33 protein-coding genes and 1 tRNA gene are annotated in these 41,176 nt (G+C 66.3%); 3 read left to right on the forward strand and 31 right to left on the reverse strand.

What is annotated here, in order from left to right; translation table 11 throughout:
* Positions 1-31: 31 nt before the first annotated feature.
* The 7 genes from B4C31_RS01555 to B4C31_RS01585 all read right to left on the reverse strand — a co-directional run bounded on the left by B4C31_RS01555 (position 32) and on the right by B4C31_RS01585 (position 9,308).
* Positions 32-113: transfer RNA gene (locus B4C31_RS01555), tRNA-Tyr, on the reverse strand.
* A gap of 245 nt (positions 114-358) precedes the next feature.
* A complete protein-coding gene (locus B4C31_RS01560) occupies positions 359-1,438 on the reverse strand; it encodes a histidinol-phosphate transaminase (RefSeq protein ID WP_291531057.1) in 1,080 nt (359 codons plus the stop codon).
* Between the two features lie 61 nt (positions 1,439-1,499).
* Positions 1,500-5,828: a transglutaminaseTgpA domain-containing protein gene (locus B4C31_RS01565; protein WP_291531058.1), complete on the reverse strand. Its 4,329-nt coding sequence runs from the start codon at positions 5,826-5,828 to the stop codon at positions 1,500-1,502.
* Position 5,829: 1 nt separating this feature from the next.
* Positions 5,830-6,840, reverse strand: coding sequence for an AAA family ATPase (locus B4C31_RS01570; RefSeq protein ID WP_291531059.1), 1,011 nt, complete (start codon positions 6,838-6,840; stop codon positions 5,830-5,832).
* A gap of 157 nt (positions 6,841-6,997) precedes the next feature.
* A complete protein-coding gene (gene groES, locus B4C31_RS01575) occupies positions 6,998-7,291 on the reverse strand; it encodes a co-chaperone GroES (RefSeq protein ID WP_033515873.1) in 294 nt (97 codons plus the stop codon).
* 175 nt (positions 7,292-7,466) lie between these two features.
* Positions 7,467-8,663, reverse strand: a complete 1,197-nt coding sequence (locus B4C31_RS01580; protein ID WP_291531060.1) for a hypothetical protein — start codon at positions 8,661-8,663, stop codon at positions 7,467-7,469.
* Between the two features lie 36 nt (positions 8,664-8,699).
* Positions 8,700-9,308, reverse strand: a complete 609-nt coding sequence (locus B4C31_RS01585; protein WP_291531061.1) for a GNAT family N-acetyltransferase — start codon at positions 9,306-9,308, stop codon at positions 8,700-8,702.
* Positions 9,309-9,466: 158 nt separating this feature from the next.
* On the opposite strand from B4C31_RS01585, the gene B4C31_RS01590 reads away from it, so the two are divergent.
* Together B4C31_RS01590 and B4C31_RS01595 are read left to right on the forward strand one after the other, a co-directional pair.
* Positions 9,467-9,664, forward strand: a complete 198-nt coding sequence (locus B4C31_RS01590; RefSeq protein ID WP_033505294.1) for an FmdB family zinc ribbon protein — start codon at positions 9,467-9,469, stop codon at positions 9,662-9,664.
* A 96-nt stretch (positions 9,665-9,760) separates the two neighbouring features.
* Positions 9,761-10,420: an SAF domain-containing protein gene (locus B4C31_RS01595; RefSeq protein ID WP_291531062.1), complete on the forward strand. Its 660-nt coding sequence runs from the start codon at positions 9,761-9,763 to the stop codon at positions 10,418-10,420.
* Here the strand turns inward: B4C31_RS01595 and B4C31_RS01600 are convergent.
* From B4C31_RS01600 to B4C31_RS01715, 24 genes are all read right to left on the reverse strand, one after another.
* Positions 10,414-10,617 carry a hypothetical protein gene (locus tag B4C31_RS01600; protein WP_291531063.1) on the reverse strand — a complete coding sequence of 68 codons (204 nt, stop codon included), beginning with the start codon at positions 10,615-10,617 and terminating at the stop codon, positions 10,414-10,416. The two genes, B4C31_RS01595 and B4C31_RS01600, sit on opposite strands and share 7 nt — an antisense overlap.
* Positions 10,614-14,234, reverse strand: coding sequence for a helicase (locus B4C31_RS01605; RefSeq protein ID WP_291531064.1), 3,621 nt, complete (start codon positions 14,232-14,234; stop codon positions 10,614-10,616). The genes B4C31_RS01600 and B4C31_RS01605 overlap by 4 nt, the downstream gene beginning before the upstream one ends.
* Before the next feature lie 8 nt (positions 14,235-14,242).
* Positions 14,243-15,583: an FHA domain-containing protein gene (locus tag B4C31_RS01610; RefSeq protein ID WP_414631823.1), complete on the reverse strand. Its 1,341-nt coding sequence runs from the start codon at positions 15,581-15,583 to the stop codon at positions 14,243-14,245.
* Positions 15,584-15,883: 300 nt separating this feature from the next.
* Entirely contained in the window at positions 15,884-16,267 is a 384-nt protein-coding gene (rplL, locus tag B4C31_RS01615; RefSeq protein ID WP_291531066.1) for a 50S ribosomal protein L7/L12, read from the reverse strand.
* A 111-nt stretch (positions 16,268-16,378) separates the two neighbouring features.
* The gene (gene rplJ, locus B4C31_RS01620; protein ID WP_291531067.1) at positions 16,379-16,900 is read right to left on the reverse strand and encodes a 50S ribosomal protein L10; all 522 of its coding nucleotides are present in this window, start codon (positions 16,898-16,900) and stop codon (positions 16,379-16,381) included.
* Between the two features lie 288 nt (positions 16,901-17,188).
* The gene (locus tag B4C31_RS01625; RefSeq protein ID WP_291531068.1) at positions 17,189-18,574 is read right to left on the reverse strand and encodes an NCS2 family permease; all 1,386 of its coding nucleotides are present in this window, start codon (positions 18,572-18,574) and stop codon (positions 17,189-17,191) included.
* Positions 18,575-18,906: 332 nt separating this feature from the next.
* Positions 18,907-19,686 (reverse strand): phosphate ABC transporter ATP-binding protein PstB, encoded by a 780-nt coding sequence (gene pstB / locus B4C31_RS01630; protein WP_033508316.1) that lies wholly within the window; start codon positions 19,684-19,686, stop codon positions 18,907-18,909.
* Positions 19,687-19,724: 38 nt separating this feature from the next.
* Complete coding sequence (pstA, locus tag B4C31_RS01635) at positions 19,725-20,717, reverse strand: phosphate ABC transporter permease PstA (RefSeq protein WP_291531069.1); 993 nt, start codon at positions 20,715-20,717, stop codon at positions 19,725-19,727.
* Complete coding sequence (gene pstC, locus B4C31_RS01640; RefSeq protein WP_291531070.1) at positions 20,714-21,664, reverse strand: phosphate ABC transporter permease subunit PstC; 951 nt, start codon at positions 21,662-21,664, stop codon at positions 20,714-20,716. Before pstC ends, pstA begins: the two co-directional genes overlap by 4 nt.
* Before the next feature lie 162 nt (positions 21,665-21,826).
* Entirely contained in the window at positions 21,827-22,957 is a 1,131-nt protein-coding gene (gene pstS / locus B4C31_RS01645) for a phosphate ABC transporter substrate-binding protein PstS (protein ID WP_291531071.1), read from the reverse strand.
* Positions 22,958-23,161: 204 nt separating this feature from the next.
* Entirely contained in the window at positions 23,162-23,863 is a 702-nt protein-coding gene (locus B4C31_RS01650; RefSeq protein ID WP_291531072.1) for a response regulator transcription factor, read from the reverse strand.
* Positions 23,864-23,969: 106 nt separating this feature from the next.
* Positions 23,970-25,217 carry a sensor histidine kinase gene (locus B4C31_RS01655; protein WP_291531073.1) on the reverse strand — a complete coding sequence of 416 codons (1,248 nt, stop codon included), beginning with the start codon at positions 25,215-25,217 and terminating at the stop codon, positions 23,970-23,972.
* A 235-nt stretch (positions 25,218-25,452) separates the two neighbouring features.
* Entirely contained in the window at positions 25,453-26,160 is a 708-nt protein-coding gene (mtnN, locus tag B4C31_RS01660) for a 5'-methylthioadenosine/S-adenosylhomocysteine nucleosidase (protein ID WP_291531074.1), read from the reverse strand.
* A gap of 105 nt (positions 26,161-26,265) precedes the next feature.
* Positions 26,266-27,456 carry a 3-deoxy-7-phosphoheptulonate synthase gene (locus B4C31_RS01665; protein WP_291531075.1) on the reverse strand — a complete coding sequence of 397 codons (1,191 nt, stop codon included), beginning with the start codon at positions 27,454-27,456 and terminating at the stop codon, positions 26,266-26,268.
* 41 nt (positions 27,457-27,497) lie between these two features.
* Positions 27,498-28,631 carry a 3-deoxy-7-phosphoheptulonate synthase gene (locus B4C31_RS01670; RefSeq protein ID WP_291531076.1) on the reverse strand — a complete coding sequence of 378 codons (1,134 nt, stop codon included), beginning with the start codon at positions 28,629-28,631 and terminating at the stop codon, positions 27,498-27,500.
* A gap of 385 nt (positions 28,632-29,016) precedes the next feature.
* Positions 29,017-30,351, reverse strand: a complete 1,335-nt coding sequence (locus B4C31_RS01675; RefSeq protein WP_204388547.1) for a C1 family peptidase — start codon at positions 30,349-30,351, stop codon at positions 29,017-29,019.
* Positions 30,352-30,492: 141 nt separating this feature from the next.
* Complete coding sequence (locus B4C31_RS01680) at positions 30,493-32,085, reverse strand: DivIVA domain-containing protein (RefSeq protein WP_291531077.1); 1,593 nt, start codon at positions 32,083-32,085, stop codon at positions 30,493-30,495.
* Positions 32,086-32,226: 141 nt separating this feature from the next.
* A complete protein-coding gene (locus B4C31_RS01685; protein ID WP_291531078.1) occupies positions 32,227-32,898 on the reverse strand; it encodes a pyroglutamyl-peptidase I in 672 nt (223 codons plus the stop codon).
* Positions 32,899-32,908: 10 nt separating this feature from the next.
* On the reverse strand, positions 32,909-33,661 hold the full coding sequence (locus B4C31_RS01690; RefSeq protein WP_033505324.1) for an IspD/TarI family cytidylyltransferase: 753 nt from the start codon (positions 33,659-33,661) through the stop codon (positions 32,909-32,911).
* 166 nt (positions 33,662-33,827) lie between these two features.
* Positions 33,828-34,829: a polyphenol oxidase family protein gene (locus B4C31_RS01695; protein WP_291531079.1), complete on the reverse strand. Its 1,002-nt coding sequence runs from the start codon at positions 34,827-34,829 to the stop codon at positions 33,828-33,830.
* A 43-nt stretch (positions 34,830-34,872) separates the two neighbouring features.
* Entirely contained in the window at positions 34,873-36,255 is a 1,383-nt protein-coding gene (locus tag B4C31_RS01700; protein WP_291531082.1) for a peptidase U32 family protein, read from the reverse strand.
* Positions 36,256-36,349: 94 nt separating this feature from the next.
* Entirely contained in the window at positions 36,350-37,213 is an 864-nt protein-coding gene (locus B4C31_RS01705; protein WP_033505328.1) for an aldo/keto reductase, read from the reverse strand.
* A 69-nt stretch (positions 37,214-37,282) separates the two neighbouring features.
* On the reverse strand, positions 37,283-39,460 hold the full coding sequence (locus B4C31_RS01710) for a DUF2207 domain-containing protein (protein ID WP_291531080.1): 2,178 nt from the start codon (positions 39,458-39,460) through the stop codon (positions 37,283-37,285).
* Between the two features lie 44 nt (positions 39,461-39,504).
* A complete protein-coding gene (locus tag B4C31_RS01715; protein ID WP_033508291.1) occupies positions 39,505-40,077 on the reverse strand; it encodes a LemA family protein in 573 nt (190 codons plus the stop codon).
* Between the two features lie 138 nt (positions 40,078-40,215).
* On the opposite strand from B4C31_RS01715, the gene B4C31_RS01720 reads away from it, so the two are divergent.
* Complete coding sequence (locus tag B4C31_RS01720; protein ID WP_291531081.1) at positions 40,216-40,887, forward strand: response regulator transcription factor; 672 nt, start codon at positions 40,216-40,218, stop codon at positions 40,885-40,887.
* The last annotated feature ends 289 nt before the right edge of the window (positions 40,888-41,176 follow it).

The following is a 41,176-nucleotide window of genomic DNA, read 5'->3' on the forward strand; positions in this document are numbered from 1 at the left end:
GGAAGTGCTCTACCACTGAGCTACCGAGGCGTGGCGGATAGTGGATTCGAACCACTGAAGCACGAAGCGCCTGATTTACAGTCAGGTCCCTTTGACCGCTTGGGAAATCCGCCGTGTTACCGCAAGCGACCGTGGCCTCAACCGGCAACTTGGCTATCATGGCACAGCCTGAGGAAATCCGCAAGTCACCCGCGCGCCAACCCGCGGGTCGCATCACACGAAATCCTTGGAATAATGCCCTTTTCAGGACATTGATTTCAGCGTGTCGCACCCTGCGTATCCAGCGTGTCGCGCCGGCGGATTCCGGGGTCCTGAGCATCCGCCGGCGCGTGCGGAACGGCGTCCTCGGCGTGTCGGGTCACAGTCCCCGGGCCTTGAGCTCCGCGCAGACCTTGATGACCAGATCGTTGGCCTCGGGCTCGCCGACGGAGATGCGGACGCCCTCGCCGGGGAACACGCGGGTCGACAGGCCCTGCTCCGTGAACGCGGCCGCGGCCTGCCCGGTCCGCTCGCCCAGCGGCAGCCAGAAGTAGTTCGCGTACGGGGTCGGGAACTCCCACCCCTGCTCGCGCAGCGCCGCCACCACACGGTCGCGTTCGGCGATGATCGCCCGCACGCGCTCGTCCAGTTCCTCCTGCGCATCCAACGAGGCGACGGCCGCCACCTGCGCGGTTTCGGTCACGCCGAACGGCAGCGCCACCTTGCTCATGCCCTCCACCACGTCGGCGGGCGCGATCGCGTAGCCGATGCGCAGGCCGGCCAGGCCGTAGGCCTTGGAGAACGTGTGGGCCACCACCACATTCGGATACTCGCGGAACAGGTCCATCGCCACGCTCGTGTCGGCGGCGGTGTTGAACTGGATGTAGGCCTCGTCGAACAGCACGAGCACGTCGGAGGGCACGGCCTGCATGATGCGGCGCGCGTCGGCGTCCGAGATCGACGTGGAGGTGGGGTTGTTTGGATTGTTGACGATGACCAGGCGCGTGCGGTCGTTGACCGCGGCGATCAGCCCGTCCACGTCATGCGAGCCGTCCGGCAGGTTCGGCACCTGCACGCTGGTGGCGCCGGCACCGGCCACGATCAGCGGGTACGCCTCGAAGCTGCGCCACGGGTAGACGATCTCGTCGCCCGGACCGGCCACCAGGTTCACCAGCATGGTGATGACCTCGGTGGATCCGCAGCCGAGCATGACGTTCTCCGCCTCCACGCCGTAGCTCTCGGCCAGCCGTTCGACCACGGCCCAGCCGCGCATGTCCGGGTAGCGGTTCATGCGGCCGGTGGCCTGGCTGGTGATGGCCTCGACCACGCTGGGCAGCGGCTCGAAGGCGTTCTCGTTGCTGGACAGCTTGAACGTGCGCTGGCCAGGCTTGGCCGGCGCCGGCTTGCCCTGCTTGTATCCGGGGATGGTGTCAAGAATGCTGCGATGTTTGAAACTCATAGCCCCATCCTAGTCCCGCCGCCGGCCGCGGAAGCTCCGCGTTCTCGGCATGAGAGCGGGGCTACCTGCGTGCGCGGAACAGGGATGCGGGGCACAGGACGCCGAGGATACGGCGATACCACGGTGCGGCGTTGGCCGCTCGCATCGTCTCCGCTGCGGACTCGACGATGGGCGCGAGGTCCCCGGCGTGTTCGGACGTGTCGCCGAAGGCCGCCGCCGTTGCCTGGGCGGCGATGCGGCCGACCTGTTCGACGGTTTCCGTTCCCGCCGACAGGCCGGATTCCAGCAGGTCGGCGATATGTCGCGCGATGTCGCGGTCGGTTTCGGCCTTACCCCAGCGCACGCCGTTGTCCCACGCACTGTCCACGATCTCCTGCCATGCGGCGATCCACCGTTCCCCGTCGGCGCCGGTTCCGGATGCGATGCGCAGCCGTCGTCTCCGACGTCGCCGTCGCACCAGCATCGGCAGGCAGCACAGCGCCGTGACCGCCAGCACCACGCCGATGCCGCCAACCGCCCATGCCAGCAACGTCGCCGGTGACGTGTCGCTGGTGCCCAAGGCCTGTTGTTCGGAGGTTGCCTCGCCGTCCTCGCCCGTGTTCCCGTCGCTATCCGTCGTGTCGTCGTCCGTGGTGGTGCCGTCCCCATCAGCGGCATCGGCGTCATCCTCCGGTACCGGGGCGTCGGTGTCGTCCCCGGACTGGGCCGCCGGGGTATCAGCCGTGTCGTCGGCGTCGGCGTCATCTGTGGAGGCGGGTGTGACGTCGAACGGCACCCAGCCGACGTCGTCGATGTAGGCCTCCACCCAGGCGTGCAGCTGGTCGGCGGTTACCTCGTAGGTAAAATCGGCCTCGGCCTGAACGCCGCTGGCGCTGTAGCCGAGCACCATGCGCGTCGGCACGCCCAGCGCGCGGCCGAGCACGGCCAGCGCGGAGGCGTAGTGAGTACAGTAGCCGGACCGGCGTTCCAGGAAGTCGTCGACGACCTCCAGGTTGTTGCGGCCGTCGCCGTCGGGGGCGTCCAGCGTGTAGACGAAACCGTTGTCCGGATCAGTGAAGTAGTCGACCAGCCAGCGCATGGCGGCGATCTGCTCGTCATGGTCGGCCGCCGGAACCGTCACGCCATCGGATTGTGCCTGAGTCACCACGGCGTGGACGGATTGCGGCAGGTCGTCGGGCAACGCCGTGTACTGGTCGTGTACGCGCTCCTGATTGCGCTCCACCTCGGCGAGCGCCTGGCGCAGCCACGGCGAATCGGCCGGCGAGACCTGCTGGTAAATCATCATCCCGCTGCTGCCCAGCCCCTCCCGCTGGCTGATGTCCATCAGGTCGGCGAACGCCGCATCCTCGGCGCGCTGCAGTTCACCACCTTCGGCGTCGAAACGCCCCGTCATGCCGAGGAGCTCGTCCAGTACGGGATCATCGGAGACGGTGCCGTCCGCGTCGGCGGTGCCGTTCTCATCAGCGGCACCGTCTCCGTAGTATTCGACGGGATCGTACAGCGGCAGCGCCACGGTGGCGGTGCCGTCAGCGTTGGTGAACACAATGAGGTTCTCGTTGTCATCGAACCGGACCGCGTCGATGAACGCATCACTGTCACGCCCCACCTCGGTTCCCGACGCGTCGCGCCAGATCGACACCGACCCATATTCATCGGTTTCACCGGTCACAGGGATCAGCATCCAGCCGTTGACCTGCCGGGCGTTGCCCTCGGCGATGTACCGCAGTCGCGCCCGTGTACGGGTTTCCCAGTCCGTGACGTTCCCCTCGCCGAGATTCTGGTCGCGCCAGGCGTCGACCGCGTCAATCTGGCTGAATCCGTCCGCCGACCCAATCGGATCCAGGTACACGCCGATGGCGCCATATCGCATTCCCGAAGAGGCCGCGGACGTGCGGTTGTACACCGTGCCGTCCGAGTAGAGCAGCCATCCGGAGGGGATGCCCCACCCGTACGCCGTGACGCTGCCAAGAACGATGCCGGGCATGGGCAGGAACCGGGAGTTGAGCCGGTCGATGGTGACCGACGCGTCATGTCCGAAGCGTTGGAGCGTCACGCCGCTGTCGGTGGTAGAAAATCTCATACCGCCGTTGTAGATTACGCCACTGCTCGTCATCGAGTCGATGGTCAGATACAGCGATAGCGGCGTCATCATGCCTGCCGTGCGTTCCTCATCGCTCAGCGTGTTGCTGGAGTCATGGCCAAGTTGAATGCCCGAGCCGTAGAGGCTGCCGTCCTTGGCGAATTGTTCCTCGTAGCTCCAGGTGTCGCCGTCGAAATCGCCCAGCGTGGCCATGCGCAGCGTCAGCGGCGTGCCTGACTCATAGGTGAGTGCCACCGCGTGCGAACGCGATTGCAGCGTGCGGCGCAGGTCAACCATCGGGTTGACGGTGTTCGAGGTGAACAGGCCGGTCGACTCCCCGATGGACAGCGGCACGTTGTAGGCAAGCGACAGCGTGGCCGGCGTCAACGCCATCGCCAGCGCGGTCACCGCCGCCACCGCCGCACAGGTGGGCGGCGACACGCCGATGGACCTGCGTACCGTCAGCAGCGCAAGCAGGAACGCCACCACCAGCAGCAGCACCTGCCACCAGGCCGCCGCATGCCCGACCAGACTGTAGTCGGCGGCGAGCGCGGTCAGCGGCAGCAACGCCAGCAGCGGCACGCCGACGCGCCAGTACAGCAGGCAGCGAATCGCGATGGCAGCCAGCGCGCAGACGATGATCAGGAACGCGTCGCCGGCCGGATTGACCGTCAACGGCGGCAACTGCCTGCGCAGGCTCTCGAATCCCACGGTGGCCGCGCCCTGCACGGTGGCCGCGACCATATCCGGCACCAGCCGGATGACGTCCCACACACCTGGGGTCTCGCCACCTGCCGAGGATCCCGGCACGGTTCCCGCCGCATCCAGCACGGAACCGACGTCGATGCGCATACCCGCCGACGTCAGTCCGGCCACGGCCAACAGCACGGCCATGCCGACCACACGCAGCGCGCCGCGCAGGGGCGTGCGGCTGGGGATCGAGGATTCCGCGATGACGGCCGCCAGCATCAGCCCGGCCGCCCAAGGCCACCAGCCGTTCGCATCGGCCAGTCCGGCAGCTCCCATGATGGTCAGCGCGACGTACGCGGCCAGGACGCCGACACGGACCAGGCGCAGGGCGACGGTCGGCGACGGCGGGTTGTCCTGGGCATGGATTCCGCGGGATCGATCGCGCGCGTCGATGACCGGGCTGCGGTCACGGCGGTGGCCGGTTGGCGCACCGCTGCGGCGTTCCGGCAGCGACGTGGCGATCATGCGCTCCGCCGCCTCATGCCAGGGTTGCACAGGTAGGGTCCGCGCTCCCGCGGCCGCGGTGCGGATGGCCTGCACCAGCGGTCCTTGCGGCTGGCTGGTGATGACGGCGATGGTGACCGGCCCGTGCCCCGGTACGGCGGCCGCCGCGGCAATGATCGCGGCCGCACGTTGCGGGGTGGCCGGATCGGCGGCGTCGGCGGGGTCGGATGGCATCCGATTGGCGGCGGATGGCGACCGATCGGCGTCCGGTTGGAGACGGGGCTGTCCGTCGGGTGTGACGGCGGCCAGCAATCGCAAGGCGGAGGTGTAGTCGTTCGCCATATGGATGCCGTCGGTCACGACGAGGCGGTTCGTGGCCGGCATGGACGGCAGCAACTGTTGCGCGCGGATGACATACCCGTCGAATCCCCGATCGCCGGCGGCCCGATCCACGGTCGTATCGAGGACGATGATCAGCGTAGCGCGCGTGTCGCTTCCGCTTTCGCGGGTCATCAGCATGCCACGGTGCGCGCTGTGCCGCCAGGCGATGAGATTCGGCGAATCGCCGGGCGTATAGGCGCGGACCGTGCCCGTGGATTCGGTGCGGTCCTGCCCCTGCAGGCGGGCGTCAGCGGCATGTTGACTCCCGGACGGGGCCGCGGCGTCGGGCAGGATGACGAACTCGCCGCCGTCGCGCACCGGCACACGCCCGGCGAACAGTCGCATCGGCGAGCGCCATCGGATGACCTGTGCCACGCGCCGGTACCAGCCGCGCGTATCCTGCGGCATCCCCACATACCGTTCGAGGCGATGCCCATCCGCGTCCAACCGTTCAATCTGCACGGTTGTTGTTGGATGCGTCGGCGGGAGAGACGATGTGGCGATCAGCACGCCCTGTACCACCGTCATGACCAGATCCAGGCCCCAGGCGGCGGTGAGCGTGAGCGCGGCGGCCACCAGTGTGCGCTCGTCCAGCAGCAACGCCATATACCAGACCGCCACGGCGACCGGGATCATCGCCCAGCCGCCGACGCTCGGGCGTATCAGCGCGAATCGGCACCAGTGGGCACGGCGGGGCCTTATCCTGCCTGCCTTGCCGCGCCGGATGCCCATCATGTCACCTCTCGTGGCGCATGAAACCGCCGACGGCCGTCCGTCGTTCGGCACGCGGCACCGCCACCTGGTCGAGGATCCCCGCCACCAGACGCCTGGCATGGTCCATCACGGCCATGCCGTACCCGCCGTCCTGCAGCACCAGGCGGTGTCCGAGCACCGGCACGGCCACGGCGCGCACGTCGTCGGGGATGACGAAGCCGCGGCCCGCCACCAGCGCCTTCGCCCTGGCCATGGCGGCCAGGTGCAGTCCGGCTCGGGGGGAGGCGCCGTACCGGCTGTCGGCATGCGAGCGCGTGGCGGAGACGAGGTCCACGATGTACCGCGCCACCGGGGTCGAGAGCATGATCTGCGCCACGGCCGCGCGCATGGCCTGGGCCTGTTCGACGGTGCAGATCTCATGCAACGAACGCAGCGGCTGCGCGCTGTCCGGCGAGGTCAGCATCGCGCATTCCGCCTCCGCCGTGGGGTATCCGAAGTCCGTGCAGGCCATGAACCGGTCAAGCTGCGCCTCGGGCAGCGGATAGGTGCCTTCCAGCTCGATGGGATTCTGCGTGGCCACCACGAAGAAGGGATCGGGCAGCGGCCAGGTGCGGCCGTCGGCACTGACCTGGCCTTCGCCCATGGCCTCCAGCATGGCCGATTGGGCCTTGGGGTTCGCACGGTTGACCTCGTCGGCGATGACAATGTTGGCGAACAGCGGCCCGGGGTGGAAGTCGAAGTTGCCGGTGCGCTGGTTGTAGACGCTGACGCCGGTCAGATCGCCGGGCAACATGTCCGGCGTGAATTGGATGCGGCGGGTGTCGCCGCCGATGGCGGTGCCGAGCGCACGGGCCAGCGTGGTCTTGCCGACGCCGGGCACGTCCTCCAGCAGCAGGTGCCCTCCGGCGATGAAGGTGGCAACGGCCAGCTCCACCACACTGCGCGAGCAGGACAGCACCGCGTCCAGCGCATCGATGAGCGCGTTCGCCAGAGTTGTGGATTCCTCCAGCGGCGCGGGTTCGGAATGTTCCATGGCCACCCCCTCAACAGTCCCGTTGCCACCCACTGTACTGCATGACGCTTGATTCGGCGCAATGCCAAACGGGCATGGATGGATGCACACCGCGCATATGGCAGTGGGCGCCCCGGATTCCTCCGGAGCGCCCACTGCAGCGGTTGTTCGGACCGGCTCAGCCGATGATGGCCAGCAGGTCACGCGAGGAGACGATCAGGTAGTCCTCGCCCTCATAGTGCACCTCGGTGCCGCCGTACTTGGAGTACAGCACCTTGTCGCCGACCTTGACGTCCATCGGGATGCGCTCGCCCTTGTCGTCGCGGCGGCCCGGGCCGACGGCCAGGACTTCGCCCTGCTGCGGCTTCTCCTTGGCGTTGTCCGGAATGAACAGGCCGGAAGCGGTCTGGGTTTCGGCCTCGGCCTGCTTGACGATGATCTTGTCTTCCAACGGTGTGAGTGAGATCGACACTGTGGACCTCCTCTTTCTAGATAAGAGAACGATATGGTCTTCCGCGACGGTCCTGCAGGGCGGGAGGCTGACGAACACCCGCGCTACCGGTCCTTCGCGCTAGGACTCATCGTAGCGCGATTGTTAGCACTCTGCCAACTCGAGTGCTAACGCTGAGAGTGAACAGTCCGGGAAATCAGGCTCCACGGCGCGCCAGAATGGCCTCCAAGCCCGTGCCGAGCGACTCGCTGGTTGCCACCGGGGCCTCGACCTGCGCCGCCACCTCGGCGTCGTGGAAGGACACGCCCTCGGAATCGGCCACGTCATCCTGCGCATCCTGCGCACCCTGCACAACCGGCTCGTCCTGCGCGGCGGGCGCCTCCTGTGCAGCGGGCTCAGACTGGGCATCGGCGGGCTCCTCCTCCACCGGCACCGCCTTGGCCACCTGACGGGTCGAACGGATCTCCAGGCTTTCGGGTGCCTCGGGGCGCACATCGAACCCGTTGCGCGGCTCCCCCAGCGTGAAGGAGATCAGATCCTGCGACGTGGCGACCTCGAACGCGTCCAGCGCCTGCGCGGGGCGGATCTCGTCAAGCTCGGTGGTGGCGTCGGCCGGCACCGTCTGCTCGTTCTCGACATGCTGCACCTCGGCGTGCGGAGCGTCGTCACGTTGCGTGACGATACGGTCGTCATCGGTACGCTCTTCGACCACCACCGAGTCGACGTCCACCACCTCGGCGTGGTGGGCATCGCGGTGGGCATCGCGACGTGCCTGGATGCGGGCCTTCTCCTCCTCGGATTCACGCAGCGCCCGACGGATCTCCCGCTGCTCCATCGCCTCGGTCGGGGCCGCGGACGCATCCTGCTCACGGGTCTGGGCAGCCGGCTGGACGGGCTTGGCCTGCGATCTCCTGGCACGACGTTCCGCCACCTTGCGCTCCCATGCGCGCGCGTGGCGGGCGGCGTTGACGCCCAGCCCGACCACCACCAGCAGCAGTCCGCCGGGGATCAGCGCGAACAACGGGCTGAAACGCAGGACAACCGCCAGGACGATGACGACGACCGTGGCCGCCGCCAGCACACCCGCGATGATGGCGCGGCGACGCGCGGCCTCGCGGCGCATACGCCGTACCTGTGCGATATGCTCCGCCGCCGACATGGCCTTGTGCGGCTGGCTTGGCTGCATGATTGCCCCTTTCGCCTGCGGCGTGCGCACGTCCGAGAACTTGGTCCCGCTGTCTGCGTCCACCAGATGCAGCGACGAGGAATACCGGTCCTCGCGATGCTCCATCACATGTTTCATACCGTTGACCGTCCTTCTGGGCAGCCATACGGCCAACATGAGTACGACAATCACCAGCACGATGACGGTGCTCAGCGATTCGTAACCCATATCCCTCAAGAATAGGAGACTTTGGCAAATCTCGCGCTATTCGCTCCGGGCGTGTCGGGACGAAAGCCGCCTTGCGAACCCCTCCCCCGCATCCTCCGCCAGCAACGCGAAGGTCTCATGGTCCCGCCATTGCCCGCGCACATACATATAGCGCGATCGCGTACCTTCGTACCGGGCCCCGACCTTCCGCGCCACAGCCAGCGAGCGCTCGTTCTCCGGCAGGACCGCGATCTCCAGGCGGTGCAGCCGCGGGCCGGCGGCATCGGCCAGCGCCCAATCGGCGAGTACCGCCACCGCCGTCGGGGCGAACCCCCTGCCGATATACGATTCGTCCACCCAGTAGCCGATGACGCCGCTGCGCATCGCCCCGTAGCAGATCGCCCCGATTGAGATCTGCCCGACGATCCGCCACTGGTATTCGATCGCGAAGATGGCACCGGTGCCCGCCTGTTCGCTGCGGCGCTGCCATGCGATCCACGCGTTGTAGCTCATGCCCGGGCCGTGCATCGGGTCGCCCGATTCCCATGGGGAGAGCCAGTCGTCGTTGCGCCACCGGACCTCGTTCCACTCAGAGGAGTCCTCCACCGTCAGCGGACGCAGCCGAATGGGCGGGCAACCCTCCGGCGCGTTCAGCTCATGGGGCATGCGGATGGCGTTCGAGGACGAGCGGAGGCCACCACGGAAGAGTTGGAATACGGACACGGCTCCATTCTGCCATACGCGCACCGCTGTCAGGGCGACGACTAGGATATGTACGGGTCGGCCGTATGCCGCGCCCGTGGATGACCTGTGGAGGATAAGCGTTGCCTACCTATCATTACCGTTGCAAGAACTGCTCGTACGATTTCACCGCGCACCAGTCGTTCGAGGACGACCCGATCACGGTCTGCCCCGAATGCGGACAGGAGCAGGTGCGCAAGATCTATTCGGCCGTGCCCATCGAGTTCAAGGGCAGCGGCTTCTACCGCACCGACGGCGCATCCAAGTCGTCGGGCAAGTGACCGAACGACACGGACGGTGTGGATAACCCGGAACCGTTCGACCACATTGCCGCCGACGGCTTGCGCCCAACCGGCTTGCCAGTCCATCATGCTTGCATGATGGACTGTTTTCATATGCGCCCGCAAAGGACCGGCACCAGTCTGGAGCGGCGGCGACTGATCGACCGGGGGCGACGGCTGTTGGCGTCCGTGCTGGCCGGGCTGGCGGTGCTGGCCATCCTGCAATGCCTTGAGTCCACCGTGGCGACCCAGACCGTCTTGCTGGCCGCGGCGGACATCGACCGCGGGCAGACCATCCGCGCCGGTGACGTGGAGGCGGTCAGCGTTCCCGTCTGTGATGCCTTCGCCGGCGCACTGCGGCATGTGGCCGACGCCGAAGGACTCATCGCGCGGGTCGACATCGCCGAAGGGATGCCGATACTCGGCACGCTGGCCGGCGAACGTCCGGCGACGCCGCCGGGGGACACGGTTATCGACGTGTGGCTGTCCGGCGGATGGGAGGGGCTGCTGCCGGGCGATACCGTGGGGCTGACTGCCTCGGGAATCTGCTCCGCGTATCCGTCGGACGCCCCGAACACCGGGGAGACGTGCGCCATCGCCGCCCGCGCGGTGACGATGGGGATGCCGGCCGAGCCGGAGGCGGGCAGCGGCACCGCGCTGGTGCCGTTCGCACTGCCTTCCGACGAGGCGCTGCGCATCCTGACGTTGCAGGATCAGGGAATGATCGTGGCCGTGGCCACCGAGGCGCGTTACTGACGAGACTCGAACACCGCCCAATGGGGCGGCAGTTCGCCGAGGATCCGACGGTCATCATCGGCCTGGCGCTGCTGTTCGGTGCGCATATCACCCGGTTCCAGCTTCACGCCGTCGGCGTCGAACAGCTCGTTGCCCTGGCGTACCACGCGCTTATGGCGCCGCGGCGTACGGCGCGCTGCCGAATACTCCCCGCTCATTGCACGTCCCGGTACAGTTCGCCCAGCCGGGCGATGATACGGTCGACTTCCTTCTCCGGGTTGACGAACGCGCCCACGCTCCACACCGTCATCACCGACCAGCCCAACGTCTGGATACGCTGCATCAGCACACGGTGACGCTCACGGGTGGATTGGATGCCCATGAACCCGGTGTCGTCGGTCATCACCGCCAACGCGAACGGGCGGTTCTTCAGGCCCACCACCATCGGGATGCGCAGGCCCTTCTCGAACCCGTAGTCCACAGCCACTTCCAGCCCGCGCTTGCGGATGCGCTCGGCCAGGTCGTTGAACAGCACGTTGGAGCCGGCGTCCAGCGACTGCGGGAGCACCGGCTGATCGTCCAGCTGCTCGGCCCACTGGAGTATGGACTTGAGCAGTTTGGCGCCGGGCTGGTGCAGACGCTCATCCTCCATGTCCTCGGAGCCGAAGGCAGCGACGATGTCCAGATGGCGGCTGGTCAGGGCCAGCACGTCCAGCAGCATGCCGCGCCCGCCGGCGGAACCGGCGTCGCCGAACTGCTGCAGCAACCGGCCATGCGCCGTCTTGGCGTAGCTCAGCGACAGGATGACATCCGTGGCGTACGCGCCGGTGACCTCGTCGATGTCGACCAGCCGCACATGGCGCAGGAACCGGTCCATGGACTTGTTCCTGGCCGCTAACGACTTGAGTTCGGCGCCCAGCCTCAACCGGAAGACGCCGGTCAGCACCACCACCGTCAGCGTATAACCGGCCGGAACGATGGTGAATTCGGCGGCGCGTTCGGTGATCAGCCTGACGACCTCGTCGATCTCCTGCTGGCTGCTCTCCACCAGTCCGCTCGTCATCACCGGCACGCCGTTGGCCTCGATGCGGTGGAACCGCACATGCCCCTGGCCACCGGCCTTGGCCACGTCATAGGACAGCGCGCCGTATCCCTCGGCTTCCAGGAACGCCGTCAGGCGCGGCGAGCGGCGCGAGGACGACGGCTTCATCGTGATGCGGGGCAGCATGTCCGCCAACATCTTCAGTCCCTCGCAGCTCGTCGTATCGCAGTGGGCCAGCACCACGACTTGCCGGACACGGCTCACAATCGTCAGCAGTTCCAGAGGCTGCATATGGGCCCCCGCGTCGATCACCGCCACGTCGGCCACCGGTTCGGGATCCGTGGTGGCGGACAGGGCGGCCGGCGTGGCCACCAGCACCGGCTTGGCGGCCGCGAAGATCTCCTCGTGGTCGCGACGGATGCGGCTCAACGGCACCTTGTGGCTGCCCGCCAACGTGGTGTGCAGCAGATTCGCCTCCTGGGTGCGGGCGAATAGCATATCGCACAGCCGACGGGTCGTCTCCTGCGCCACCATGGGCCCCACGGAGCGCACATGCTCGATATCGACCTGCACGAACCGGTCCGCGGCGGCCTGCATCGCCAGACCGTCCTGATTCGAGATGATCGCCGACGAGCGGACGATGTCCTCGAACACCGTGGTCCACCAGGCCAGCTGCAGTTCGCCGTCCACGGCGTCCACATCCACCCGGCGGTCGTTCAGATCGCCAACGAGCTCGCCGAGTCCGACCGTCTGGAAATCGCGTTCCAGGCGGCAGCGTTCCGGCAGCGTGTCCAGCGCCAGACGGTCGTCATACAACGCCTTGAGACGGGTCTCGACCTGGTTGAGATCCAACGACTGCAGATCGCCCCCGGACGGCGTGGTGGCCAGGACCGTGTCCAGTGCCGTCAGATCGGCCGCCAGCTGCTCCTGGGTGTTGATGATGTCGTCCAGATGCGGCGGCAGCACCGGCCAGCCGCCATGGGGCACGAACACGCGCCACTGCTCGGCCTGACGGGCCACCACCTGCAAGGCATCGTGCAGATTCTCCACCTGTGCGCCCACGCGCAGCAGGCTTTTGGCCTCCTTGAGCAGACGGTGCCGCTCCCAGAAGCCCAGCGTGGTGCCCTCGGCCTTACGGGCGGCCTTGGACTTGCTCGCCTCGATCATGGCGTTGATGTCGCGTTCGAAGATCTCCGGCTGGAACACATCCAGCACGCGGCGCAGATTCTTGAGCACCGTCACTTGGCGCGCCCAATCGTTGGCGGTGTTCGGCACGGGGAATCCGCAGGTCTGTACCACACTCGTCACCTGCTCGCGGGTGGCGGGCAGCATCTTCAGCAACACGTCGCTGACCCGCTGATACGCGGCGACGGCCTCCTCCTCGGTGAACAGCGAGGCCCTGTACCAGGCCGTATCGGCGGGGCCGATCACGAACTCGCCCAGCTCTCCGGCACGGCGCAACCGGTCGGACCACTCGTCCAGATGCCCCTTCAGCGCACGCGCCGACTCCTTCGACAGCCGCACATGGGTCGCCGGATGGGTCGACAGCTCCGCGATATTCGCCAGATGCTGGATCGTCTGGTACGCGGAGACATCCCAATCCTGGTTCACCCCGTGCAAATCGCCCAGGTACCGGGTCAGCCGCGAACGCACGCCGACCAGCTCATCCGACAGCTGATCGAAACGGGACGTCGCCACCCCGGACTGGAACCCGACCGCCGTGATCAGCTGCTTGTCGATCGCGCCATTAGTGTCGGAATCGGCCAGATCCAGGACCAATCCCCCCAGCTCGTTGGCGCGCATCGCCTGCATGAACCGGCGCTTCTGGTCGGACACGCACGGCACATACAGCACCGAACGGCCGCTCATCACACACCGCGAGGCCAACGCCACCGCCTGTTCCGCGGTGTTCACGCCGGCCGCGCAATCCAGCACCGCCGAATGCCCGGCCGCGGCCACCGAGGCCGCGTAGCGCGTCGTATTATCCACATCCCCGGCCTCGAATTCCGAGTGCGGGTCGCCGTCGAACGGGCTAAACTCGGCGATGGCGTCGTTGCGCAACGCCTCCGCGGCGCTCCCATACCCGGCCAGCGCATCCAGCAGGGTGTTGCCCGTCGGCCCCTGCGCCAGTGCGTCGATGATGCGCTGGCTCTCCAGTAGCATCTGCGTGGACGGGTCGAAGAAGCAGCCGATCACGATATGCCGCTCGATGGAGAAGTCGCCGAACACCTGCGTCGCCAGGTTCGTGATGGCGGAGAACACGGTCGACGTCTCCGGGGAACCCGTGGCGTAGTGGGAACCGTCGAACAGGTCGCGTTCATCCAGCTCGACGCCGCCGTTGCGCATCTCGTTGACGAACGCCGAATTCAGATGCACCCTGCCGGTGAAACGGATGGTCGTCCCCGTGGTCACCGAATCGCCACGGCGTTCGACGTCCACCGGATACAGCAGCACCGGCATCTGCCGGCCCGACCACGTGGCGATGCCCACCACCAGCGACAATTCCGCCATGCCGCTGACGCGGCTCTTCGCCGCACGGTCATCCAGCACCCGTTCGATGCGGCGGCCGGCGGCACGTAGCATCCCGTTATCGCGGAACAGGGAATCCAGCGAGACCTGACCGCTGGCGAACAGCTTGGCGATGCCGGACGGGTGGGCGTGGGTCAGATCGAGACGGGCGGCAAGCTGTTCGACGTCCTCCAGAGGCGACGGCGCCAACGTTTCCCGGAAGCGCTCCCGCCAGAGACGCAACCGCTCCACACCGGTACCGGTCTGCGGCTTATTCTCACTCATCGCTTCACTCACTTCCCTACCGCTCTGCGGTACTCCTGATAACCCTCGTTACGGCTCAACGCCTCATCGATGTCCTGATTGCCCTGCGCCGCCAACCACGCGTACAGATCGTCATACAACGAGGGGTTCATGGCCAGGAACGGCAGCAGCTGCGGATGCCGCGCCATCTCGAACTGCATGGTGAAATCGGTGGTGCGCTTGGCATCGTCGGAGGTCATGCCGTCGATCTGCACGGCGGGTTCGGGCGGGGCGAATCCCCCCTGGGACACCCGTTCGAACACCGAGCCCGGTTCGAACGCCGGCGTGAACGATTCCGCGATCTCCACAGACTCGGATTCCTCGGGCGCGGGTTCCGTGGATGCGAACTCCATGGCCGCGGACTCCCCGTGCACCGTCGGTTCGCGGTCCAGGTCCGGCATGGACGAGGGCTGGTCGGCCGTCATCGCCGTGAACACCAGCGGGGCGCCTGCGGCCGGATCGTCCGCAGGTTCCTCGGACGGCCGGCCCTCCTCGACGGCCGGCTGCGCATCCGGCACGGCTTGTTCCTCGGATGCGGACTGCGGTTCGGAAGCAGGCTCGGATTCCGCCTGACCATCCTGCTGTTCGGCAACCAGCGTCCACACCGAATCCACCCTCTGGGGCGCGGTCGGATTGTCGTCAACGGGCTCCTCGTCCAGATGCAGGTCCTCGGCGTCGACCCCCGCGGACTGCGCGTCCACGAACAGATCGCGCGGGGTCTCGTCCTGCTCGGTCTCCGGCATGATCGTCAACGGCACCGCCGGCTGCTCGAACGGGAACGGCTCGAATGTCTGATGCTGCGCGGCATCCAGTTCCTGGGCGCGATGCTTCACGCTATCGGCCTGGAACATGCTGGTCGGCTCCCCGGCGCGCAGATCCAGGATGTCGTCCACTGACATATCGGCGGCATCGGGTTCCTGCCGGCCCTCCCCCACGGCGTAGTCGAACAGATCGGGCACGGCGGGCTGCGGCTCCTCCGGCGCCTCCTGCTCCACCCGGGTGAAATCCACCGGCACATCGCCGAACTGCATGCGCACCGGCGACGTGGGCAGCAAGAAATCCACGCTCTGCGGCAGGCGCATCAGACCGCCATCGTCACGCACCACGTACGTGCCGTTGGTGGACGCCATGTCACGCACATTGGCCGCGCCGTTCTCGCTCACGCTGAACACGGCGTGACGCTTGGACATCGAACGGGTCTCATCCGGCACGTCGATCCGCGACATGCCGTCATCCGCCAGCGGGCGCAACGGCTTACGGCCGATCTCCACGCTGTGGGACGGGCTGACCCGCCCCACCTCAGAGCCGTTCGCCCTGATGACCCATTGCAGCGTCGTTTCCTCGTTCACCGGATCGCCTTCCTTTCACACCCTGCCACAGGTAGTCACACTACCTGCCATTGTGTCATGCTTCCCCGCAACGCGGCGGATTATCATGCCGGAAATCAACAATTTCCGACCATTGTAGGTGCCCAAAGTGGATAGTCCGCGTCATCGCACTCCACCCCTAGGGGGTACAACGGCACTATACCCCCGAAAACGCCTCCTTGCGCCGCATATGAGCGGACCCCGCCCGCATAAACCATGCGGACGGGGTCACAGCAAGCATCACGCGGTCCAAGACCGCACAGATCACTTGAGCTCGACGGTGGCGCCAGCCTCTTCCAGCTGAGCCTTGGCCTTCTCGGCGTCTTCCTTCTTGGCCTTCTCCAGAACCGGCTTCGGAGCGCCGTCCACGAGAGCCTTGGCCTCGGCCAGGCCCAGGGAGGTGATGGCGCGCACGGCCTTGATGACCTGGATCTTCTTGTCGCCGACGGCGGACAGGATGACGTCGAACTCATCCTTCTCTTCCTCAGCGGCAGCAGCAGCGCCCGGAGCAGCAGCGACAGCGACAGCAGCCGGAGCGGCGGCCTCGACGTCGAACTTCTCCTCGAAAGCCTTGACGAACTCGGAGAGCTCGACCAGGGTCATCTCACCGAAAGCCTCGAGCAGCTCTTCATTGGTGTACTTAGCCATAATGGCTTCCTTTCAATACTTGGCGGCGGTGAAGTGGAACCCGCCACCGAATAAACCTTGGTTGTTTTCAGTTGTGAAGCGTACTGATTCATGCGGCGAGCCGCAGGCGAATCAGGCAGCCTTCTCCTGCTTCTCGCGAAGCGCGTCGATCGTACGCACGGCCTTGGTCGGCAGGGCGTTGAACAGGTACGCGGCCTTGGCCATCGTAGCCTTGACATCGCCAGCGAACTCGGCGAGCAGCTGCGGGCGGGACTTGAGATCCGCCAGCTTCTGGGCACCCTCGGCATCGTAGACGGTACCGTCAGCGGCGGCACCCTTGATGACCAGGGCCTTGTTTTCCTTGGCGAAGTCACGGATGACCTTCGCAGCCTCGATGAAGTCACCCTTCACGAAGGTGATGGCAGTCGGGCCGGCGAGAATCTCGTCGAGGCCCTCGATGCCTGCTTCCTTGGCGGCGATGCGAGCCAGCGTGTTCTTAGCCACGGTGTAGGAAGTATCGCGGCCTAGCTTTTCACGCAGATCGGAGATCTGCGGAACGGTAAGCCCGCGGTACTCGGTCAGGTAGACGGCGTCAGCGTTACGGAACTGCTCCGTAAGCTGCGCGACCACCGCTTCCTTTTCGGGCCTCTTCATGGCGTTCCTTCCTAAGTCGGCCGTTGACTTGTCCAATCCGGAACGCGTTGCCGGGGCTTGTGCCGTTCAGGCAACAAAAAAACCCTGCGCACAGGCAGAGCAACAACCATCCGCAAGCTCACTTGCGTGACCCTTGCGGGCCGATATCTCTCAACCTGCGCTGGCTTGGCGAACCAAACTTCGGGAGCCCGCTTGCGCGCACTCCAACCAACGGTCTGTGGTTTACAGAATCGATAATGTACCCGGGTTGCGAGACAACACGCAACCCGGGCGTGTCGCAGGCCAGGCTCAGACGAGCACGGCCTGCAGGATGAAGTCCAGGATGAACAGCGCGGCGACCGTCCAGATCACCGGGTGCACGTCCTTGGCCTTGCCCTTGCAGCTCATCACGATGCAGTAGGTGATGAAGCCGCCGGCGATGCCGTAGCTGATCGAGTAGGAGAAGGCCATGAACACGGCGGCGAAGAACGCCGGGATCGCCTCGGAGATCTCCGACCAGTCGATCTCCTTGAGGCTGGAGGCCATCATGCAGCCGACGATGACCAGTACACCGGCGGTGGCGGCGGACGGCACGGCGGAGATGATCGGGGACAGGAACGCGGAGACCGCGAAGCAGGCCGCCACGATCACGGAGGTCAGACCGGTGCGGCCGCCCGCGCCGATGCCGGCCGCGGACTCGACGTAGGTGGTGGTGTTCGAGGTGCCGCAGATCGCGCCGATGGAGGTGGCGATGGAATCGGCGAACAGGGCCTTGTCCATCTTGGAGCTGAAGCCGTGGCCGGACTCCAGGGACTTCTCATCTTCCTCGGAGAAGATGCCGGTGCGGCGGCCGGTGCCGATGAACGTGCCGATGGTGTCGAAGGTGTCGGACATCGAGAACGCGAAGATCGTCACGATGACCAGCGGCAGCTTGGCCGGATCGGAGAACAGCGTGGGGAAGCCCTCGGCGGAGAAGATGGCGCCGAAGGTCTGCGGCAGCTGGGAGAAGGTCTCGGAGATGGACACGGAGTCGGCCATGGTGGTCACGCCGAACGGGATGCCAACCACGGTGGTGATGGCGATGGCCAGCAGCAGGCCGCCCTTGACCTTGAGCACGGTGAAGGCGATGGCCAGCACCAGGCCGATGAGGAACACCCACAGCACCGGCTTGTCGAACGTGGCCAGGCCCGGGGTCGCGCCGACCGCGGCGGTGGTCTCGGCGTCCGGGGTGAAGGTGATCAGGTCGACGTTGAGCATGCCGACATAGGCCACGAACAGGCCGATGCCGCCGCCGATGGCGTGCTGCAGCATCGGCGGGATGGACTTGATGATCATCTTGCGAATCTTGGTGACCGTGATGATGATGTTGATGATGCCACACAGGAACACCATGCACAGCGTCTGCTGCCAGGTGAACCCGAGGCCGAAGCACACGGTGTAGGTGAAGAACGCGTTCAGGCCCATGCCGGCGGCCTGCGCATACGGCACGTTGGCGAACAGACCCATGACCAAGGTGCCCGCGATGGCCGCGATGATGGTGGCCAGGAACACGCCGCCCCACGGCATGCCGGTCTGGCTCAGGATCTGAGGATTGACGACGATGATGTACGCCATCGCGAAGAACGTGGTCAGGCCGGCCAGGATCTCGGTCGAGACCGTCGTGCCGTTCTCCTTCAAATGGAAGAACTTCTCCATTATGCTCTCTTCTTCTTGTTTTCTTGGATTTGAGCGGGCGGTCAACCCGCATTGAGGTTACTGCGACTCATCCGGAACGACGATGCATCCCGGACGAGCTTCACCATAGCACCGGCCTAAGTCAGCCGCGTAACACAGAAAACCGCCCTGCGGGAACAGGGCGGTTGGGCAAACATGGACGGCCATGCGGCCGCCCAAGCCTGATTGCAAATGCCGATCAGCCGAAACGTGCAATTGAGGAGCGCCGCGATGCGACGCACAAGCTGCCGGCCGACTGAAGTCGGCTTGCGACGGTCCACCGGACCGCCGCTCCGTTTCGGCCGATCTGCCGATCAGCCGAAACGGCCGGAGACGTAGCGCTCGGCCTCTTCGTTCTGCGGGTTGTTGAACATCGTGGAGGTGTCGGTGAAGTACTCCAGATGGCCCGGCTGGCCGACGGCCTTCAGGTTGAAGAAGCCGGTGTAGTCGGCGATGCGGGCGGCCTGCTGCATGTTGTGGGTCACGATGACGATCGTGTACTCGTTCTTCAGCTCGTTGATCAGGTCCTCCACGGCTAGCGTGGAGATCGGGTCCAGGGCGGAGCAGGGCTCGTCCATCAGCAGGACCTGCGGGTGCACGGCCACGGCGCGGGCGATGCACAGGCGCTGCTGCTGGCCGCCGGACAGGCCGATGCCCGGGTTGTCGAGACGATCCTTGACCTCGTTCCACAGGTTGGCGCCGCGCAGGGCCCATTCGACCAGGTCGTCGGCATCGGACTTGGAGATCTTGCGGTTGTTCAGGCGCACACCGGCGAGCACGTTCTCACGGATGGACATCGTCGGGAACGGGTTCGGGCGCTGAAAGACCATGCCGACGTCGCGGCGGACCTCGACCGGGTCGACGTCCTTGGCGTACAGGTTGCGGCCTTCGAGCAGCACCTCGCCCTTGACGTGGGCGCCGGGGATGATCTCGTGCATGCGGTCGAGCGTGCGCAGCACGGTCGACTTGCCGCAGCCGGACGGGCCGATGAAGGCGGTGACCTTGTTCGGCTCGATGTTCAGGTTGACATCCTCGACGGCTAGGAAGTCGCCGTAATAGATGTTCAGATGCTTGACATCAATGCGTTGTCCCATTGTTGTTCCTTCGTTGCTATAGGGCAGCTTGTTACGGCTTACCGTTCCGTCTTGACGGCGAAGACCTTCGCCACGATGCGGCCGATCAGGTTCAGGATCAGCACGATGAGGATCAGGGCCAGGGCGGCGGCCCAGGAGCGTTCCATCGGGATGGTGGTCACGCAGCTGGCGTCGGCGGTGGCCGGGCAGTTGGCGTTGAGCTTGCTGTACTCCTGGTAGACGTACACCGGCAGGGTGGTCATCTGTCCGCCGAACAGGTTGAAGTTCGTGTTCACGATGTAGCCGGCGGTCATCAGCAGCGGGGCGGTCTCGCCGACCACGCGGGCGATGGCCAGGATGGCGCCGGAGACGATGCCCGGCAGGGCGGTGCGCAGCACAATCTTGGTGATTGTGCGCTGCTTGGTAACGCCCAGCGCGTAGGAGGCCTCGCGCAGATCGCCGGGGACAATCTTGAGCATCTCCTCGCAGGACTTGACCACGGTCGGCAGCATCAGCAGCGAGAGGGCCACGGAGCCCTGGAAGCCGCTGGTGGAGCCGGGGCCGACGAGGATGGTGAACATCGAGAACGCGAACAGACCGGCCACGATGGACGGGATGCCGCTCATGACGTCGACGAGCAGCGAGATCGACCTGGCGAGCTTGCCGCGGTTCGAGTACTCGACCAGGTACACGGCGCACATCAGGCCGATCGGGATCGAGATGACCATGGCGCCGAGCGTGATCTCCAGCGTGCCGATGATGGCGTGGAGCACGCCGCCGTAGCCGCCGGACGGGGTCGGGTTGCCGCCGACCACGCCGGTCATGTTGTGGGTCAGGAAGTCGAGGTTGAACCGTTTGATACCGTTGGAGATCGTGGTCCACAGCACCGAGATCAGCGGGATCAGCGCGACGACGAAGGCCAACGCGATGAGCACGCGCATCGCCATGTCCTTACGCTTGCGCGCGGCGATGAACGAACGGGTCGGCTTGAACTTGTCGAAGTCGATGACGGGGGCCTTATCCATGGGGGTGTTCTGCGCTGTGGTCATCATGCGCTCGCTTTCTCGGTGATCTTGCGGCCCACGTAGTTGACCACGAAGGTGATCACGAACAGCACCAGACCGGTGCCGATGAGCACGGACACGCCGAGGTCGTTGGCCTCGGGGTACTGGGCCGCGATATTGGCGGCGATCGTCTGGTTCTGGGAGGCCTGCAGGATCTTGAACGAGTAGTTGAGGCCCGGGGATAGGATCATCAGCACGGCCATGGTCTCGCCGAGGGCGCGGCCCAGGCCGAGCATGGAGGCGGAGACGATGCCGGAGGCGCCGAACGGCAGGACGGCGAGTTTGATCATCTCCCACCGGGTGGCGCCGAGGGCCAAGGCGGCCTCCTCCTGGAGGCGCGGGGTCTGTAGGAAGATGTCACGCGACAGCGAGGTGATGATCGGCAGGATCATGACGGCGAGCACCACAGACACAGTGGCCACGGTGCGCGACGGGTTCGCGGCGGGACCGGCGAACAGCGGGATCCAGCCCAGATAGGTGGCCACCCAGTTCCAGAACGGGTAGATGGCGGGGACCAGCACCAGGCCGCCCCACAGACCGTAGATGACGGAGGGGATGGCGGCGAGCAAGTCCACCACGTAGCTCAGCACGGTGGCCAGCTTCTTGGGGGCGTAATGGGAGATGAACAGCGCGATGCCGATCGAGATGAAGAACGCGATGACGAGCGACAGCGCGGAGACGAGCACGGTGCCGAACAGCAGCGGACCCACATAGGTCCAGAAGTTGTCGGCCTTGCCGCCAGTGAAGTTGGAGATGGTTTCGCTGTTGGCCTGCTGGTCGCCACCGACCAGCGGCCAGGCGCGGAACAGCAGGAACACGGCGACGGCGGCGAGCACCACGAGGATCAGGATGCCGCAGGCGTAGGCGACGCCCTTGAACACCTTGTCCGCGGTCTTGCCACCGGCTGGTTCGGCCGATTTGACTTGTGAACTCACAGGTTCTCCTTCAATCTGCGGCGGGTTCCGGACATATCGGCGGCCCACGCCGCATTGTGGTTTGACTCGCTTCGAGCCGCAGCCGCCGATAGCGACTGCGGCCCTTGGGTTGAAGCGAATGGTTGTCACCTAGGTCTAACCATAGCGGCAACCATTCTTATGTCACTCGGTTTCGATCGCGTCGATGGAGGCCATGACCTTCTCGCGCATGGTGTCGGACAGCGGGGCGCTGCCGGCGGCATCAGCCGCGGTCTGCTGGCCCTCTTCGCTGACCACGTAGGTCAGCCAGGACTTGACGAACTTGGCGGTGTCGGCGTCCTCGTAAGCCGGGCAGGCGATGTCGTAGGAGACCAGCACGATCGGGTACGCGCCGGACTCGGTGGTGTTGTGGTCGAGCTTGACGACCACACGGTTCGCCTCGGTGGCGGTCTCATCAGCCGGGGAGGCGTCCACGACCTTGGCGGCGGCCTCGGCGGAGTACGCGACGTATTCCTCGCCGACCTTCACGGCGATGGTGCCGAGTTCGCCGGCCTGGGAGGCGTCGGCGTAGCCGATGGTGCCGTCGGCCTGCTGCACGGTGGAGATCACGCCCGAGGTGCCCTTGGCACCTTGGCCGACCTCATTCGGCCAATTCTCGCCGAGTTCATACGGCCAGTCGCTCGGGGCGGCATCGACGAAGTAGCTCAGGAAGTTCTTGGTGGTGCCGGACTTGTCGGAACGGTGCACCACGGTGATCGGGGTGTCCGGCAGCTCGACGTCCGGATTCTGATCGGCGATGGCCGGATCGTTCCAGGTGGTGATCTTGCCGTCGAAGATCTTGGCCAGCGTGGAGGCATCCATGTTCAGGGTCTCACCCTTGCCGGAGATGCCCTCAAGGTTGAAGACCACGGCGATCGGGGAGATATAGACCGGGATGTCGAAGGCGGAGGTGCCGTTGGCACACACGCTCTTGGACTGCTCGACCTCTTCGGTGCTCAGGGCGGCATCGGAGCCGGCCCACGCGGTGGCGCCGGTCAGGAAGGTGCTCACGCCCGCGCCGGAGCCGGACGGATCGTAGCCGATCTTGGCATCCGGGTTGGTGCCCTGGAAGCCGGCAATCCAGGCCTCGACGGCGGCCTGCTGCGAGGAGGCGCCCGCTCCCTTGAACTCGCCGGAGATGGCCTCGCCGGAGGTGGTGTTGCTGGAGGCATCGCCGGTCGGGGCGGCGGTGTTGTCACCGCAGGCGGCCAGGGCGGTCAGCATGGCCACGCCGGAGAGCACGGCGATGGAACGGGTCAGAAGATTCTTGCGCATGATGGTTTTCCCTCTTATCAGATTCTTGCCTGCGGCCCGCGGCCGCGGCGGTTATTTCTTCATGGCACTATCCAGCCTATGGGCGTTTGGGAGTGCCGATGACCGAAATTGGTGAACGGAAGATGAACAGTTAGACAAGCTCGGCTACGTAGCGTTCCGGATACGACAATGCCGCCCCGAAGGGCGGCATGGCGGATGGGTCCCTCACTCGGGATCGGCGATCTTGTACCCGAGTCCCCGCACGGTGGTCAGGTACCTCGGGTGCGCCGGATCCTCCTCGATCTTGGCACGTACGCGCTTGACATGCACGTCGAGCGTCTTGGTGTCGCCCACGTAATCCGAACCCCAGATACGGTCGATGAGCTGATGGCGCGTCATCACACGTCCCTTGTTCTGCATCAGGTATTCGAGCAGCTCGAACTCCTTGAGCGGAAAGAACACGTTCTCGCCGCGCACGGTGACCTGATGCTGCCCCACCAGCATCGAGATGTCGCCGCACACCAGCGGCACATCGTCGTCAGCGGCGCCGGAGCCCTCGCCGGACAGCTGGTTGCGGCGCAGCACGGCCCGAATGCGGGCCAGCAGCTCACGGAACGAGTACGGCTTGGTCACATAGTCGTCGGCGCCGATCTCCAGGCCAACCACCTTGTCGATCTCCGCGCTCTTGGCGGTGAGCATGATGATCGGCACACGGCTCTGCTCGCGGATGCGGCGGCACAATGCGACGCCGTCGATGCCGGGCAGCATGAGGTCGAGCAGCACCAGGTCGATGCCGCCCTTGGTGAACAGCTCCAGCCCCTCCTCGCCGGTGGCCGCGGCCGAGACGTCGTATCCTTCACGCGTGAGCTGATAGACCAGCGGCTCGCGGTAGGATTCCTCGTCTTCCACGATAAGAATGCGCGTCATGATTGCCTTTCAACGGGGATGGATTCGACATGCGTTATCTATAATCGTACCGGTTCGGCAGCCTTCCCGCCTTCCGGCGGATCAACTACGTAGCACTCGGCAACGGCTACATAACCGGCAGCTCGATGGTGAACGTGGACCCTTCGCCCTCGCGCGACCAGACGGAGATCGTACCGCCGCACTCCTGCACGCAGTGCTTGGTGATCGCCAATCCGAGGCCCGAACCGCCGGTTTCACGGGAGCGTGCCGGGTCCACCCGGTAGAACCGTTCGAAGATGCGGCCCAGCGACGCCTTGGGGATGCCGATGCCCTGATCGACCACGCGGATACGCACCCGATCGCCGACCACGCCGATGCCCACGCTCACGGTGGTGTGGGCCGGCGAATAGTGGATGGCGTTCTCCACCAGGTTCTTGACGGCGGTGGTGAACGGTTCGCGCCCGACCCGCACCAGCACGTCGTCGTCCAGCGTCTCCGACTCGCCCTCGGGCACCTCCACGGGGATCACGCGGCCGTTCAGCGAGAGCACGATGCCGATCTGCTTGGCGTCGGCCTGCACCTCGTTCGCGGCGATGGACTCGCGCGTCATCGCCACCACGGACATCGGCTTGGCGTCGGACACCGCAGGCGCATCCTGCGCGCGTTGCAGCTCGATCAACTTGTGTACCAGCTCGGTCAGCCGCTGCGACTCCTTGGTGATGCGGCCTGCGAAATACCGCACCGCATCCGGGTCGTCGGCCGCGTCGGTAATCGTCTCCGCCAGCAGTGAGATCGCGCCGGACGGGGTTTTCAGTTCATGGGACACATTCGTGATGAAATCGCGACGCATCGCCTCGAACCGCCGCTGCTCGCTCATATCGCGCAGGAAGATCGCGAACAGGTCATCGGCGATCGCACCGATGCGCACCCGCAGGTACAACGTATCGGTCGGCAGCGCCTCCCCCGCGCGCACACCACGGCCGTCCTGCCCGCGGTCGGGCCGGGGCAGCGCCACCTTCAGCTCGCGCTCGCGCACCTGGCCGTCGGCCACCACCAGCGCCAGCACCTCGCCGATGTCCTCGGCGACCAGCCGCCCGTTGCGCACCAGGTTCAGCGAGTCCGCGCCCTTGCTGGCGTAGGCCACCGCGCCGGCGGAATCGGCCACGATCAGCGCGTACGGCATCACCTCCACGAACTGGCGTTCGGTCGGCAGCACCGGCAGGTCCTCGCCGAACAGGCTGTGGTCGCCCTCCGCGGACCGGCGCCGGGACTCGGCCTCGCCCGCCTCGCGGCCCCGGCCATACGCCACGACCGCACCGATCGCCGCCGCGACCGCCACGGCCACCACCAGCACCACCACCTGCCAGACTTCCATCGCCGACACGCCTTTCCGAGGTCCACTACGTAGTTCCGGACACCACAGTAGCGGCACATGCGATTGGCCGCGAGCGCCGTACCAACTGTCCACCGCTGGTTCCCCGAAAGTTCACCCGGCCACGTCTCGATGCGGGATGAGCGGCCGGACGACAGGGGTGTCCCGTCCAGTCCGCGCGCCACGAGCCTGCGACACGCGCCGAAGCCGCTGTGGCGCATGCCGTGCGGGGATCCGCCTACAGGCGGCGCACGATGTTGACGGCCAGCCGGGCGGCGGTGTTCGCGTATTCGGTGATGTCGAAGGTGCGGAACTCCTCGTAATCGGTGTCGGCGTTGTCGCTCAGCGCGCGGATGACCAGTGCGGGCACGCTGTTGCGGGCCGCCACATGGGCCACCGCAGTGCCCTCCATCTCCACCGCGTCGGCGCCGGTGGCCGCGATGACGGCCTCGACCTGCTCCGGGGTGTCCACGAAGTAGTTGCCCGAGGCGATGGTGCCGGTGATATGGATGATGCCCATCTCGTCCAGCGCCGCGTCGGCCGCTTCGAGCAGGCGCGGATCGGAGTGGAACTCGGTGACCTGATGATCCGGGGTGCCGGGTTTCCACTGGCCGACAAGCCGCATGTCGGTATCCAGGTAGCGCAGCGTGCCACCGAGGACGATGTCGTTGACGTGCAGCGCCTTGTTGAGGTTGCCGGCGATGCCGGAGAAGATCACGGCGTCGGGATGGCACAGGTCGATGAGGTACTGCGTGGTGGCGGCCGCGTTGACCAGTCCCATGCCGCCCACGGTGGCGGCGACCTCGATGGTTCCGCCGTCCGCGGCGGCCAGGGTGCCGCGGACCACGTCCAGGCTGGCTGCGGCGGTGTGGGTCACGTCGTCGAGCGAGGCGGCGATATGCGCCACTTCCTCGTCCATGGCGCCGATGATGGCGATGGTGGTCATGCTGGCTCCTGTTCTCTTGCGTTGCGTTCAGCCTACACCGGACGGCGGTCTCGCCACGGTCATTCCCACCGGTGCAGCCCGCAGGCCTCGATGTGTCCGGCCCACTCAGGACCGACGGGCCGCGACCGCGCGGGCCAAGTCGCGCAGCAGGGCTTTGGTGTCGGGCCAGGAGATGCAGCGATCGGTGATCGACCGGCCGTAGACCAGTGTGTCCAACCGACCGGCCGGCTGATTGCCGCCCTCGATGAAGCTCTCCATCATCAGGCCGGCGATGCCCGGCTCCCCCGCCGCGATGCGGGCGGCCAGCTCACGCACGACCTCAGCCTGCCGCACCTCGTCCTTGCCGGAATTGCCGTGCGAACAGTCCACGACCAATCCGCAGACGGCGGCCGACCCCTCAGGCATCTCGGCACGGGCCTCGGCCATCGCCGTCGCGATCGAATCGGCGTCGTAGTTCGGGCCATGGCTCGACCCACGCAGGACCACATGGCAGTCCGGATTGCCCAGCGTCTCGACCACGCAGGCGCGGCCCAGGTGGTCCACGCCGAAGAACCCGTGCTGCTGCGAGGCGGCGTAGCACCCGTTGATCGCGGCCTTGACCGAACCATCGGTGGCGTTCTTGAAGCCGATCGGCATCGACAGGCCGCTGGCCAGCTGACGGTGGATCTGGCTTTCGGTGTTCCGCGCGCCGATTGCGCCCCAGCTGACGGCATCCGCGATGTACTGCGGGCTCGTGGGCTCCAGGAACTCGGTGGCCGCGGGCACGCCCTCATCCAGCACGCCCAGCAGCACGCGGCGGGCCAACAGCAACCCCTTGCGGATGTTGTGGCTGCCGTCGATATCCGGATCGTTGATCAGCCCCTTCCAGCCAACCGTGGTGCGCGGCTTCTCGAAATACACGCGCATGACGATCAGCAGCTCGTCCCCGAGGTCGTCGTTCAGCGCGGACAGCCGGCGCGCATAATCGAGCGCGGCCCGCGGGTCATGGACCGAGCATGGGCCGACGATCACCAGCAGACGGTCATCGCGGCCATGCAACACGTTGCGGATCGCGTCACGCGATTCGACCACCACGCGCTGCGCCGTTTCGGACAGCGGCATGTCGGCAAGCACCTGCGCCGGCGTCGGCAACGGCTCGATCTCCACGACGCGGCGGTTGACGATGCGGCTGACGCCGACCTGATCCTCCCAGCGAGGTACGTCGGTATCGACCAGCGGGTTGCCGCCCTGGCGGATGACCCTGCGAATCGCCTCAACGTCCTCGGGACTGTTCAACGGCTGCGGTTCCGGCTGCATGGCTCCACGTTCCTCCTTGTGTCTGCGCACAAGGATAGCAGTCAGTGCGCGGAGCGGCGGGCGGTGACGGCATCGGCCAGGGTGTGCAGCAGCTGCTCGGTGCGTTCCCACGGCACGCAGGCATCGGTGATCGACTGCCCGTAGACCAACTGATCCAGCGGGGCGGGCTTCTGGTGGCCGCCCTTCAGGAAGCTCTCCATCATGACGCCGAGGACGCCCTGCTCGCCGGCGGCGATGCGCGCGGCGATCTCCTCGATCACCTCGGCCTCACGGTTCTCGTCCTTGCCGCAGTTGCCGTGCGCGGCGTCGATGACCAGACCGTGCTCGCTCGGTCCGGACGCCTTGGACGTCTTCAGCGCCTCCAAGGCCGCGGCGACTGACTCCCGATCATAGTTCGGGCCGTGGGAGGAACCGCGCAATACCAGATGGCAGTCCGGATTGCCCTTGGTTTCGGCGGAGATGACGCGACCGTCCAGGTTGATGGACAGGAAGTGGTGTTCGAACGCCGACGTATAGCAGGAATCGGCCGCGGCCTTGATGGATCCGTCGGTGGAGTTCTTGAAGCCGATCGGCATCGACAGGCCGCTGGCCAGTTCGCGGTGGACCTGGCTTTCGGTGTTCCGCGCGCCGATCGCGCCCCAGCAGATCAAATCGCACAGGTACTGCGGGGTGATCGGATCCAGCCACTCGATGGCGGTGGGTAGGCCCATCGACAGCACGTCGGTGAGCACCTTGCGCGCCAGCCACATGCCCTTGCGGATGTTGAACCGTCCATCCAGATCCGGATCGTTGATCAGTCCCTTCCAGCCGATGGTGGTGCGCGGCTTCTCGAAATACGTGCGCATGACGATGACCAGGCGGTCGTTGAGCTCTCGGTTCACGACGGCAAGCCGCTCGGCATACTCATGGGCGGCTTTCGGGTCGTGGATCGAGCAGGGGCCCACGATGACCAGCAGACGGTCATCACGGCCATGCAGCACATCGCGGATCTCCTGCCGGGAGCGCAGCACCAGGTCGCTCATCTCCTCGGTCAGGGGCAATTCACGCAGGAACGCGCGCGGCGCGGGAATCGGGTCCAGCTGGCGGATATTGACATCGACCGTCTCGGGAAAGACGGCGCGCTCATCCAAACGATGCTCGTCCTCGGAACTGTCCGGACCGCGCAGACCCGCCATCCTTCACCTCTCTTCATCATGGCGATGCGGCGCACCGCCCACGGTCGTACTGAACATCCCACCATAATAGATAGGACCGGCATATGAAAACCCGCCGACTGCATCGTGGGATGCAACCGGCGGGTCAATGTGACTTAGGCGCACTGGCGTTTCACGCCAGCGGCCTCCGGCCCCTGCAATTACGGACCGGCCTACGGCCGGGCTCAATCCGACCTTCGCCGCTGCCGCGGCTCAGGCGCACTCGCAGAAGAGCCCACCGGGCTCTTCCTTATGCGAGCGGCCTCCGGCCCCTGCAATTACGGACCGGCCTACGGCCGGGCTCAATCCGACCTTCGCCGCTGCCGCGGCTCAGGCGCACTCGCAGAAGAGCCCACCGGGCTCTTCCTTATGCGAGTGCGCCCATCGGGTCCCAAGCGGGCAGGGAGATGGCGGGCTCCTCGAGGGCCTTCTGGTACTCCTCGGGCAGCATGCTCTTGGGCACGGCCACCTCGTACACGAACTCGGTGAACCAGTCGTCGCTCATCGTGAAGTAGCCCTTGTCAGCGATCTTGTCGCCCCAGGAGTTCTCCACGCGCCAGCGGCGGGTGGTGGTGCCGTCCTCGTCCACGTCCACGCCGACGAAGGCCATCGCGTGGTTCATCGCGGAATCGCCGAAGCGCACGCGCTGTTCCTTGTCCAGGTCGAAGTCGAAGCCATAGACGCGGCCGTACTCGAACAGGTCGGCAGCCCAGGCGCCGGATTCACGGTCCATCATCGGATGGCAGTCGGCGCCGAACCACACCGGGATGCCCTGCTCGGACAGGATGCGGCGCACGCAGTCCTTCATGAACTGGTTCGGCACGTTGAGGTACTCGGTCGGGTCGCCGCCCGCCACATTGCCCAGGTGCTCGATGGCGATCTTCTTGCCCTTGGGATGCTCGGCGCGCGGGTCGTCGACCAGGCACACGTAGTCCTCCAGGCCGGCGTCCACGTACTTGTTCCAGAATTCGACCGGCGTGATCTCGCCGTCGCGGTGGAACTCGCCCTTCTCGTCGGTCCACTCCCAGTCGAAGCTCTTCGGCGGTTCGCCCAGGTGGATCGTCAGGATGCGGTGGCCGGCGGCCACGCCCTCAGCCACGATCTCGTCGATCTTCGAGGGATCGGCGAACATGCGCGCCACCTCGGTGTGCAGCATCGAGCGCAGCTGGGTGTTCATCGGACCGGTGTTCTTGGAGGACTCGGTCTCCGGGAACAGGTCCTTGGGCACGGCGCCATACTTCTTGTAGACGTTCATGGCCATCGTCCACTGGCCGCCGTCGCCCATCACGTCGGCGAGCAGGTGCTGCACCAGACGGGAGTCGGCGGGTTCGCCGGCCTCGACCAGCGCGGCCATGTCCTTGAGGAAGTAGTTGATGCGCTCAAGCTTGTCGAAGTACATCGCGTAGTTCTGCGAGAACTCGAACTCCTTGAGGCCCATGTTCTTCTTGGCAACGAAACGGGCCACGTTCAGGGAGCTGAACAGCCAGCAGCGGCCGGAACGATCCTGATGGGTCACCGTGCCGTTGTCCACGGTCACGGAGAATCGGCGCTGCAGCAGACGGGCGCGGTCATAGTTGCGGGCCACCTTGTCGATGCCCGCGGCGGTAACGGCGTTCATCGCCAGTCGGTTCGCGGCATTGGATTCGAAATCGGCGCACAGCGTGCCGAGGGTCTCGGCGCTCAGCGGCGTGAGTTCAGCCATATCGTTCCTTTCTTCAATCCGAGGCTCCGTGCGCGGCAGGCCGGCCGGAGCATGATTTCGCGGCACCCGCTTCCAGGAAGCGTGGCGCCGCGAAGCAACAGTCGTTACGAGTCTATCCTCACTGGTCGAAAACGGTGGGGGTCATTCCCCGGAGGGCTGATCCTCCGAGTCCGTTCCGCCATCACCCACCGGAATGCCCACGGTCGGCATATCGTCCTCGTCCGCATCCCCGGAGCGTTCCTCGTTCCGCACGGCCGGCATCACCACGGTGCCGTCGTCCGGTTCGGGTGCATCGGAGTTCGAAGAGACCGAGGAAACCGACACGATGGCGACGGTATCATCCGGTCCGCCGGCGACGGCATCCAGAACCGACGTGTCGGAATCCGGGTCGCCGGGATGCGAATCCTCGCCGATGGCGTCGGGCGCCGCCTCACCGCGTGCGGGAAGGTCGACGACGGTGTTGACCACCGGCACATCCGGCGCTTCGGCCTTGCCGTCGAAGCCGCTGAACGCGTTGGAGAACAGCGCACGCAGCTCGCTGACCCGCTGAGCGATGGTGGACTCCTGCGCCTGCATCTCGACGATGCGCGCCTGCATGCCGTCCAGTTCGGCCTGTGCGGCGCGGCGGCGCTCCTCGACCTGCCCGTCGGCCTCCTCGTTCGCCTTGCGCAGGATCTCGGTGGCCTGCCCATCGGCCTCCTCACGGCGGGAGGCCGCATACGCATCGGCCTGATCGCGCACGGACCGCGCCTGGTCGATCAGCTCATCGGTTTCCCGCTTGGTCTGCTCGCGGCGCTCCTCAAGGTGGGCCAGCAGCTCGTTGACCTTGGTGGTGGCCTCCTCCTGCTGGTTGGCGATGTCGGCGCGGATCTGCTCCACCTCGGCGGTGACCTGGCTCATGGTCTGGGTGCGGTGCACCTCGGCCTCGTCCGTGATCTCCTGCGCCTTGGCCTTGGCCGCGTCCACGATCTCCGCGGCCTGGCGCTGCGCGTCCGAGATCAGCTTGGACACCTGCTCGCGCACGTCGGCCAGCTTCTTGTTCGCATCGGCGAGCGCCGCCTCGATCTGGTCGTTGTTCTCGCTCTTCAGCCGCGAGATCTCCTCATTGGCCGTCTTGCGCAGGTCGGCGATCTGCTGGGTGGCCTCGGTGCGCAGGTCGGCGATCTCGCGTTCCTGCGTGGCGCGTTCCGAAGCCAGACGCTTGAGGTGCTCCTCGCGGGAGTTCGTCAGTTCCATGTCAATCGCCTGGCGCTGCTCGCCCACGGCCTTCGCCGTTTCGGCGCGCAGCTGGGCGGCGTCCTCCTGGGCCGAAGCCGTCAGGCTCTCCGCCTCATGCCGCGCGTTGGTCAGCAGCGTATCGGCCTTGGCGTTGGCCTCGCCCAGCACACGCTTGGCGTCGAGCTTGGCGTTGTTGACCAAGGTCTCCGCCTGCTCCTGCGCGGCGGCCTTGGTGGCCGCGGCCTCACGCTTGGCGCGTTCCAGCAGGTCGGTGCTGGTGCGTTCCGCCGAGGCGAGCATCTGCTGCGCGTTGGCGCCCAGCGAGGCGTAGCTCGTCCCCTGCCCGGCGGCCTTGCTGCGCTCTTCCTGCAACTTGGCCTGCAACTGCAGAATCGTCTTGTCGCTCGCCTCGACCTGCTGACGCAGCCGGACGATGGTCTGCTGGGTCGACCGCAATGCCTCGTCGACGCTGTCCTTGTCATATCCGCGTAACACGATCGGGAATCGTTCCGCCATCACCGTTTCCTTTCGGCACCATCCCGTCCCACCCTTCGAACGGGTTCCGCTGTGTACTCTAGCCGACGGCGCGGGCGCGCGCCCCGGCATCGTCCACATTCTCACAGGGCGCTCAAGAAAACCTTCGGGCGCGTCCCCCGGTCAGTCCAGCAGGATCTCCTCGGATGACGGACGCAGGTGATACCGGATCGCCTCCCGCACCACGGCACGGCAGGCGGCGATTTGCCGGTCCAGCGGCAGGCCCTGCGGCGAGTGGGCGGATTCGACGACCTTGGGGAAGCTGACGAATCCGGAGAGCACGCGCTCCTGCGACGCGTTCCAGTGCATCAGCCGGTAGAACAGCGAGTTGCACACGTAGGTGCCCGCGTCCGAGCTCAGTGTGGCGGGGATGTCCTCGGTGGTGAAATCCCGCAGGATCGAGCGTAGCGGCAGCCGCGTCCAGTAGGCGGCCGGGCCTTCGGGGTCGATCGGCGTGCGGCGCGGCGCGGCGTCCTCGGGGTTGGCGGCGTCCATGAGGTTCGTGGCGCACCGTTCCAGCGCGATGCCGCGCGCGGAACGCTTGAGGCCGGTGGCGATGACGATGTCCGGCCGGACCGCGTCGAGCATCCGTTTGAGCTCCGGCCATGAGTCGGTGAAGCTGATCGGCAGACTGACCGTGTGGATGGTCACCGACACGTCGGACAGCGGGTCGTCGATGTCGGTGGAGATCCCGAGCCCCTGTTCGGCCAGCGCCCGGGGCACCTCGAATGACGGGTTGACATCGATGCCGTCGTACCGGTCGAAGCCGGAGATCACCACGCTGAACTGCTGCATAGCGTCCAGTCTACCGGCGTTGGGTGAGAATATCGGCGGCGATGCGCTCGGCCGTGGGCATGTCGGCGAGCGTGGTGACCTTCAGGTTGGTTTCGCTGCCGGCCACGATGGCGACCGGCTCGTCCGGCAGGTAGTCGACGACGACGCGGGTGTCGTCGGTCGGGTGGAAGTCGGGATCGTGCGCGGCCAGTGCGTAGGCGCGTCGGATGGTGGAGAACCGGAAGGCCTGCGGGGTCTGGGCGCGGAAGGTCTGGGGACGGTCCGGCACCGACTGGACGACCTTGACGTCGCCCAGGTCGCGGGTGAGCAGCACCGTGTCGGTGGAGGCGAACGCCACGGTGGCCGCCGTGAACCGGTCGAGCGCATCCACGCACCCGTCGATCGAGGATTGGGCGACGAACGGACGCACCGCGTCATGGATCAGGATCTTCGCGTCGCCGGGGATGCCCGCCGCGGCGAGCGCATCCAGCGCGGCCGCAGTGCTGTCCACACGCTCGGCGCCGCCGTTGAGGATCATCCGCACCTTCGGATAGCCGGCCTGATCCACCAGCCGTTCCACGGCGTGGCGCACCTGCGGATTGACCACCACCACGGTGTCGGTGACCCGCGGGTTGGCCTCGAACGCCTCGATGCTCCAGCACACGATCGGCTTGCCGCCGACCGACACCAGCTGCTTGGGGTTGTTCGGGTCGAACCGCGTGCCGAATCCGGCCGCCAGCACCACAGCCACCACGGGCACCGCACTCTGCTCTCTCTGACTCATATCCACCACCGTAAGGCCTTGTCCGCCGCCCTGTCACATCGCCGGACAGCTTCTGCACCAAATCCATGCGGCCCGACCGCACGGCGGAACCGCGTCCCGTTCACAGAGCGACCGACCTCAACATGCGTCGGCATGCGGTCGCCCTGCGCCACTTGCGCTATTCGTGCTATTCGCGCACGATAAGCGCCAGCATACGGCCCTCGCCACTCTTGTCCGCCAACGCGGCGCGACGATGCGAGTACCACAGCGGGTTCTCCAGCGTGCACAGGCTATGGCGCACGCCGTCGATGCGGGCGGCCAGCTCGGGTTCGCCCTCGCCGTCCGTGCGGCACAGCGCCGCCAACTCATCGTCCTCGGACAGGTACTGGGTGGCGGCGGCCACGCGCGGGCGGGATTCCACGATGCGATCGTCCGTGATTCCCGCGGCGGCGAGCTCCTGCAGCGCGGCGGCGGCGATGTCGATGCCGGGGCCGCCGAAACGTGTGGTGGTGGCCGTGCCAGGGAACCGCGCGTCGAATTCGGCGGCGATCGACTCGCCGACCTCATAGCAGTCGCCGCAGATGCACGGTCCGAGCGTGGCCACCATGCGCTCGACGCTGGCGCCCTTGCCGGTCATCATCCGTACGGTTTCGCCGATCACGCCCTGCTGCAGGCCGCGGCGACCGCAATGGGCCACGCCGATCACGCCGGCTTCGGCGTCGGCCAGCAGCACCGGCAGGCAGTCGGCGGCGAAGACGCCGAGGGCGACGCCGCGCCGGGTCGTGACCTGGGCGTCGGCCTCGATCACCGTCGCCTCCGGCTCGTCGCCGTCGGGCAGTGCGCCGCCGGTGGCATCGAACCCGTAATCGCGGTTCGGCACATACGTGTCATCCACGTCGATGGCGGTGCCGGAGTGGATCTGGCTGACCAGGGACAGCCGCGCGTCGATCTCGTCGGCGAGCGCGGCGCGGTTGGCGGCCACATGCTTCGGATCGTCGCCGTTCTTGCCGCCGAGGTTGAGCCCGGCCGCGTCGCCCTGGCTCACGCCGCCCAGGCGCGTGGTGTACACCACCCTGACGCCGGGGGCCAGCATGACGGGGATGGTCACTGGGATCGGGCGGCCGTTCTTGTCGGTGGGGCTGATGGCGTTGCTGTCCAGGATGCCGTCGGTGGTGTCGACCGTGCTCATCGGTGTGCTCCTTGATACGTTGCTTGGGTCTGTTCCGGGGAACCTACTCGGCCTTCATCGTGGCCTGTTTGGTGCGCGAACGCATCGCGGCGTTCACGGGGATCGGTTCGGGGCAGGGCATCGAGAACACGTGCGCGGGGTTGTTGATCTCACGCACCCACATGCCGTGCTCGTCGCGGAAGCCGTCGCCGGGCACCGTGTAGGCGTAGGGGGCGCGGCCGGGCAGTACGAATTCCACCAGCTGGCCGGCTTCGATCTTGTTGCGGCTCATGATGGTCAGGCGGCCGCCCTCCTCCGGGGACCAGCCGAGCGTCTCGCCGACCACGAGCCATTCGCGGAAGTAGTGGCTGCGATCGGTGTTCTGGGTGACCGGATGCTCCGGGTAGTAGAAGCCGGTGCTGTAATCGCGATGGGCGACCTTATAGGGTTCCTCGCGCAGCCATTGCGGCAGGCTGACCGGGGCGGGGGCCGGGGTGTCCGTCTCGATGGCCGCCTCGCCGACGCAGGGGCTCTCCCCCGGCGCCGTGCGGTGCACGCGGTCATGGAACGGGGCGAGGGACGTGCCGTCCTCGTCCTCGAAGCCGCGCTGGACCATGTATTCGTTGACGGCGCTCTTGTAGGCGTTCGTCATGGCGGCGATGTAGTAGGCACTCTTGGAACGGCCCTCGATCTTCAGGCTGGTGGCGCCCGCGTCAATCAGGTCGTCCAGATGCTCCAGCATGTTCATGTCCTGCGAGTTGAACAGGTAGGCGCCGTCCTGGGTCTGTTCGATCGGGAAGTAGCGGCCGGGGCGCTTCTCCTCCACGATCGAGTACTTCCAGCGGCAGGGCTGGGCGCATTCGCCGTGGTTGCCGTCGCGGCCGGTCAGGTAATTGGAGAACAGGCAGCGTCCGGAGAACGCCATGCACATCGCGCCGTGCACGAAGCATTCGATGTCCATGTCCTCGGGGATGTTCGCGCGGATGTCTCGCACGGCCTGCAGGTCCATCTCCCGGGCGAGCACGACGCGCTTGGCGCCCAGCTCGTACAGGGCGTTGGCGGCCAGATAGTTGGTCACGCCGGCCTGCGTGGAGATATGGATCTCCAGGTTCGGGGCGATGCGGCGGGCGGCCATCATCACGCCGATGTCGGTGACGATCAGCGCGTCCACGCCGGTGTCCTTGAGCTGGCCCAGGTACTCCTTCAGGTCCTCGACCTCGGCGTTCCGCGGCAGCACGTTGCAGGTCACATAGACGCGCGCGCCGCGCTCATGGGCGTACCTGGAGCCCTCCTCGAAGTCCTCCAGGCTCAGGTTCCTGGGCGCCGAACGCATGCCGAACGCCTTGCCGCCGCAGTACACGGCGTCCGCCCCGTAATCCACGGCGGTTTTCAGGCCGCGCAGGTTGCCGGCGGGAGCCAATACTTCAGGCTTGTTGCGGGTGCGCATCATGTGTTCTTCGTTCATAGCGCATCCCAGTGTAGGCGATGGCGCAGGCAATCCTAAACCATACGGTTGCGTACCACGGGTTGGGCTCCCCGGCTCAGCCAAGCTTGGCGAGCTCCTCGTCGGTCAGTTCGAGGTCACCGGCGTTGAGGCTGTCGAGAATCGTCTCGGGCCGGTGCGCGCCGGGGATGACGAACATGTGATCGCCCTTGGCGAGCTCCCAGGCGAGCACCACCTGCTGGTAGCTGACGCCGTGGGCGGCGGCCACCTCGCGGAACGGGTCGAACTTGCTCTCGTCCTTCGGCTTGCGGAAGCCGCCGAGCGGACTCCAGCACACGAAGGCGATACCGAGCTTCGCGCAGTGTTCGAGCGTGTCCTGCGTGTCCAGATAGATCGGGGAATACTGGTTCTGCACGGCCACGAGCCTGTCGCCGAGGACATCGCGGGCGATGTCGATCTGCTCGACCGACGCGTTCGAGATGCCCGCCCAGCGGGCCACGCCCTCGTCAAGCAGCTGCTTGATGGCCTCGCAGGACTCGTTGTACGGCACTTCGGGGTCGGGACGGTGGAAGTACAGCAGGTCGATGGTGTCCACGCCGAGCGTCTGCGCGGACTGCTTGGCGTAGCGGATCAGGTGTTCGGGCTTGCCGTCCTTGCCCCAGGTGGGCACGCCGTCGGTGAAGTTGCGGTAATGGCCGACCTTGGTGGCGATCAGCACCTCGTCCTTCGGGCCCTTCCAGCTGTCCATCGCCTCGCGCACCAGCTTCTCGCCGGTCTGCTCCTCGCCGCCCGAGCAGTAGTAGGACCAGGCGGTGTCGATATGACGGCAGCCGGCGTCCAGCGCGGCGTGGATGGTCTCGATGCCCTTGGCCCAGCCGAGGTTGTTCTCGATGGTCAGGGGCATCTCGCCCAGACCGATGGCCGTGGTGTCGAACGGCCCCAGATTGCGATGCATCACCATAATGGTTGCTCCTTCGTCGATAGATGATCGTCCTCGTCCAGATTACCCTTGCCGGCGTGGAATCCGTGGCTATCGGCCCCCGAACGATCCGCCGCCGGAACCGCCGGACGAGCCACCGAAGCCGCCGCCGGAGAACGAGCCGCCGGAGACGCCGGACGACCCCGGCGCGGCGGCCTGGAACGTGCTCGCGATATCGGCGAACCCGGCGTCGAGGTGGGCGCCGATATTCCCCACATTGGCGCTGAACGAGGCGATGTCGGCCACGGGGGCCACGGCTCCCGCGCTCCACGTGTGCGCATACCAGTAGGGCCGGTAGGCCCAGTACACCACATGCCCCGTGGCGTACGAGTCCAGCCAACTCGGGTCGCAGAGTTCCGGATAGGCCTCGGCCAGCTGCTTCAGTACCGTGTCGCTGATGCCGAAGGCGGCCGCATAGACCAGATAGCGGTCCCATAGGGTCAGATCGGCCACGCCGCGGTCGGAGAAGTCGCTGAAATCCTCCAGATACCGTTTCAGACCAACCACCTGTCCGGCCAGACGCCGGCCTTCCTCGGTCAACCCGGTGCGGCGCATGCTGCACAGCACGAACGCCGACCCGAACAACAGTGGGCACCCCAGCACCAGGGCCACGGCCAGCTGCTGCTCGGCGCCACTGAACAGGAACGTGGCCAACGCCACGGCAACGCCGAGGATGCCTGCCACCAGCGCCTGTCCGCCCACGGCGCGCGTGGCGCCCAGCAGCGCGAACTCGTTGGCGCAGGCCGTGTCGAATGCCTCCTGCAGCTCGTAGCCGTCCTCATCGTCCTCGAACGCCGCGTTCATCTGTTCCAGGTCGAACGTCGCGGACCCGCAGCGTTTGGACGCGGCCTGCAGCATGCCCAGCGCCGCCTCCTCGGACTGGCTGAGATCCACCGCCGGCACTCCGCCGGATGCGACCGCCGGATCGAGCGTGATGGTGGCGGTGTCGTCGAGTTTCCCGCCCGTCTGCGAGAACGCGGGGAACCGTTGCGCGGCGGAGATCGCGGCCGACCGGTCGCCCGCGGCACCGCCGTCGTACAGGTCGGCGGGGCCCGGACGCACGCCGATCACGTGTTTGTCCGCCAATGACAGCACGCTGGAGGACATCTGCCGGGTCTGCAGGTCCCCTGCGGCATCGGGCTGCACGATAGACAGCAGCCGCGCCGCCGAAGCGGGGCTGATCTCGGGCGGATCCCGCCAGTATTCGACGCCGCCACGGTAGTCGGCCTCACGGTTGCTGCGGATCGAGGCGATCACGCCCCAGATGATCAGCGCGACGCCGACCACGGCCAGCGCCGCCCAGATCACCACCCGACGGATGGCTGCGGCCTGCTGCAACTCATGCCATTGGCGCTCCTGCCGGCTCTCGTCGTCGATGATGCGGTCCGCAGCACGCCCCGATGCAGTGCGGACGATACCGTCGGTGGCGTTCACGTCGACCATGGCGACCAGGTCGAGATGCTGGCCGGCGCGCACGTCGTATGCGGTGAACTGCAGCACGTTGTTGCTGCGCGAGGTTTCCGACGTGCCGGAGAAGTGCAGCCAGGCGCGGGTCAGGCTCTCGTCGCCGCCGTCGGGCAGCCGGACCGTGCCGGTCACGGTGCCGATCGGCACCTGGTTGGACGGCCCGAACGGCTCCCACTGGAACGTGGCAACGTCGTCGTACGCGGTCGTCACGCCCTCGAACGTCATCGTGACGTCGAAGCGCATGCTGTCGGCTTCCACAGTGACGGGGATGTTCCAGCCGATCTCCACCACGCGTTCCTCGCCGATGTCGTCGCCCGGCGCATAGGGTTGCGGGTCGTCCGCGCCATCGGTCACGTCGGCGATGTACCAGTGCCGCGCGTACGACGTGTTCCACTCGTCGTCACCGATGCCGGACGGGGTGCGCGGGTCGGTCTGCGCGTAGGTTTCGCCGGTGGAGGCGTCGGTGACGCTGACGCCGGTGATGGCGGTCAGGTTGTCGGGGTTGAGACGATACTGCTGGTACAACTGCTTCCACGGCACCGTGTTGTCGTCATCGTCCTCACGCTCGTTGAGCCGCAGGTCCACGTGCTGGGTGATCTCCAGATCGCCGTCGGGCTGCACCGTGACCTCGTAATCGAGCGAACGGTAGCTCATGGCGGCATCGTCATCGCCGAACACGATGATGAACGTGGCGAGCAGGGCCGCAATCGCCGTGATCACCGCCGCGGCCGCGGCGGCACCGAATGCGTGCTTCCCGGACATTGTCATCCCCTTTCAGCCGGTACGACGCCGCCGGCTCCGGCCACTCACTTGGAGAAGCTGACCTGCGGCACCTGGCGCGACTGCTCGTCCGCCTCGAAGTACTGGGCCTGGGTGAAATGGAACAGTCCGGCGATGATGTTGGACGGCACCGTTTCGATGGCGGTGTTGAACTTGAGTACCACATCGTTGTAGAACTGGCGCGCGTAGGCGATCTTCTGCTCCAGCTGGCTCAGCTGGTTCTGCAGATCCATGAAGTTCTGGTTCGCCTGCAGCTGCGGGTAGGCCTCGGCGGTGGCCTGCAGGTTCACCAGGGCACGGCTGAGCTTGTTCTCGGCGGCCGCACGTTCGGCCGCGCCGGCCTTGGGGTCAGCGGCCGCGGCCACCGCGCCGGCACGGGCCTCAGTGACCTGGGTGAACACCTCGGATTCATGCGCCGCATACCCCTTGACGGTCTCCACCAGGTTCGGGACCAGATCGGCGCGCTGCTTGAGCTGCACATCGATCTGCGCCCAGCCGTTCGCCACGCGGTTGCGCAGCGCCACCAGGGAGTTGTAGGAGCCCACCGCCCACAGGACGAGCAGGACAACGATGACTGCGATGACGATACCGACGATCATGGCATTCCTTTCGACGAGCCGATACCATCATTCTCTCAACAGGTAGGGATGGCCCCCTCGAGCTGCAGATGATACCGAACTCGTGCAACGCCGTCCTTCAGTGTGCATTACAATCGGAGTCAACGGAAGGGAAACACGATGAGCGAATCATCGACAACCGGCAGAACGCGCCGTTTACGCATCGGCGTGTTGGACAATGATTCCTGCGCGTTGGAATATATCGTGGCCATGCTGAAACAGTCCACAGGATCGGAGAATAACGTCGCCGATGTCTGGGCCTATACCAAACCCGCACAGGCAGTGCAGGAATGTCGATTCGGTCAGCACACCGATATCCTCATCGTCGATATGGCGCTCAACGGTCTGACCGGAGCGCAGGTTGCCGCGGAAGTCCGCAGGTTCTCACCGAGCACGGGCATCATCGGCATCACCTCATACACACCTGAAATCTATGAACGGGCGCTGGCCGATGCCGGGGCGCAGGCCCTGCTCGACAAGAGCACACTCCGTTCCACGCTAGCCGACGCCATCGCCGCCGTCGCCGAGGGGAAGCACTATCCGGAGGACAGCATATTCCCGGATGTGTCGGAATCCACGGAAGCCACCCATAGCGCCGCCATCCACCTGACCTCGGCCGAGCAGCGGATCATCACGCTCAGCATGGGGCACCGCACATCGCGGCAGATCGCCGACGAACTGGGCATATCCATCGCCACGGTCTTCTCGCACCGGCGCAACATCAAACGCAAATTCGGCGTCAAGGAATGGCATGAGGTCATCGCGCAATGCCATGCGCTGCATGTCCTATAACATCTGCGGCATGCCGTCTGAAGCGTTACCGCGCAAACCGTCCGGCCACCGAAGCGGTGAATCCTCGACGCCGGTCCGCGACTCCCCTCGCGGACCGTCCGATCAACAAGCCTTCCCTTACCCAAGCTTGTTATAGATTCGGCAATCATTCGGCATGAGTCAAGCTCATCTGCAGTTTTCTGCAGAAAACACGCCGAGAGCATACAAAATCCGCACACCAGCGGCGGCGTTCCCCATCGAACACCCGCATACGCAAGGGAGCCCGCCGACTCATGGTCAGCGGGCTCCC

This window comes from Bifidobacterium sp. UBA4282, from assembly GCF_002394995.1.
Classification (GTDB): domain Bacteria; phylum Actinomycetota; class Actinomycetes; order Actinomycetales; family Bifidobacteriaceae; genus Bifidobacterium; species Bifidobacterium pullorum_B.

Coding starts and splice junctions, on each gene's coding strand:
- B4C31_RS01715 (WP_033508291.1), bottom strand. CDS start 40,077: ATGATCGTCGGTATCGTCATCGCAGTCATCGTTGTCCTGCTCGTCCTG.
- mtnN (WP_291531074.1), bottom strand. CDS start 26,160: ATGACCACCATCGCCATCATCGGCGCCATGGACGAGGAAGTGGCGCAT.
- B4C31_RS01705 (WP_033505328.1), bottom strand. CDS start 37,213: ATGGTGATGCATCGCAATCTGGGGCCGTTCGACACCACGGCCATCGGT.
- B4C31_RS01625 (WP_291531068.1), bottom strand. CDS start 18,574: ATGGAGAAGTTCTTCCATTTGAAGGAGAACGGCACGACGGTCTCGACC.
- B4C31_RS01700 (WP_291531082.1), bottom strand. CDS start 36,255: ATGCGCACCCGCAACAAGCCTGAAGTATTGGCTCCCGCCGGCAACCTG.
- B4C31_RS01665 (WP_291531075.1), bottom strand. CDS start 27,456: ATGCAGCCGGAACCGCAGCCGTTGAACAGTCCCGAGGACGTTGAGGCG.
- B4C31_RS01570 (WP_291531059.1), bottom strand. CDS start 6,840: ATGGAACATTCCGAACCCGCGCCGCTGGAGGAATCCACAACTCTGGCG.
- B4C31_RS01600 (WP_291531063.1), bottom strand. CDS start 10,617: ATGAGCGGGGAGTATTCGGCAGCGCGCCGTACGCCGCGGCGCCATAAG.
- B4C31_RS01560 (WP_291531057.1), bottom strand. CDS start 1,438: ATGAGTTTCAAACATCGCAGCATTCTTGACACCATCCCCGGATACAAG.
- B4C31_RS01565 (WP_291531058.1), bottom strand. CDS start 5,828: ATGATGGGCATCCGGCGCGGCAAGGCAGGCAGGATAAGGCCCCGCCGT.
- B4C31_RS01675 (WP_204388547.1), bottom strand. CDS start 30,351: ATGGCTGAACTCACGCCGCTGAGCGCCGAGACCCTCGGCACGCTGTGC.
- B4C31_RS01710 (WP_291531080.1), bottom strand. CDS start 39,460: ATGTCCGGGAAGCACGCATTCGGTGCCGCCGCGGCCGCGGCGGTGATC.
- B4C31_RS01670 (WP_291531076.1), bottom strand. CDS start 28,631: ATGGCGGGTCTGCGCGGTCCGGACAGTTCCGAGGACGAGCATCGTTTG.
- B4C31_RS01680 (WP_291531077.1), bottom strand. CDS start 32,085: ATGGCGGAACGATTCCCGATCGTGTTACGCGGATATGACAAGGACAGC.
- B4C31_RS01695 (WP_291531079.1), bottom strand. CDS start 34,829: ATGAGCACGGTCGACACCACCGACGGCATCCTGGACAGCAACGCCATC.
- B4C31_RS01650 (WP_291531072.1), bottom strand. CDS start 23,863: ATGACGCGCATTCTTATCGTGGAAGACGAGGAATCCTACCGCGAGCCG.
- B4C31_RS01580 (WP_291531060.1), bottom strand. CDS start 8,663: ATGGGTTACGAATCGCTGAGCACCGTCATCGTGCTGGTGATTGTCGTA.
- B4C31_RS01595 (WP_291531062.1), top strand. CDS start 9,761: ATGATGGACTGTTTTCATATGCGCCCGCAAAGGACCGGCACCAGTCTG.
- pstS (WP_291531071.1), bottom strand. CDS start 22,957: ATGCGCAAGAATCTTCTGACCCGTTCCATCGCCGTGCTCTCCGGCGTG.
- B4C31_RS01690 (WP_033505324.1), bottom strand. CDS start 33,661: ATGAGTCAGAGAGAGCAGAGTGCGGTGCCCGTGGTGGCTGTGGTGCTG.
- B4C31_RS01685 (WP_291531078.1), bottom strand. CDS start 32,898: ATGCAGCAGTTCAGCGTGGTGATCTCCGGCTTCGACCGGTACGACGGC.
- B4C31_RS01720 (WP_291531081.1), top strand. CDS start 40,216: ATGAGCGAATCATCGACAACCGGCAGAACGCGCCGTTTACGCATCGGC.
- pstB (WP_033508316.1), bottom strand. CDS start 19,686: ATGGGACAACGCATTGATGTCAAGCATCTGAACATCTATTACGGCGAC.
- rplJ (WP_291531067.1), bottom strand. CDS start 16,900: ATGAAGAGGCCCGAAAAGGAAGCGGTGGTCGCGCAGCTTACGGAGCAG.
- pstA (WP_291531069.1), bottom strand. CDS start 20,717: ATGATGACCACAGCGCAGAACACCCCCATGGATAAGGCCCCCGTCATC.
- B4C31_RS01605 (WP_291531064.1), bottom strand. CDS start 14,234: ATGAGTGAGAATAAGCCGCAGACCGGTACCGGTGTGGAGCGGTTGCGT.
- B4C31_RS01585 (WP_291531061.1), bottom strand. CDS start 9,308: ATGCCCCATGAGCTGAACGCGCCGGAGGGTTGCCCGCCCATTCGGCTG.
- B4C31_RS01655 (WP_291531073.1), bottom strand. CDS start 25,217: ATGGAAGTCTGGCAGGTGGTGGTGCTGGTGGTGGCCGTGGCGGTCGCG.
- rplL (WP_291531066.1), bottom strand. CDS start 16,267: ATGGCTAAGTACACCAATGAAGAGCTGCTCGAGGCTTTCGGTGAGATG.